48 protein-coding genes (2 of these 48 cut by a window edge) are annotated in these 57,671 nt (G+C 75.3%); 20 read left to right on the top strand and 28 right to left on the bottom strand.

Annotated elements, in window-relative coordinates; genetic code table 11:
- Positions 1 to 343: the 5' end (the start) of a response regulator transcription factor gene (locus tag E4A51_RS13145; RefSeq protein ID WP_046530149.1), read on the bottom strand. 383 nt of this gene lie to the left of the window's left edge; the window shows 343 of its 726 coding nt (coding positions 1-343); its start codon is at positions 341 to 343; its stop codon lies beyond the left edge, outside the window.
- Between the two features lie 217 nt (positions 344 to 560).
- On the opposite strand from E4A51_RS13145, the gene E4A51_RS13140 reads away from it, so the two are divergent.
- Positions 561 to 1,343, top strand: a complete 783-nt coding sequence (locus tag E4A51_RS13140; RefSeq protein ID WP_070320010.1) for a type 1 glutamine amidotransferase — start codon at positions 561 to 563, stop codon at positions 1,341 to 1,343.
- Positions 1,344 to 1,406: 63 nt separating this feature from the next.
- Here E4A51_RS13140 and E4A51_RS13135 read toward each other — a convergent pair whose 3' ends face one another.
- From E4A51_RS13135 to E4A51_RS13105, 7 genes are all read right to left on the bottom strand, one after another.
- Complete coding sequence (locus E4A51_RS13135; protein ID WP_046530150.1) at positions 1,407 to 2,186, bottom strand: PspA/IM30 family protein; 780 nt, start codon at positions 2,184 to 2,186, stop codon at positions 1,407 to 1,409.
- Positions 2,187 to 2,281: 95 nt separating this feature from the next.
- Entirely contained in the window at positions 2,282 to 4,351 is a 2,070-nt protein-coding gene (locus E4A51_RS13130; protein ID WP_082740095.1) for a TPM domain-containing protein, read from the bottom strand.
- A gap of 131 nt (positions 4,352 to 4,482) precedes the next feature.
- Positions 4,483 to 5,505 (bottom strand): GNAT family N-acetyltransferase, encoded by a 1,023-nt coding sequence (locus E4A51_RS13125; RefSeq protein WP_134852004.1) that lies wholly within the window; start codon positions 5,503 to 5,505, stop codon positions 4,483 to 4,485.
- Complete coding sequence (locus tag E4A51_RS13120) at positions 5,502 to 7,157, bottom strand: DNA repair helicase XPB (RefSeq protein WP_134852003.1); 1,656 nt, start codon at positions 7,155 to 7,157, stop codon at positions 5,502 to 5,504. The genes E4A51_RS13125 and E4A51_RS13120 overlap by 4 nt, the downstream gene beginning before the upstream one ends.
- Before the next feature lie 67 nt (positions 7,158 to 7,224).
- Positions 7,225 to 9,669 (bottom strand): helicase-associated domain-containing protein, encoded by a 2,445-nt coding sequence (locus tag E4A51_RS13115; protein WP_134852002.1) that lies wholly within the window; start codon positions 9,667 to 9,669, stop codon positions 7,225 to 7,227.
- Positions 9,670 to 9,704: 35 nt separating this feature from the next.
- A complete protein-coding gene (locus tag E4A51_RS13110; protein WP_134852001.1) occupies positions 9,705 to 10,196 on the bottom strand; it encodes a hypothetical protein in 492 nt (163 codons plus the stop codon).
- 76 nt (positions 10,197 to 10,272) lie between these two features.
- The gene (locus tag E4A51_RS13105) at positions 10,273 to 11,250 is read right to left on the bottom strand and encodes a hypothetical protein (protein WP_134852000.1); all 978 of its coding nucleotides are present in this window, start codon (positions 11,248 to 11,250) and stop codon (positions 10,273 to 10,275) included.
- A gap of 184 nt (positions 11,251 to 11,434) precedes the next feature.
- On the opposite strand from E4A51_RS13105, the gene E4A51_RS13100 reads away from it, so the two are divergent.
- The 7 genes from E4A51_RS13100 to E4A51_RS13070 all read left to right on the top strand — a co-directional run bounded on the left by E4A51_RS13100 (position 11,435) and on the right by E4A51_RS13070 (position 23,260).
- Positions 11,435 to 12,502, top strand: a complete 1,068-nt coding sequence (locus tag E4A51_RS13100; RefSeq protein ID WP_082739995.1) for an LCP family protein — start codon at positions 11,435 to 11,437, stop codon at positions 12,500 to 12,502.
- 197 nt (positions 12,503 to 12,699) lie between these two features.
- Entirely contained in the window at positions 12,700 to 14,589 is a 1,890-nt protein-coding gene (locus tag E4A51_RS13095) for a glycosyltransferase (RefSeq protein WP_134851999.1), read from the top strand.
- A gap of 14 nt (positions 14,590 to 14,603) precedes the next feature.
- Complete coding sequence (wecC, locus tag E4A51_RS13090; protein ID WP_134851998.1) at positions 14,604 to 15,911, top strand: UDP-N-acetyl-D-mannosamine dehydrogenase; 1,308 nt, start codon at positions 14,604 to 14,606, stop codon at positions 15,909 to 15,911.
- Positions 15,911 to 17,077: a nucleotide sugar dehydrogenase gene (locus E4A51_RS13085; protein ID WP_134851997.1), complete on the top strand. Its 1,167-nt coding sequence runs from the start codon at positions 15,911 to 15,913 to the stop codon at positions 17,075 to 17,077. Before wecC ends, E4A51_RS13085 begins: the two co-directional genes overlap by 1 nt.
- 182 nt (positions 17,078 to 17,259) lie before the next feature.
- Positions 17,260 to 20,610: a glycosyltransferase gene (locus tag E4A51_RS13080; protein ID WP_167748913.1), complete on the top strand. Its 3,351-nt coding sequence runs from the start codon at positions 17,260 to 17,262 to the stop codon at positions 20,608 to 20,610.
- Positions 20,610 to 21,929 (top strand): BNR repeat-containing protein, encoded by a 1,320-nt coding sequence (locus E4A51_RS13075; protein ID WP_167748912.1) that lies wholly within the window; start codon positions 20,610 to 20,612, stop codon positions 21,927 to 21,929. The genes E4A51_RS13080 and E4A51_RS13075 overlap by 1 nt, the downstream gene beginning before the upstream one ends.
- The gene (locus tag E4A51_RS13070) at positions 21,929 to 23,260 is read left to right on the top strand and encodes a hypothetical protein (RefSeq protein ID WP_134851994.1); all 1,332 of its coding nucleotides are present in this window, start codon (positions 21,929 to 21,931) and stop codon (positions 23,258 to 23,260) included. Before E4A51_RS13075 ends, E4A51_RS13070 begins: the two co-directional genes overlap by 1 nt.
- A gap of 2 nt (positions 23,261 to 23,262) precedes the next feature.
- Here E4A51_RS13070 and E4A51_RS13065 read toward each other — a convergent pair whose 3' ends face one another.
- From E4A51_RS13065 to E4A51_RS13040, 6 genes are read right to left on the bottom strand one after another with little or no spacing between them, the layout of a single operon-like run.
- Positions 23,263 to 24,042, bottom strand: coding sequence for a DUF6270 domain-containing protein (locus E4A51_RS13065; protein WP_134851993.1), 780 nt, complete (start codon positions 24,040 to 24,042; stop codon positions 23,263 to 23,265).
- Positions 24,039 to 25,163, bottom strand: a complete 1,125-nt coding sequence (wecB, locus tag E4A51_RS13060) for a non-hydrolyzing UDP-N-acetylglucosamine 2-epimerase (RefSeq protein ID WP_134852043.1) — start codon at positions 25,161 to 25,163, stop codon at positions 24,039 to 24,041. Before wecB ends, E4A51_RS13065 begins: the two co-directional genes overlap by 4 nt.
- 31 nt (positions 25,164 to 25,194) lie before the next feature.
- Positions 25,195 to 26,118 (bottom strand): ABC transporter ATP-binding protein, encoded by a 924-nt coding sequence (locus tag E4A51_RS13055; RefSeq protein WP_052748461.1) that lies wholly within the window; start codon positions 26,116 to 26,118, stop codon positions 25,195 to 25,197.
- Positions 26,105 to 27,067, bottom strand: a complete 963-nt coding sequence (locus E4A51_RS13050; protein ID WP_134851992.1) for an ABC transporter permease — start codon at positions 27,065 to 27,067, stop codon at positions 26,105 to 26,107. Before E4A51_RS13050 ends, E4A51_RS13055 begins: the two co-directional genes overlap by 14 nt.
- The gene (locus E4A51_RS13045; RefSeq protein WP_134851991.1) at positions 27,064 to 28,785 is read right to left on the bottom strand and encodes a glycosyltransferase; all 1,722 of its coding nucleotides are present in this window, start codon (positions 28,783 to 28,785) and stop codon (positions 27,064 to 27,066) included. Before E4A51_RS13045 ends, E4A51_RS13050 begins: the two co-directional genes overlap by 4 nt.
- A complete protein-coding gene (locus tag E4A51_RS13040; RefSeq protein ID WP_240696472.1) occupies positions 28,782 to 30,008 on the bottom strand; it encodes a glycosyltransferase family 4 protein in 1,227 nt (408 codons plus the stop codon). Before E4A51_RS13040 ends, E4A51_RS13045 begins: the two co-directional genes overlap by 4 nt.
- Before the next feature lie 148 nt (positions 30,009 to 30,156).
- Here E4A51_RS13040 and E4A51_RS13035 point away from each other — a divergent pair, with 148 nt between their 5' ends.
- Positions 30,157 to 31,374, top strand: coding sequence for a M20 family metallopeptidase (locus tag E4A51_RS13035; protein WP_134851989.1), 1,218 nt, complete (start codon positions 30,157 to 30,159; stop codon positions 31,372 to 31,374).
- Between the two features lie 4 nt (positions 31,375 to 31,378).
- On the opposite strand, the gene E4A51_RS13030 is transcribed toward E4A51_RS13035, so the two are convergent.
- Positions 31,379 to 31,717 (bottom strand): TraR/DksA C4-type zinc finger protein, encoded by a 339-nt coding sequence (locus tag E4A51_RS13030; RefSeq protein ID WP_052748462.1) that lies wholly within the window; start codon positions 31,715 to 31,717, stop codon positions 31,379 to 31,381.
- Positions 31,718 to 31,852: 135 nt separating this feature from the next.
- On the opposite strand from E4A51_RS13030, the gene E4A51_RS13025 reads away from it, so the two are divergent.
- From E4A51_RS13025 to E4A51_RS13010, 4 genes are all read left to right on the top strand, one after another.
- The gene (locus E4A51_RS13025) at positions 31,853 to 32,236 is read left to right on the top strand and encodes a cold-shock protein (RefSeq protein WP_046530162.1); all 384 of its coding nucleotides are present in this window, start codon (positions 31,853 to 31,855) and stop codon (positions 32,234 to 32,236) included.
- Position 32,237: 1 nt separating this feature from the next.
- The gene (locus E4A51_RS13020) at positions 32,238 to 33,200 is read left to right on the top strand and encodes a DUF3027 domain-containing protein (RefSeq protein ID WP_134851988.1); all 963 of its coding nucleotides are present in this window, start codon (positions 32,238 to 32,240) and stop codon (positions 33,198 to 33,200) included.
- Entirely contained in the window at positions 33,197 to 36,235 is a 3,039-nt protein-coding gene (locus tag E4A51_RS13015; protein ID WP_134851987.1) for a sacsin N-terminal ATP-binding-like domain-containing protein, read from the top strand. The genes E4A51_RS13020 and E4A51_RS13015 overlap by 4 nt, the downstream gene beginning before the upstream one ends.
- 81 nt (positions 36,236 to 36,316) lie before the next feature.
- Positions 36,317 to 37,117 (top strand): CAP domain-containing protein, encoded by an 801-nt coding sequence (locus E4A51_RS13010; protein ID WP_134851986.1) that lies wholly within the window; start codon positions 36,317 to 36,319, stop codon positions 37,115 to 37,117.
- Between the two features lie 28 nt (positions 37,118 to 37,145).
- Here E4A51_RS13010 and E4A51_RS13005 read toward each other — a convergent pair whose 3' ends face one another.
- Together E4A51_RS13005 and E4A51_RS13000 are read right to left on the bottom strand one after the other, a co-directional pair.
- Complete coding sequence (locus E4A51_RS13005) at positions 37,146 to 37,436, bottom strand: DUF2530 domain-containing protein (RefSeq protein ID WP_082739990.1); 291 nt, start codon at positions 37,434 to 37,436, stop codon at positions 37,146 to 37,148.
- Positions 37,437 to 37,487: 51 nt separating this feature from the next.
- On the bottom strand, positions 37,488 to 38,057 hold the full coding sequence (locus E4A51_RS13000; RefSeq protein ID WP_134851985.1) for a low molecular weight phosphatase family protein: 570 nt from the start codon (positions 38,055 to 38,057) through the stop codon (positions 37,488 to 37,490).
- Between the two features lie 141 nt (positions 38,058 to 38,198).
- On the opposite strand from E4A51_RS13000, the gene E4A51_RS12995 reads away from it, so the two are divergent.
- From E4A51_RS12995 to E4A51_RS12985, 3 genes are all read left to right on the top strand, one after another.
- A complete protein-coding gene (locus E4A51_RS12995) occupies positions 38,199 to 40,085 on the top strand; it encodes a DUF4012 domain-containing protein (protein WP_134851984.1) in 1,887 nt (628 codons plus the stop codon).
- Between the two features lie 79 nt (positions 40,086 to 40,164).
- Positions 40,165 to 40,725 (top strand): hypothetical protein, encoded by a 561-nt coding sequence (locus E4A51_RS12990; protein ID WP_070319637.1) that lies wholly within the window; start codon positions 40,165 to 40,167, stop codon positions 40,723 to 40,725.
- A 135-nt stretch (positions 40,726 to 40,860) separates the two neighbouring features.
- Entirely contained in the window at positions 40,861 to 42,468 is a 1,608-nt protein-coding gene (locus E4A51_RS12985) for a polysaccharide biosynthesis tyrosine autokinase (RefSeq protein WP_134851983.1), read from the top strand.
- 111 nt (positions 42,469 to 42,579) lie between these two features.
- Here the strand turns inward: E4A51_RS12985 and E4A51_RS12980 are convergent, their stop codons facing one another.
- The 8 genes from E4A51_RS12980 to E4A51_RS12945 are packed head-to-tail and all read right to left on the bottom strand — an operon-like array spanning position 42,580 to position 51,223.
- Entirely contained in the window at positions 42,580 to 43,656 is a 1,077-nt protein-coding gene (locus E4A51_RS12980) for a glycosyltransferase (RefSeq protein ID WP_134851982.1), read from the bottom strand.
- Between the two features lie 22 nt (positions 43,657 to 43,678).
- On the bottom strand, positions 43,679 to 44,806 hold the full coding sequence (locus E4A51_RS12975) for an EpsG family protein (RefSeq protein WP_163276197.1): 1,128 nt from the start codon (positions 44,804 to 44,806) through the stop codon (positions 43,679 to 43,681).
- Positions 44,803 to 45,555: a glycosyltransferase family A protein gene (locus tag E4A51_RS12970; RefSeq protein WP_070319634.1), complete on the bottom strand. Its 753-nt coding sequence runs from the start codon at positions 45,553 to 45,555 to the stop codon at positions 44,803 to 44,805. Before E4A51_RS12970 ends, E4A51_RS12975 begins: the two co-directional genes overlap by 4 nt.
- Positions 45,552 to 46,493 (bottom strand): glycosyltransferase family 2 protein, encoded by a 942-nt coding sequence (locus tag E4A51_RS12965; protein ID WP_070319633.1) that lies wholly within the window; start codon positions 46,491 to 46,493, stop codon positions 45,552 to 45,554. The genes E4A51_RS12970 and E4A51_RS12965 overlap by 4 nt, the downstream gene beginning before the upstream one ends.
- The gene (locus tag E4A51_RS12960) at positions 46,490 to 47,794 is read right to left on the bottom strand and encodes a lipopolysaccharide biosynthesis protein (RefSeq protein WP_134851981.1); all 1,305 of its coding nucleotides are present in this window, start codon (positions 47,792 to 47,794) and stop codon (positions 46,490 to 46,492) included. The genes E4A51_RS12965 and E4A51_RS12960 overlap by 4 nt, the downstream gene beginning before the upstream one ends.
- On the bottom strand, positions 47,791 to 48,897 hold the full coding sequence (locus E4A51_RS12955; protein WP_070319631.1) for a hypothetical protein: 1,107 nt from the start codon (positions 48,895 to 48,897) through the stop codon (positions 47,791 to 47,793). Before E4A51_RS12955 ends, E4A51_RS12960 begins: the two co-directional genes overlap by 4 nt.
- Positions 48,894 to 49,742: a glycosyltransferase family A protein gene (locus tag E4A51_RS12950; protein WP_167748911.1), complete on the bottom strand. Its 849-nt coding sequence runs from the start codon at positions 49,740 to 49,742 to the stop codon at positions 48,894 to 48,896. The genes E4A51_RS12955 and E4A51_RS12950 overlap by 4 nt, the downstream gene beginning before the upstream one ends.
- On the bottom strand, positions 49,739 to 51,223 hold the full coding sequence (locus E4A51_RS12945) for a sugar transferase (protein ID WP_134851979.1): 1,485 nt from the start codon (positions 51,221 to 51,223) through the stop codon (positions 49,739 to 49,741). Before E4A51_RS12945 ends, E4A51_RS12950 begins: the two co-directional genes overlap by 4 nt.
- A 401-nt stretch (positions 51,224 to 51,624) precedes the next feature.
- Between E4A51_RS12945 and E4A51_RS12940 the strand changes: the two genes are divergently transcribed.
- Positions 51,625 to 53,106 (top strand): NCS2 family permease, encoded by a 1,482-nt coding sequence (locus E4A51_RS12940; protein ID WP_046530171.1) that lies wholly within the window; start codon positions 51,625 to 51,627, stop codon positions 53,104 to 53,106.
- Between the two features lie 91 nt (positions 53,107 to 53,197).
- On the opposite strand, the gene E4A51_RS12935 is transcribed toward E4A51_RS12940, so the two are convergent.
- Positions 53,198 to 53,620, bottom strand: coding sequence for a VanZ family protein (locus E4A51_RS12935; RefSeq protein ID WP_070320616.1), 423 nt, complete (start codon positions 53,618 to 53,620; stop codon positions 53,198 to 53,200).
- A gap of 64 nt (positions 53,621 to 53,684) precedes the next feature.
- Here E4A51_RS12935 and E4A51_RS12930 point away from each other — a divergent pair, with 64 nt between their 5' ends.
- The gene (locus E4A51_RS12930; protein ID WP_046530173.1) at positions 53,685 to 55,007 is read left to right on the top strand and encodes a UDP-glucose/GDP-mannose dehydrogenase family protein; all 1,323 of its coding nucleotides are present in this window, start codon (positions 53,685 to 53,687) and stop codon (positions 55,005 to 55,007) included.
- Positions 55,008 to 55,043: 36 nt separating this feature from the next.
- Here E4A51_RS12930 and E4A51_RS12925 read toward each other — a convergent pair whose 3' ends face one another.
- Together E4A51_RS12925 and E4A51_RS12920 are read right to left on the bottom strand one after the other, a co-directional pair.
- Entirely contained in the window at positions 55,044 to 55,589 is a 546-nt protein-coding gene (locus tag E4A51_RS12925; RefSeq protein ID WP_134851978.1) for a CAP domain-containing protein, read from the bottom strand.
- Positions 55,576 to 56,877, bottom strand: coding sequence for a hypothetical protein (locus E4A51_RS12920; RefSeq protein WP_134851977.1), 1,302 nt, complete (start codon positions 56,875 to 56,877; stop codon positions 55,576 to 55,578). Before E4A51_RS12920 ends, E4A51_RS12925 begins: the two co-directional genes overlap by 14 nt.
- A 102-nt stretch (positions 56,878 to 56,979) precedes the next feature.
- On the opposite strand from E4A51_RS12920, the gene E4A51_RS12915 reads away from it, so the two are divergent.
- Together E4A51_RS12915 and E4A51_RS12910 are read left to right on the top strand one after the other, a co-directional pair.
- The gene (locus E4A51_RS12915) at positions 56,980 to 57,465 is read left to right on the top strand and encodes a MarR family winged helix-turn-helix transcriptional regulator (RefSeq protein WP_370297501.1); all 486 of its coding nucleotides are present in this window, start codon (positions 56,980 to 56,982) and stop codon (positions 57,463 to 57,465) included.
- Positions 57,462 to 57,671, top strand: the 5' portion of a protein-coding gene (locus E4A51_RS12910; protein WP_046530176.1) for an MFS transporter. Its footprint extends 1,113 nt past the window's final position; 210 of the gene's 1,323 nt are visible here — the first part of the coding sequence; its start codon is at positions 57,462 to 57,464; its stop codon lies off the right edge, out of view. Before E4A51_RS12915 ends, E4A51_RS12910 begins: the two co-directional genes overlap by 4 nt.

Raw genomic sequence — 57,671 nt, 5'->3', positions numbered from 1 at the left:
CCTCGAGGCTGAACGGCTTGGTGACGTAGTCGTCCCCGCCGACGGTCAGGCCCTGCACCTTGTCGGCCGTGTCGTCGCGTGCGGTGAGGAACAGCACGGGCACGTGCTGGCCCTTCTCGCGCAGGCGGCGCGTCACGGCGAACCCGTCCATGTCGGGCAGCATGACGTCGAGCACCACGAGGTCGGGCTCGGTGTCGCGCGCGAGGCGCAGCGCCGACCCGCCGTCGGCGGCCGCGTGCACCTCGAAGCCCGCGAACCGCAACGACGTCGCGAGCAGCTCGCGGATGTTCGGCTCGTCGTCGACGACGAGCAGCCGGGCCTCGGGCTCAGCGGACGCTGTCATGGCACCATCGTGCGCCCGGAACCTGAGCGCCGCCTGGGAACCGGCTGCGAGACCGTGCGACCCGGCCGGCGGTCGCCGGTGGTGGGTCTGGGAGTCTGCTGAAGGCTGCCTGGATGCTCGCGGGGACGGATCGGGGCGATCCGGGCGGATCGCCGATCGTGATGGACATGTGACCTGGAACTTCGGTGGTACGCGTGCGCGCGGCTACCGTGGAAGCGTGACCCTCGACTTCGACGACCGCGTGCTGCCCGCCGCCACGTCCGGTGCCGCGCCCCGCGTGACCGTGGTGCAGAGCTCGCCCGACGTCGGCCTCGACCGCTTCGCGCAGTGGCTGACGGGCGTGGACGTGCACCTCGTGCGCGCCGACCTCGGCGAGCCCGTGCCCGGCCCGACGGAGGTCGGCGACGGCCTGCTCGTGCTGGGCGGCCAGATGTCCGCGCACGACGACGCCGTCGCCCCGTGGCTGCGCCCCTTGCGCGACCTGCTCGCCGTCGTCAGCGCGACCGACGTCCCCGCGCTCGGCGTCTGCCTCGGTGCGCAGCTGCTCGCGGTCGCGCGCGGCGGGCGCGTCGAGGTCGCGGCGCCCCCCGGGCGCGAGGCCGGCGTGGTCGACGTCCGGTGGCGCCCCGAGGCCGCCGACGACGCGCTGCTCGGCCCGGTCGCCGCGCTCGCGGGCGCGGCGCGCACGAGCCCGCAGCCGAGCATGCACGCCGACGCCGTGGTCGACCTGCCGCGCGGCGCCGTGTGGCTCGCGTCGTCGTCGATGTACCCGTTCCAGGCGTTCCGCATCGGCAGCGCGTGGGGCGTGCAGTTCCACCCCGAGGCGACCGCGGAGACGCTGCGCACCTGGGCCGACCAGCACCCCGAGGTCGACGCCGACGCGGTCGCCGCGCAGATGGCCGACCGCGCCGCCGAGGTCGAGACGACCGGTCGTGCGGTCGCGGAGGCGTTCACGCACCTCGTCGCGTCGCGCGCCGCGACGCGACGCGTGCCCGTCTGACCCCTCGCGCGCACGGGGCCGGTCACCGCGCGGTGACCGGCCCCGTCGTCGTCCCGGCGGGTGTCAGGCGTCCTGCGTGCCCGTCGTGATCTCGGGCGTGACCGTGGTCGCCTCGATCTGCCGCGGCGAGCCGCCCTGCTTGAGGGCCGCGAGGCGCGCCTCGACCTCGATGTCGGCGCCCGCCGACTCCAGCTCGGCGAACTGCGCGTCGAGCGACGACGCCGCGAGCTCCGCCTGGCCCATCGCGTAGGCCTCCTCGCGACGCACCTTCTCCTCGAAGCGGGCGATCTCGCTCGTCGGGTCCAGGACGTTGATCGAGCCGATCGCCTCCTGCACCTGGCGCTGCGCCTGCGCGGACTTCTGCCGCGCGACGAGCGTGTCGCGGCGCTGCTTGAGCTGGCCCAGCTTGTCCTTCATCTGCGCGAGGCCCGACTTCAGCTTCTCGACCGTCTCGCGCTGCGAGGCCAGGATCGGCTCCGCGTCGCGGACCTCCTGCTCGGCGGCGATCTGCTTGCCGAGCGCGACCTTCGCGAGGTTGTCGAACTTGTCGGCGTTCGCGGCGTCGCCGGCGGCCCGGAACTGGTCGGCGCGCGACGACGCGGCCAGCGCCTTCTGCCCCCAGTCGCGCGCGGCCGCGACGTCCTCGTTGTAGTCCTGCTCGGCGAGGCGCAGGTTGCCGATCGACTGCGCGATCGCCTTCTCGGCGTCCGCGATCGAGTTCGTGTAGTCGCGCACGAGCTGGTCCAGCATCTTCTGCGGGTCCTCGGCCTGGTCGATCAGCGCGTTGATGTTCGCGCGTGCGAGCTGGGCGATGCGCCCGAAGATCGACTGCTTCTCCGTCATGGTGTCGTGCCCTCCTGTGTCGCCGACCGGACCGTCGGTCCGTGTCCCGTGCCGCGCCCGCCGTCGGCGGCGGGCGCCTCGTCCTCGCGTCGCGGTCAGAACCCGCCGCCGCGACCGCCGCCGCCGAAGCCCCCGCCGCCGCCGAAGCCACCGCCGCGTCCGCCGCCGCCGAAGCCACCACCGCGACCGCCGCCGCCGAAGCCGCCGCCACCGCCCCAGCTGCCGCCGCCACCGCCCCAGCCGCCACCGCCGCGACCGCCGCCGCGCAGGATCGAGTCGATGAGGATGCCCCCCAGGATCATGCCGCCGAGGTCGCTGCCGCCCCCGCCCGAGCCGCGGTACCGGTCGTCGTCGCGCCGCTGCGCGTTCTCGACGTCGATCTGCGCGAGGCGCTGCGCCTCGGCCACGAGCTGCTCGCCGTGCTGCGCGGTGACGAGCGCGGCCTCGGGGTCGGTCGCGCGCTGGTCGAGCGCGCGCAGCCGCAGCCGGTCCGCCTCGGCGAGCCGCGTGCGGGCCTGCGGGCCGACCGCGCCGCGGCGGGTGCTCACGTAGTCGGTCGTCGCGCGCACCGCCGACTCGAGGCGGCCGAGCGTGTCGCCCAGCAGCGCGGCCGCGCGGCGGCTCCGCTCCTCGGCGTCGCGGCGCGGTGCGAGCGCCGCGTCGATCGCGGCCTCGGCCGCGGTCAGGCGTCGCAGCGCCGCGAGCGGGTCGCCCGTGCCCTGCCGCGCCGCACCGGCCTCCTCGAGCGCGGCCCGTGCCTCGGCGACGTGCGGCGCGACCGCCGGGTCGCCCGCCGCGAGCCGGGCCGCGTCGGCCAGGTCGGACGTGATCGACGCGATGCCGGCGTCCAGCCGGGTGTTCGCCACCGCGAGGTCGGCCCCGGCCGAGTCCACCGCGTCGAGCAGGCGCGCGGCCTGGCCGAGGGCCTCCTCGGCCGCGCGCGCGAAGCCCACCGCGGCGCCCTTGTCGCCGGCCGCGGACCGCTCGCGGCCCTGGGCGAGCGCGGCGTCGACGTCGCCCAGCAGGTGGTCCGCCTGGTCCGGGTTCCCCGCGACCGAGCCGAGCGTGTCGGGCGAGTACCGCTGCGCGAGGGCCGCCACGGCGGCGCGCGCCGGCTCGACCCGGGCGCGCAGCCGCTGCTGCTCGCGCTCGTGCGCGTCGAGCGCGTCGTCGACCCGGGCCTCGATCGCGCGGAGCCGGTCGAACGCCTCCTTCTGCTGGTCGAGGTGCTGCTCGACCTGCGCGCACAGCCGCAGGATCTGCGCGGACGTCGCGCGCACCTGCTCGTCGGTGTCGGGCACGTCGTCGTCGAGCGTCTGACGCAGGCGGAACGCCTCGGTGAGCTGCTGCTTGCCCTGCGCGAGCACGGCCTCGAAGTCGCGCGTGCTGTCGGGGCCGAACTGCGCCTGCGCGAAGCCCAGCTCCTCCTCCGACGAGCGCAGCGCGTCGTCGAGCGCGACGAGCGCGGACGCGGACCGCCGGTCGAGCTCGGGCGTCGGGACCCCCGCGAGCTCGTCGACCGCGCCCGCGGCCCGTGTCGCCCCCGCCGAGTCGCGCAGCACGCCCGCGGGCTGCCGGCGGCGGCGCAGGACGCTGAAGAGCAGGACGCCGCCGATGACCGCGAGGCCCAGCAGCAGGACGACGGCGAAGCCGCCGCCCGACGAGCCGCCCGACGCACCGCCGCCCGACCCGCCGCCCGCCGCGTCGACGATCCCGTCCGCGGCGGTCACGGCGGCGCCGTCCCAGTCGTCGCTCCCCAGCTCGGAGCGCACGTCCGCCGCGACCCGGTCGAGCTGCGACGACGTGATCGTCCCGAGCGACGTCGGCGCGAGCGTGAAGTCGCGGTCCTGCACGGCCACGGCCAGCACCGCGTCGCTCGAGCCCAGCCCCGACAGCTCGGCCGCGTCCGACACCCACGCCTCGGCGGACTGCCCGTCGAACGAGTCCACGTACACGACCGTCAGCCGGTACGGGGTGTCCTCACCGACCCGGTCGACCGCCTCCTGCACGCGTGGCACGTCGGACAGCGCACCGGCCCGGTCGACGACCGTCGACCGGAACGCGAACGGCGGCTCCGCCGCCGCGGGGGCGGCCAGGGCGACCGCGAGCACCGCCCCCACCCCCAGGGCAGCGGCGGGGACGAGGGCACGACGAGCCAGACGCACGCGACGATCCTTTCTCAGGCCGGCACCCGTGGCAACGCGCCCCGCCCTCTCCCGGTTCCTGTCGCGCGGTGCACCTCGTGCCTCCGCCCCGGCCCGCCCGGGCGCGCGTCGGGCCCGGGCGGGCCGGGGTGTCAGTCCGCGTCGACGTACCGGTGCCAGGACTGCGTCACGTAGCGCGTCGCGAAGCCCAGGGACACGTACAGGTCGGTCGCGCCCGTGGGGGAGTCCGCGTCCACCTCGAGCCCGACGTGGCCGCGGCCGCGCTCCGCGGCGTCCGTCACGACCGCGTCGACCAGCGAGCGCGCGACGCCCCGCCCGCGCGCGGACTGCCGCACCCCGAGGTACTCGACGTAGCTGCCCGTCGCGCGGCCGTCGTCGGCGGTGACCTCCGCGGCGACGAGCACGCCGACCGGCTCGGGCTCCGCACCGTCGACGAGCTCGGCGAGCCACCAGTGGTCCCACCGGTGCCCGGGGTCGGCCCGCAGCCGTGCGAGGAACTCGTCGAACGTCTCCTCGTGGTGGTTGAAGTGGTCGACGAACGCCTCCTCCAGCAGCGCGTGCGCCGCGACGAGGTCGCCCGCGTCGGGCATCCCGTCCGCACCGCGCTCCAGCCGCCGCACGCGCACGCCCGGACCGGTCGGTCGCAGCCCCCGGTCGTCGTCGCCGACGGGGCGGCGCATCTGCCACCACGTGCGCACGCGCGCGTAGCCCGCGGCGGCGAGCCACCGCTGCTGCCGCGCGTCCGCGTCGAACGCGCCGCTGTCGAGCTGCGTGCGCGCGAGCCCGCGGGACCGGGCCAGCGCCACGCCGGCGCGCTCGGCCCACGCGAACAGCTCCGCGGCCAGGGCGTCGCCCGTCGCGTCGTCCAGCACGGGGTCGACCACGACCGCCACCAGGACGCGCCCGGCGGCGCGGTCGTGCGCCGTCGCCCAGCCGCGCGCCTCGCCGGCGGCGTCGCGCACCACCACGTGCGTGCGCGTGGGCGCCCCGTCGCCCGCGACCTCCGCGAGCGTCGCGTCCGCGCTCGCGGACCGTGCGCCGCGCGCGGCGACCTCGTGCCGTGCCCGCAGCGCGTCCAGGTCGGCCACGTCGTCGGGCCCGGGCGCGTGGGCGTGCCACCCGGCCGGGAGCGCGGGCGGAGCGGCCTCCGTCACCGGGCGACCCCCAGGTCCCCGAGGTCCTCCGCGTCGACGATCGTGTAGGCGTACCCCTGCTCCGCCAGGAACCGCTGACGGTGCGCCGCGAAGTCCTGGTCGACCGTGTCGCGCGCGACGACCGTGTAGAAGTGCGCGGTCTTGCCGTCGGCCTTGGGTCGCATGATCCGGCCCAGGCGCTGCGCCTCCTCCTGCCGCGAGCCGAACGACCCCGACACCTGGATCGCCACCGAGGCCTCGGGCAGGTCGATCGAGAAGTTCGCGACCTTCGACACCACGAGCTTCGTGATCTCGCCCGAGCGGAACGCGTCGAACAGCCGCTGCCGCTCGCGCACGGGCGTCTCCCCGGTGATGAGGTCGGCGCCGATGTGCTCGGCGAGCTCGTGCAGCTGGTCGAGGTACTGACCGATCACGAGGGTCTGCTCGCCCGCGTGCTTGGCGACGAGCGCGTCGACCACGCCGTTCTTGCCCGACGCGGTCGCCGCGAGGCGGTACTTCTCCTCGGGCTCGGCCGTCGCGTACGTCATGCGCTCGTGGTCGGGCAGCGTGAGACGCACCTCGACGCACTCGGCCGGGGCGATGTAGCCCTGCGCCTCGATGTCCTTCCACGGCGCGTCGAACCGCTTGGGCCCGATGAGCGAGAACACCTCGTCCTCGCGGCCGTCCTCGCGCACGAGCGTCGCGGTCAGCCCGAGGCGGCGGCGCGCCTGCAGGTCGGCGGTCATGCGGAAGATCGGCGCGGGCAGCAGGTGCACCTCGTCGTACACGACGAGGCCCCAGTCGCGTGCGTCCAGCAGCTCGAGGTGCGAGTACACGCCCTTCCGCTTGGTGGTCAGCACCTGGTACGTCGCGATCGTGACGGGCCGGATCTCCTTGCGGGTCCCCGAGTACTCGCCGATCTCGTCCTCGGTCAGCGTCGTGCGCTTGACCAGCTCGTCGCGCCACTGCCGCGCCGAGACCGTGTTGGTCACGAGGATCAGGGTCGTCGTCGAGCTCCTCGCCATCGCGCCCGCGCCCACGAGCGTCTTGCCGGCGCCGCACGGCAGCACCACCACGCCCGAGCCGCCGTGCCAGAAGCCCTCGACGGCCTGCTCCTGGTACGGGCGCAGCGACCAGCCGTCCTGCGCGAGCTCGATGGGGTGCGCCTCGCCGTCGACGTACCCGGCGAGGTCCTCGGCGGGCCAGCCGAGCTTCACGAGCACCTGCTTGAGGTGCCCGCGCTCCGAGGGGTGCACGACGACGTCCGTGTCGTCGACGCGCGCGCCCAGCAGGCCCGCGGTGCGCTTGGAGCGCGTGACCTCGGCGAGCACGGCCGGGTCGAGCGCGTGCAGCACGAGCCCGTGCACGGGGTGCTGGACCAGCTGCAGGCGCCCGTAGCGCGACATCGTCTCGGCGACGTCGACGAGCAGCGCGTGCGGCACGGGGTACCGGCTGTACTCGAGCAGCGTGTCGACGACCTGCTCGGCGTCGTGCCCCGCGGCGCGCGCGTTCCACAGCCCGAGGGCGGTCAGGCGGTAGGTGTGCACGTGCTCGGGCGCGCGCTCGAGCTCCGCGAACGGGGCGATGGCGCGCCGGCACGCGGCGGCCTGGTCGTGGTCGACCTCGAGCAGCAGGGTCTTGTCGCTCTGGACGATCAGCGGTCCGTCGGGCACTCGGCTCTCCTGTGGTCGGGTCGCGGGGCCGGGGACCCGGGGCCCGGTGGGGCGGGGTCCGGCGGTCTCACGGGGTCGTGGGGTCCGCGGGCGTGGCGTCGGCGATGCGGTGGACGGCGACGGTCAGCTCGGCCTCGCGGCGCGGGTCGAGCGCGCGCAGCCGGCCGCCCTCGACGCGCAGCGGACGCAGCAGACGGCGCTCGGGCCGGCCGTCGGGTCCGACCAGGTCCACCCAGACCTCGGTCCGGGACTGCGCCGCCTCGCGCAGCACCACCAACACGTCCCCGGGCTCGGGTGTTCCCGCGGCCGGCGCGGCGGGGGCCGGTGCGGTGCGCGGGCGCGCGCCGGTCGTGGGGCGTCGCGCCGCGACCGCACGCGCGCGGTCGCCGACGCTCGGGGCGCCGGCCGCGGTGCCGTCACCCGCACCGCCGGGCGTCGCACCGGGCGCCGGTGCGCCGCCCCCGCCCTGCTCCGCCGACGCCGGGTCGCCCGCCGCGTCGGCGGACGCGCGCCGCAGCGTCGCGACGACGCGTGCGGCGCGGTCGGGCAGCGGCTGCTCGCGCACCGGGTCGGTGCGGCGGGTCCGGGCCCGCACCCGCCGCTCGGGCGCGGCCGCGTGCACGACCGTGCCGCTCGCGTCCTCCGCGACCGGGGCCAGGCCCCGCGCGCGCAGCGCGTCCAGCAGCTCGGCCGGCGACGCGTCGGCCACCAGCACCGTCGGCGCCAGCAGGCGCGGGCGCAGGGGTGCGAACCGTGGGTCGTCGACGAGCCCGGCCAGCAGCGCGGCGTCGTCGGCCCGCACGTACGACGACGCGGCACCCGCGCGGACGCGCCCGTGCCGCCGTGCGACGTCGCGCACCAGGTACTCCAGCGGCTGCGGCACGCGACCCCGCGCCGCCGTGGACAGGCGCGCGAGCAGGTCGTCGGCCGGCAGGCCCGAGTCGAGCGCGCGCAGCACCGACTCGGCCGTGAACCGGACGGTCACCGCACCGCCGCGGGACTCGACCTGCGCCGCGAGGTCCAGCAGCTCCTCGAGCGCCTCGCCCGGGCGCCCGGGCACGACACCCGTGAGGTCGCCCTGCAGCAGCACCTCGTCGACCGGCGCCGGCAGGTCGGCCGCCAGCGCGGCGGCCGCGTCGGCGGCGGGCGTCGCCCCGGACCCCGCGGCGGGCCGGGTCGACGCCTCGGCCAGCAGCGCGCGACCGGCCGCCGCGAGCGCGCCCGCACCCGTCACGCCCAGCCGCTCGGCGTCGACGAGCGCCGCCTCCACCGCCGCGCGCGGCGGCACGGACCGCGGCGAGCGCCACCGCAGCGCGTCGTGCACGTCGTCACCGGTCGGTGCGGCCCCCGTCGGTGCGGCGGCCAGCACGTCGAGCACCGCACGCCGCAGCCGCGGCACCCACGGGCGCGCCAGCTCGGGGTCGAGCGCGGCCCGCAGCGCACCGCGCTCGTCGCGCGCACCCACGAGCCACGGCGTGCGCGACGACGCGAGCCACGCGCGGGCCAGCACGGCCCAGCGCTGCTCGACGTCCTGCGCGAGCCACACGTCGGCCTCGAGCGTCGGGACGAACGTGGGCGACTCCTCGCCGTCGTCCGCGAGCAGGCCCGCGGCCGCGGCGGTCTCGACGAGCCACGCGGCGTGCGCGTCGTCGACGTCGAGCGCCTGCGCCGTGCGGCGCAGGTCCCGCGCACCGAGCCCGCCCGCGCGCAGCACGCCCGGCGGCTGCGCGTCCCACCGGGCCAGCAGCTGGCGCACCAGGCGGACCGTGCGCTCGGCGGCCGCGGCGGACTCGGCCGCGACCGTGCGCGGGTCCCGCACCGGCGCGTCGGCCGCGGTCGGCGCGAGCGTGGGGGACCGGTGCGTGCGCCCGCCGCGCAGCGCGAGCGCGACGCGGCGCGGCAGCACGACGTGACGGCCGTCGCCGCGCACCAGCAGACCGTGCCGCACGAGCCACGTGACCGCGTCACCGGCCGGCGTCCCCGCGGGCGGCACGAGCCCCACGGGCGGCCCCCACAGCAGCGCGTCGAGCACCTGCGCGGCACCCGTCGGGGCGTCCGCGAGCAGCGCCGCGGGGTCGCGCGGGGCGTCGTCGGGCTCGGGCGTCGACGCGGGTGCGAGCCCGGCCGCCGACGGCCCGAGCGCGTCCGCCAGCCCGGGCGCGGCGTGCAGCGTGCCGTCGTCGTCGGGCCACAGCAGCGCGAGCGCGACCGCGTCGTCGACCGCGCGCCCCACCGCGTCCGCGTCCGCCGGCCCCGCGCCGACCGCCGCGAGGAGCCCCGCGCGCGTCGGCGCCGACGCGACGTCCGCGAGCACCACGGCCGCCTCCACGACCTGCAGCACGAGCGCGTCGACCCAGGTCAGGGCGCGGTCGAGGCTCGACCGGCTGGTGGCCCGCGCCGCCAGCGACGCGAGGGTCGCGGGGTGCGGCGTGGCCAGGTCGGGGCGGCGCACCAGCAGCGCGACGAGCTCGTCGTCGCTGCGTGCACGCAGGTACCCGGTGAACGTGGCCATCCGCACCACGATACGTGCGGACCCGGTGCGGGTGCTCAGCAGCCCTGCGACCACAGGGCCTTGGCCCAGCCGCCGAGCTGCCACGCGTACCGCGCCGCCCAGCGGTCCAGCCCGAGGCGCTCCCGCCGGGCCACGACCTGCACGCCCTCGGGCACGCACCGGCCGATCAGGAGCCGCGCGCGCAGCAGGTTCGGGGTCGCGGTCACGACCGTCACCGTGTCCCAGCCGTGCGCGGCCATCTCGTCACGGACCCAGCGCGCCTCGCCGCGCGTCGTGAACGGGTCCGGCCGTGCGCACGTCACGTCCAGCGAGCCGGGGTCCTCGCACAGCGGCACCCGGTCGTCGTCGTCCACCGACACCAGGACGGCGCCGGCGCGGCCCTGCTCGACGAGCTCGCGCGCCCACGCGACGCGCCACGGCTGCGGCGGGCCCAGCACGACGACGGCGTCGGCGACGCCCGGCGGGTCCTGGGGCGGCGCCACGAGGGTCGGCACGCCCGCGAGGGCGACCACCAGCGTGGTCGTCACCGTGGCCACGCCGAGGCGGCGCCACCGGCGTCGCCCGCCCCGCGCGACCTCGGCGACCGGCGGCGTCACCGGGCCGTCACGGGGTCGCCGCGCCCGCGTCGGGGGTCGTCCCGGTGGCGGGGTCCGGCTGCGGGGAGGGGCTCCCGCCGCCGGGGTCCGGCGCGGGTGCCGTCGGGTCCGGCGCCGACGGCGTCGTCGGGGCCGGGCCGGGGTCGGAGGGCGTGCCGGGGTCGTCCGTGCCCGGGCTCGACGCGTCCGGTGCGGCGCCGTCCGGGCCGGGGGCGGTGGTCGGGCCGCCCGCGCCGTCGGGCGCCGGACCCCGCGCCGGGGCGCCGGCCCCGGGCCGCCCGTCGCGGGGCGTCCCGCGGTCGTCCGGCACGGGGCCCGAGCGCGCGGCGGTCCACGCGGCGTGGTCCTGCTGCACCGCCGCGGTGAGCGCGTCGAGCGTCTCGAGGTGCGTGCGCCCCGCGGCGGCCAGGTCGCGCGCGTGGGCCGCGTCGCGCGGTTCCCACGCGCCGGTCAGCCACGCCGACGCGGCGTCCAGCGCCGCGCGCAGCCGGTCGCGTGCGGCGGGGTCCGTCACCTGCCCGTCGGTCTGCGTCCACAGCGCGTCGCTCGCGTCGACCTGCGCGACGAGCGCCGAGAGCACGTCGTCGAGCGACGTCAGGAGGCTGCGCGCGACGAGCGTGGCCGACGGCGTGGGCGTGGGCGTCGGTGACCGGTCGGGCGCCGGGGTCCCGGTCGCCGACGGCGCGGGGCTGCGACCGTTGACGGCGAGCGCGGTGCCGCCGACCCCGAGCGCCGCGACCACGACCGCGGCCACGGCGACCGCTCGGGCACGTCGGCGCCGCGGCGGCGGCAGGACCTCGGCCGACTCCTCGCCGGCCGGGAGCCCGTGCGTGACGCCGCCGGCGGCGCCGTGCGCGGCGGCGGTCGACGGGGCGCCCGCGGCCGGCACGGTCGTGGCGACGGGCTCGACGGTGGGCCAGGAGAACGTGTACGTGGGCTCCGACGGCCCGGGCGCGCCCGCGCCGTCCCCCGTCTCGTCGGCCATGCGTCCAGGATAGGAAGCGACGCCGCGTCGACCCGGCCCGCCGGTCCCGACGTCACCCGCACGGCGCCCTGCCCGACCGGACTTTCGACGCAAAGGACGCGGCGGATGTCGACGTTCGGTGCACGTCGAGCCGGCCGTCGTCGTCCGTTCGTGCCGCCGGTGCGGGCTTCCCTATCCTTCGGGCGTGCCCTCCACCCCGACCCACGCCCGCCACCGCTCCCGATCGCGACGTGCGCTCGTCGTCGTGCTCGTCACAGTCGTCGCCCTCGTCGGCGTCGGCGTCGCCGGGACCTGGGGCGTGCAGAAGTGGCTGGCCTCGCAGGTCGAGCACATCGGCGACCCGTTCGCGGGCATCACGGCCCGCCCGACCCCGCCGGCGCCCACGGGCGGCACCGAGGACGAGGTCGTCGACCACGGCGCGATGAACGTCCTCGTGCTGGGGTCGGACTCCCGGATCTCCGCGGGCGACCCGAACCAGTGGTCGTTCGGCGCGCAGCGCACCGACACGATCATGCTGGTCCACCTGCCCGCGAGCCGCGACGCCGCGTACCTCATGTCGATCCCGCGCGACTCGTGGGTCGACGTGCCGGGCTACGGCGAGCAGAAGATCAACGCCGCGTTCTCCTACGGCGGGCCGTCGCTGCTGATCCAGACGGTCGAGCAGCTCACCGACGTGCGCGTCGACCACTTCGTCGTCACGGACTTCGACTCGTTCGTCGGCATCACCGACGCGCTGGGCGGCGTGCGCATGACGCTCAACCAGGACCTCAAGGTCGGCGACACGGTCGTCCCCGCCGGCAAGCAGCAGCTCCTCACCGGCGAGCAGGCGCTGCGGTTCGTGCGCGAGCGCAAGTCGCTCGCCCGCGGCGACTTCGACCGCGTGCAGCGCCAGCAGGCGTGGGTCCGCGCGATCGTCGCGAAGATGCGCAACGACGGCACGCTCCACAACCCGGTGACGTCCGCGCGCTTCCTCGACGTCGTCAGCCGCTCGGTCGCCACCGACGACGGGCTGGACGAGGCCGTCATGCGCGACCTGCAGGACCGCGCCAAGAACCTCGGGTCGACGGACATGCGGTTCTTCACGGTGCCGTTCACCGGGACGGGCCGCAGCCCTGACGGCGCGCAGAGCATCGTCGTGCTGGACCGGCCCGCGCTCGCGGACCTCATGGCTGCGGTCGCCGCCGACTCGCTGGGCGAGTACCTCGCGGCGCACGAGGCGGACCTCGACATGCTGCCGCCCGTCGTCGAGTGACGCGTCCGGGCGTCGTGCCGCTCCGCACGGGTGCTTCGGGACCCGCCGGACCGCGACGGCAACCGTTTGCTCCCGGTTCGTCCCACCGGAGGCCGTGAGCCCGGGCACGGACCTGGGAGACCGTCCAGTTCGGCCGCTATCGTCTCAGGGGCGACACCGCGGCCGGGACGGTGACGGCCGGCGGGGGAGGACGACGAATGGACGCGCGCGCGTGGCGCAGGGCCCTGTGGCACCTGCGGCACGGCGGACCCTCCGCGCTGCGGACCCACCTCGCGCGCGAACGCGCCGGGCGGCCCGCGCCGCGCGGCGTGCGGGCCCGCGTCGACCGCCGGGGCCGGCTCACGTACCCCGCGTGGCCCGTGCCGACGGCACCGCTGCGCCGCGCCGACCTGCGCGTGGCCGTCGTGCTCGACGACTTCTCCCGGCTGGCGCTGTCGTACGAGTGGCAGCAGGTCGAGGTGACGCCCGCGGACTGGCGGCACCGGCTCGAGACCGAGCCGGTGGACCTGCTGTTCGTCGAGTCGGCGTGGGCCGGCAACGGCGGCGCGTGGCGGTACCACCTGACGGGCGCGCAGGGCCTGCGGCCGGCGTTCGTCGAGCTGGTGACGTGGTGCCGCGAGCACGGCGTCCCGACGGTCTTCTGGAACAAGGAGGACCCGGTCCACCACGAGGACTTCCTCGACGCCGCGCGGCTGTTCGACCACGTGCGGACGACGGACGGCGACGTGCTGGACCGGTACCGCGAGGAGCTGGGGCACGACCGCGTGGGCGTGCTGCCGTTCGCGGCGCAGCCCGCGATCCACAACCCGGTGCGCCCGGGCGGGGGCCGGGCCGAGCGTGACGTCGCGTTCGCGGGCATGTGGTTCTCGCACCGGCACCCCGAGCGCCGCGAGCAGCTCGAGACGCTGCTGGGCGGCGCCCTCGACGCGTCGTCCCGCATGACCAACGGGCTGGAGATCTACTCGCGCCAGCTGGACGGCGACGAGCGGTACCAGTTCCCGCCGCCGTTCGACGAACGCGTCGTGGGCTCGCTGGACTACGCGTCGATGCTGACGGCGTACCGCGCCCACAAGGTGTTCCTCAACGTCAACACCGTGGTCGGTTCGCCGACCATGTGCGCGCGCCGCATCTACGAGATCACGGCGTCCGGCACCCCGGTCGTGTCGACGCCGAGCCCCGCGATCGACGCGGTCTTCCCCGCCGACGAGGTCACGCAGGTCGCGGACCGGCGCGAGGCCGAGCTGACGCTGCGGGCCCTGGTGCGCAGCCCCGAGCTGCGCGACCGTCAGGTGCACCGCGCGCAGCGCCGCATCTGGGCGGGCCACACGTACGCGCACCGCGTCGACGAGGTGCTGGTCGCGACGGGCCTCGCGGCGCACCGCGTGACGGCGGCGCGGCCGCGCGTGAGCGCGCTGGTCTCGACGAACCGGCCGCACCAGCTGCCGCACGTGCTGGCGACGCTCGGCGCGCAGCGCGACGTCGACGTGCAGCTCGCGCTGCTCGCGCACGGCTGGGACCTCGACGAGGAGGCCGTGACGCGTGCCGCCGCCGAGGTCGGGCTCACCGACGTCGTGCTCCTGCACGCCGAGGCGACCGTGCCGCTGGGGGAGTGCCTCAACCGCCTGGTCGCGGCGTCGGACGCGCCCGTCGTGGCGAAGGTCGACGACGACGACGTGTACGGCGAGCAGTACCTGGCCGACCAGGTGCACGCGCTCGGGTACTCGGGCGCGGACGTGGTCGGCAAGCAGGCGCACTACGTGTACGTGGGCGGTGCGGACGTGATCGCGTTGCGGCTGCCGGACCGTGAGCACCGGTTCACGCACCTCGTGATGGGCCCGACGATCGTGGCCCGCCGCGAGACCGCGACCGCGGTGCCGTTCCCCGCGCTCGACCGCGGCGAGGACACCGGGTTCCTGGCCGCCGTGCGGCAGGCCGGGGGGTCTGTGTACTCGGCGGACCGGTTCAACTTCGTCCAGGTGCGGCGCGGCGACCCCGCGGCGCACACGTGGACGGTCAGCGACGCCGAGCTCCTGGCCGGTTCCGACGTTCAGGTGGCCGGGTGGGTACCCGGGCACGCGATGGTGTGAGGAGTGGTCGGGGGATGACACCCACGACGGAGGTGCCGGTGCCGACGGTGGCGGTGATCGGCCTGGGGTACATCGGGCTCCCGACCGCCGCCGTGCTGGCGATGCACGGCGCGGACGTGGTCGGCGTCGACGTGAACGCCGCCACGGTCGACGCGGTGAACCGCGGCGAGGTGCCGTTCGTGGAGCCGGACCTGGAGATCGCCGTCTCCGGCGCGGTGGCCCAGGGCCGGCTGCGGGCCGAGACCAAGACCCCCGAGGCCGACGTCTTCATCGTGGCCGTGCCGACCCCGTTCACGGGCGACCACGCGCCCGACCTCGCGTACATCGAGGCCGCGGCGGACGGCATCGCGCCGCGCCTGCGCGGCGGTGAGCTCGTGGTCCTCGAGTCCACGTCCCCGCCCGGGGCGACCCGCCACATGGCCGACCGGATCCTGGCGGCCCGGCCCGACCTGAGCCTCGACGGCACCGACGGCCGACCCGTCCTGCACGTCGCGCACTGCCCCGAGCGCGTGCTGCCCGGGCGGGTCATGATCGAGCTGGTCACCAACGACCGCATCGTCGGCGGCCTCACCGCCGAGGCGGCCGAGCGGGCGAAGGCCCTGTACGCGATGTTCTGCCAGGGCGAGATCATGCTGACCGACGCGGTCACCGCGGAGATGGCCAAGCTCGTCGAGAACTCGTACCGCGACGTCAACATCGCGTTCGCCAACGAGCTGTCGGTGATCGCCGACAAGCTCGGCATCGACGTGTGGGAGCTCATCGAGCTCGCCAACCACCACCCGCGCGTCAACATCCTGCAGCCCGGGCCCGGCGTCGGCGGGCACTGCATCGCCGTCGACCCGTGGTTCATCGTGGACGCCGCCCCGCAGGAGGCGCGCCTCATCCGCACCGCGCGCGAGGTGAACGACGCCAAGCCTGCGTGGGTCGTCAGGAAGACGCTCGACGCCGCTGCTGGCAGAGACGCGCTCACGATTGCGGCGCTGGGCCTCGCCTTCAAGTCGAACATCGACGACCTGCGGGAATCGCCCGCTCGTCACATCGTCGCCGACGTCGCCGACGCCCTCCCGCGGTCAGAGATCCTTGTGGTCGAGCCGCACGTGGACACGCTGCCTGCCGAGCTCGCGAACCGAAGCAACGTCGTTCTGGTGCCACTTGACGACGCGCTTGCACGAGCCGATCTCGTCCTCCTGCTGGTGGGTCACTCGTCCTTCGCCGAGCTCGGCGACGCCAGCGCCGCCCGCCGCTTCGACATCATCGACGTCGTCGGCGGTCGAGGCACGAGCCGGCGGGCGGGGCCTCCAGTCGCACTTGGGAGCAAGTGATGCGCATCGCCGTCGCCGGCACCGGCTACGTCGGGCTCTCGAACGCCGTCGTGCTGGCCCAGCACCACGACGTCGTCGCGGTCGACATCGACGAGCGCAAGGTCGAGACGATCAACCGGCGCGAGTCACCGATCATCGACGACGACCTCGAGCGCTACCTGCGCGAGGTGCCGCTCCGGCTACGCGCGACGACCGAGGCCGCCGCGGCGTATGCGGGCGCCGAGCTCGTCGTCGTGGCCACGCCCACCGACTACGACCCGGAGACCCACGATTTCGACACGTCGTCCGTCGAGTCGGTCGTCGACCAGGTGTTCGCTACGGCTCCTGACGCGATCATCGTCGTCAAATCGACCGTCCCTGTCGGCTTCACCGAGAGGATGCGACGTCAGTACCCGGACGCCGGCATCATCTTCTCGCCCGAGTTCCTGCGCGAAGGGTTGGCCCTGCACGACAACCTGCACCCGTCGCGCATCGTCGTCGGAGACCTCACCGCGCACGGCAGACTGTTCGCGGACCTCATGCTCGAGGGCGCGCTCGACACGGACGTCCCTGTCCTGCTCACGAACCCCACCGAGGCGGAGGCCATCAAGCTCTTCGCCAACACGTATCTCGCTCTACGCGTGGCCTATTTCAACGAGCTCGACACCTACGCGGCGACGCACGGCCTCGACACTGCGCAGATCATCGAGGGCGTTGGACTGGACCCGCGGATCGGCACGCACTACAACAACCCGTCGTTCGGGTACGGCGGGTACTGCCTTCCGAAGGACACCAAGCAGCTGCTGGCGAACTATCGCAACGTCCCACAGAACCTCATCTCGGCGATCGTCGATGCCAACACGACTCGCAAGGACTTCATCGCGGCGGACATCCTGCGCAGGTCACCCACGGTCGTCGGTATGTACCGCCTGATCATGAAGTCCGGCTCTGACAACTTCCGCGCATCCTCGATCCAGGGAGTCATGAAGCGGCTCAAGGCCAAGGGCGTCGAGGTGATCGTGTACGAGCCCGCGCTGGCCGAGGACGACTTCTTCAGCTCCGAGGTCGTGCGCGACTTGGACGCGTTCAAGGCGCGGTGCGACGTGATCGTCGCTAACCGGCGGTCGGACCTGCTCGCCGACGTCGCGGACAAGGTCTACACGCGTGACATCTACGGCCGCGACTGAGGGTGACGAGGGTTCAGGATCATGAAGAGCACAGGAGACCTGCGGATGAGCAGCACGATGGACGCGGAACGGTCCACGAGTGCCGGGGAGCCACCGCGCGGTGGCGTGTTCCGAGGTCGGGTGACGGGTTGCTCGCGGTGCGGCGTCGCGAGCGTAGGCGGGACTGGGTCGCGGTGGTCCGCATGACCCTTCGGAAGCGCCTTGTCTGGATGTCGCTGGCGGGTGCGTCGGTTGTCGGGACGGCGTTGGTCGCGGTTGCCGCCGGGCTGCCGGCGGCTCGTGCCCTCGTCGCGGCCCTGGGAGGTGCGCTGGTCGTCGTTCCGGTAGTCACGGCGATCGCATTCGCGGAGCGTGGTGCAGTCCGGGAGACGGCGCGGCTGAGCGCGCTCGTCACCCGGAACCACAAGCGCGCGTCCGAGTGGGACTGGCGACTGAACGAACGGCTCACCGCCGCGGGGCTCTCGCCGCGGCCGTCGCCCGTGCCGTCGCCCGCCGCAGCCGCGGTGAGGAAGGGGTCGTGGAAGAAGCACCCCGACGTGGGCAGGCTCATGGCCTCGGGCATCTTCGACGCTGAGTACTACACGGCGGTCACCGGCGCCGCGTTCCATCGCGACGCCGACGCCGCTTCGCACTTCCTGAGTCTCGGGATGCGTGACCTCGTGGCACCGAACGCCTTTCTCGACCCCGCGGTGATGCCAGAGCCGGTGCGAGCGGCCATGCGGGCCGGACGTGTCGACGCGTTGCTGGCCCATCTCAGATCGGCGCAGGCGTGGGAGGCTCCCGCGGGGCCGTGGTTCGATCCCCGCAAGGTGGAGGTCGACCCGGCCGCGGCAGCAGAGCACCCCGGCGGAGTTCTCGGGCACTTCCTCGAGCACCTGCGCGACGGGACCGTCGCGCCTCTCGTTGACGACGACCCCGAGCGAGAGCTCCTCGCGCTCGACGGCCGCGCGGCCCTGATCTCCCACGCTCGCTCGGTCCGCCGTAGCAGGCAGCTTGCAGCGCCGCGGGCGACGGAAACGTGGGACGACGCGGCTGAGGCTGCGCTGCTGGTCGAGGTGCGGGCATCCACACCGAAGCCGGACTCGCTGGTGAGCGTCGTCATGCCTGTGAAGGACCGCGTGCACCAGGTGGGGGCGGCGATCGCGTCCATCCAGGCGCAGACGCACCGGCACACCGAGATCCTGGTGGTGGACGACGGGTCCACCGACGGCACGTGGGACCTCGTGAGACGGCTCGCGCAGGAGGACGCCCGCATCACGGTGCTCCGCAGCGACGGGGTCGGCGTGTGCAGTGCGCGCAACACCGGTCTGCGCGCGGCGACGGGCGAGTACGTGGCCTTCCTGGACTCCGACAACGCATGGCGCCCCTACTTCGTCGAGACGATGCTGCGCGTCATGGCACGTGACGGCCTGTCGGCCGCTTACGCCGCGACGGTTTTGCACGGCCGCGAGAACGCGGGCCCGACCTACCGTGCGCACGTGGGCGGCCTGGAGGACCTGCTCGTCCTGAACCACATCGATCTCAACGTGCTCGTCGTGTCCCTGGATATCGCCCGCGCCGCCGGCGGCTTCGACGAGACCATGCGGCGATGGGTCGACCACGACTTCGCGATCCGCGTTGCCCGGCTGGTCGAGCCCGTGCTCGTGCCCGTCATCGGGTGCGACTACGACGACTCGTCGGGTGGTGACGATCGGATCACCGTTCGGGAGTCGGATCACTGGCAGTGGGTAGCGCTCGGACGGAACTGGGTCGACTGGCGCGCGGTCCGTGCCCGTGAGCGCGTCGCCGGCCGGGTGTCGGTCGTGATGCCGACTTACAACGACCACGTGATGACCGTCCGGGCCGTCCGGGCGGTCCTCGACGACGACTCATTCGACGACGTCGAGGTGGTGGTGGTGGACAACGGGTCCAACCTCGAGGTCGGTCAGCGGCTGGTGCGCGCGTTCGCGGGTCACGGCCGCGTGCATCTCGTACGTCTGCCGCGCAACCTCAACTTCGCGATCGGTAGCAACGTCGGGGCGGCGCACGCCACGGGCGAGCTCCTGATGTTCCTCAACAACGACACCGAGGTGCGTCCCGGGGCGCTGGGCGACCTGGCCGAGACCATCACCTGTGATGGCGTCGTCGGCGTGCAGCCGCTGCTCCTCTACCCGGACGAGACCGTCCAGGCCGCAGGCACGGTCTTCACGGCCGCCGACGCGTTGCCCGGTCACTTCCTCGCCGGGCATCCCCGTAGTGACGGTGAGCGTGTGGGGTCGCTCGCTTTCACCGCCGTCACGGCTGCCGCGCTGATGATGCGTGCCGAGGACTTCGCCCAGGTGGACGGTTTCGACCCGATCTTCGTCAACGGGATGGAGGACGTGGACCTGTGCCTGCGGCTGTCGAAGCAGCGCGCTGGAGACTGGCGGGTGCGCCCCAGCGCTGTGGTGACGCATCACGAGAGCAAGACCCCGGGTCGCACCGCGAACCAGACAGAGAACCGGCGCATCTTCCTCGACCGGTGGCGTGGCTCCCTACCCGCACCTCAGCACGACGTCTTCGCGCGGCTCGGTTTGCGGATCGCGCACGTCGGCTCGGACAGGTCGCCCGTCCCTGCTCCTCGCCCGGTGGTTGTCCGCGCGATGGAGGCCCCGCGCCGCTGGGGCCTCCACATCGCTTCGATCCCGGGGCCCTTGGGCGACCGATGGGGGGACACTCACTTCGCGGACTCCCTGCGTTTCAGCCTTGAGGCAATCGGGCAGGAGGCAGTCGTGCACCGGCACGGAGCCCACGACACCGATGCGGTGGCGCTGGACGACGTGGTGCTCGCGATCCGGGGTCTCGATCGTGTGCGCCCCATTCCCGGCAAGCAGAACATCCTCTGGGTCATCAGCCACCCTGAACTGGTGACGGAGGACGAGCTGCGCGAGTTCGATGCGGTGTTCGCCGCGTCCGTCCCGTGGGCGAGGAAGACCACGGCCGCCACCGGTGTGCTCGTGGAGCCGCTGCTGCAGGCCACGGACACCAGGTTGTTCCGCGCCGACGTCTCGCCGGTGGAGCAGGGGGCTCCCGTGTTCGTGGGTGGAACGCACCCGGGGCGGGAGCGCAAGATCGTTCATGACGCCGTGACCGCCGGTGTGCGGCTCGCGGTGTACGGCCCTGGTTGGCAGGGGCAGATTCCCGAGAGCGACCTTCGAGGTGCCTACGTGCCCAATGCCGATCTGTGTGCCGTGTACCGCGGGGGCACGCGGGTCCTCGCGGACCACTGGCGCGAGATGGCCGAGCAGGGGTTCATCCAGAACCGCTTGTTCGACGCCGTCGCGGCAGGATGCCGCGTCGTCAGCGACCGCGTCGACGGTCTGCGCGACGTGTTCGGCGACGCGGTTCAGGTCTACGAGTCGCCCGAGGACCTGAGCAGGCTCTGCGGACCCGGCTCCGACGAGCTGTACCCGGACGCTGCGGGGATGCGCGAGATCGCGGCGCTCGTCGCGCGCGAGCACTCGTTCGAGGCGCGTGCGCGTCGGCTCGTGGGACGTGTAGAGGAGCTCTTGTGATGCCCGCTCACGGCGACGACGGCGCACGGGAGAGGGACGCGTACCGGCTGGTGCGGGCGGACGTGGTCGGCCGAGGAGTCGCTGCGGTCAACGTGCAACCAGCGCTCCTCACTGTGGGATCGCACCAGATCGTGGCCTACTACGGGTCGGATCGGGGCTTGCGAGTCGCACTGCGCACGCTCCCGGACGGTGACTGGTGGACCGCTGTTCTTGACACGACCGTCGGCTGGGACAGCCACAACTACGTCGCCGTGGGGGTCGACCGTGCCGGGCACCTGCACGTCGCAGGCAACATGCACGTCACCCCGCTGACGTACTTCCGCTCGTCGAGACCGTGGGACGTCACCTCGCTGCGCCGTGTGCCGTCCATGGTCGACGTCGCTCGCGAGCAACGGGTCACCTACCCCCGGTTCCGGACGGCTCCCGACGGGCGGCTCCACTTCTACTTCCGCGACGGCGGGAGCGGGCAGGGCGACCTGCTCGCGTACGGCTACGACGAGGACACAGGCCGCTGGGTCGCGGCGGCCCCAGGTCCCCTGATCGACGGCGAGGGCAAGCGCAGCGCCTACGTCGACGGAGACGGCCCGATCCCAGGGCCGGACGGCAGGTTCCACATGGTCTGGGTGTGGCGCGACACCCCCGCCGCCGAGGACAACCACACCGTCAGCTACGCGACCTCGCGAGACCTCGTCGAGTGGTCTCGTGCGGACGGCTCACCGACAGGGGGGCTGACCTTCGACAGCGCCGACGTCATCGACCCGGTCGGGGTGCGTCGTGGACTTCTGAACAACAACGTGCGACTCGGGTTCGACCGTGGTGGGCGGGTGGTGGTGGTGTACCACCTTCGTGACGAGGACGGGCGCCTCCAGGTGCACGCCGCCTCGTGGGCGGGTTCGTCGTGGATCAGTCGGCGGCTCACGAACTGGGACGTGGTCTGGGACTTCGAGGGCTACGGCAGTCTCGAGTTCCTTGTGCGGATCGACACTCCGCGGCCGTCCGCCGTGGGATTCACGGTGGAGGTCGGTGTAGGGGACCGCCGACGAGTCCTCGAGGTGGGGCCCGACCTCGAGCTGGTGTCCTGCTGCGATGCGTCGGGAGAGTTCTCGCCACTCACACCGGGTCCTGCCGACTCCGGAGGGCTGCGCGCCTTCTACGTCGCGGACGCCGCCTCGGAGGGTGCCTTGACGCGTCGGCTCCTGGAGTGGGTCGCCATGCCTGTGCAGCGTGATCGGGCGATTGACGGACCCGAACCGGCGGCCCGCGAGATCCGCGTTCTGGAGCTGTCCCGGGGGTCGGTGTCGAGCGAAGGTGAGCGCTAGTGCGCGGGTACATCGATCAGGTCTCCGCCGACCGCACGCGGGTCGCCGGGTGGGTCGCGGCAGCGGACCCGATCGACCCGCCGCGCGTGCTGGCTCTGCTCCGTGGGACGCCTGTCGGCACCGTCGCATTCGGCCCCGAGCGCGTCGACGTCCGGACGGCGACCGGTCTCGGCAACGTGCGTTTCGTCGTCTCCCTTGATGAGCCGTTGGACCCCCTCGCGCTGCTGAGTGGGCGCTTCCGAGTCGTGTCGGCCGGTGCGGATCAGGTCGAGCTCGGCTTGTCGGCCGGTGGACGTGCAGATGAGCGAGCCCTCTTGCTCGACGAGGTGCGTGCGGTGGGCGTGACCGTGCCGTGCCCGCCCGACACCCCGCTGCCGGACGAGCCGACGTCGTTGCCGCAGCTCGACCCGCCGGCCACCCCCGACGAGCTGTCCTTCCTGCCCTTCGCGGCGGGGATGACGTCGCCCGACGGGTCCGCGGTCCTCGGACACGATGGGCACCTCTTCCTGGTGGGGGGTTCGAACGCCCTCGCGGCCCAGTACGCGGAGCCCGCGTCGGATGCGGCGAGGGAGTCGACGGCCCGAGCGGTGGCTGGGTGGAACGACCTGGTCCGTGCGCGGGAGCGGCGTGCGCGGAGCGCAGGCTGCCGGTTCGCCCAGGTCGTGGTGCCCGAGAAGGCGACGGTCCTGAGGTCGCTGCTCGATCGTGAGGAAGCCGCGCCCACCCGTCTCCTCAGGCACCTGGAGGCGGCCCTCGGCGGTGTGGAGAGCTTCATGAGTGCGCGCACCGTGTTCGACGGCTGGGCGGGTCCTGAGGCGCCGTACTCCCGCCTGGACTCGCACTGCTCACCCAGCGGCTCGCTGGCGCTGGCGCGAGCGATGCTCGACCGGCTGGGCCTCGAGGACGCAGTGGGCGACGTCCCCATGTCCCGTCGCTCGCTCTACGTCGGGGACTTGTCGGAGCGGTTCTTCGGTCGTGGGCTGTCCGACGTGCGCCTCGAGCCGTCGTCGGCCGTCCTCGCGAGGGCGGAGGCCGAGCTCGTCCTCGTCGAGACCGTCAACCCGGGTCCGGGGCGGCACATCGGGACCAAGCACGTGTGGAGGAACCCCTCGTCGCTCTACGGAGAACGGGTGGTCGTCTTCGGTAACTCCTTCTTCGGTGCCGGTCGCACCACCCCAGCGAAGCTGAGCTGGTGGTTCGCAAGGCTCTTCCGCGAGTTCCATTTCATCTGGTCGCCAGAGATGGATGACGACTACATGGCATCCGTGTCGCCGGACGTCGTGATCGCCCAGACGGTCGAGCGCTTCCTGCCGACGGTTCCTGCCCGATGACCTCAGCGGCGTCCGGGTGAGAGCCGACTCGCGTGCCGTGCTCCAGAGGCCGCTGCGAGCGCGCTGGTGAGCCGTTCGTAGACGGCGTCGGTGTAGTGGAACGGTGCCGGCCCCCACGTGTGGTCGTGCGCCGCGCGCACCCCGCGCCAGCGGTTTCCGATCACCTGGACACCGTGTCGGTGGAGCGTCCGGTAGTACCGCCGGTACGCGCGGTTCGCCGAGGCCGCCTCGATTCCGAAGCTGGCGGGGGTCTTCGTGCCGTCGTCCATCCGGCGGGCCCACGGCGGACCCAGGACCACGAGCCGGTCGCGGGCGCCCACGGCATCGAGGTCGCCGAGGAATCGGGGCACCGCCGATGACCACAGGGCATGGTGCTCCCCGGAGCCGAAGGGCACGTGTCGTCCGCGGTCGGTGAGCACCGGGTCAATGCCACCGTCGATGCTCTCTATGCTCCTGGTCGCGACGCCACCGTCGGCAAGGACGTACAGCCCCAGGCGTTCGTCCGTGAGGTCCCAGACCACGAGGTCGCTCCGTGGTGCTTCTCGCAGCAGATGGGACCGGAGGTCGGAGGTCAGGTCGCCGAGCACCATGCGCCGCCGGAAGCTGGATGTGAGATTCACGTCAGGAGCCCCGACACCGTCGACGGGAGGCCCGTACGCGCTGGCCAAGGACTGCCTGGCCACGTAGCCGGTGATCTCCGCCCGAGCGCCCAGCGTGCGGAACGTGTCGCGCGCGACGCAGCTTCCGTACAGGAACGCACGGAGCGGCGACCGGGACGTCACGGTGCCACGTGCTGCTGCCGGGCGTACCTGCTCTCGAGGGCCGCGAGAGCACGGCTGCTCGCGAGCCCGTCGCCGAACGGGTTGGCTATGTCGCCGACTGCGGCCCTCCGTCGGGGCCAGTCGGCGAGGAACCGAGCAACCTCTTCGACGATCTGCGTCTCGTCCGTCCCGACGAGATGCACGACTCCGGTGGTCAGGCCCTCGGGGCGCTCGGTGTTCTCCCGCATCAGCAAGACGGGTGTGCCGACGGAGGGCGCCTCCTCCTGCACACCACCGGAGTCCGAGAGGACCAGGCAGGCGAGGGAGAGCAGGCGCGTGAACTCGCCGTAAGGGAGCGGCCCGGTCACGACCACGTTGGAGATGCCCTCCAGTGCTGTCAGCAGCGCGTCGCGGACGAGGGGGTTGTGGTGGGCCGGCAGCACGATCGTGAGGTCAGGGAAGCGGCGTGCGATGGTCGCAACGGCGCGTCCGATCCCCGCCATGGGTTCGCCCCAGTTCTCCCGGCGGTGGGTCGTGACAAGCAGCATCGGGGCCTGCTGGGCTGCGAGCTCCTCCAGCCCCGGGTCGCTGAACTCCACCTGCTTTCCGACCGTCGCGTACAGCGCGTCGATCACCGTGTTCCCGGTGACGACGATGTCACCGTCCGCGACGCCCTCCCGCAGCAGGTTCTCCCGGCTCGTCTCCGTCGGCGCGAGGTGAAGCGCCGCGATCTGCGACGTGATCTTCCGGTTCCCCTCCTCGGGGAACGGCGACGCGAGGTCGCCCGAGCGCAGCCCGGCCTCGAGGTGCACCACGGGGATCTGCCGGTAGAACGCGGCGAGCGCGGCGGCGGTCGAGGTGGTGGTGTCGCCCTGCACGACGACGGCGTCGGGCCGCTCGGCGGCGAGGATCGGGTCGAGGCCGTCGAGGACGCGGCTGAAGATCTGCGCGAGCGTCTGGCCGTGGCTCATCACGTCGAGGTCGTGGTCGGGCGTGATCTCGAAGAGCGCGTTGACCTGGTCGAGCATCTCGCGGTGCTGACCCGTGACCACCACGACGCCGTCGAGGTCGTCGCTCGCCTCGATCGCCTTGACCAGCGGGGCGCACTTGATGGCCTCGGGTCGGGTGCCGTAGACGGTCATGATGCGGGGTCGCACGGGGCGTTCTCCTGGGTCAGCGGGCACGGACGTGCCGGGGTGGTGCGGACGGGTCGTACAGGTCGGTGACGCGCACGGCCGTGTCGTGGCCCTCGCGGAACGCGTCGTCGAGCAGGCTCGAGGCCTTCTCGTCCTCGCCCTTGGCGAGGTTCCACGCCCACCAGCGGTACTTCTGCGCGACGGCGTACGCGTCGCCCTCCATGACGAGGTGGCCCTTGTGCAGCCAGACGGCGCGCGTGCAGGTCTCCTCGATGGTCTTGGCGGCGTGCGACACGAGGAACGTGCAGCCAGCGGAGGCGCGCAGCCGGTCCATGCGGTCCTGCGACCGCTCGCGGAACGCGGCGTCGCCGGTGGCGAGGGCCTCGTCGATGAGCAGGATCTTGGGGTTGGCCGCGGCGGCGATCGCGAACTTGAGCCGCGCGCCCATGCCCGACGAGTACGTCTTCATGGGGTGGTGGATCTGCGGGCCCAGCCCGGACAGCTCGACGATGTCCCGGTACGCGGCCGCGGCCTGCTCGGGCGTCATGCCCATGGCCAGGCAGCCGAGCCGCACGTTCTGCTGGCCCGTGAGCTCGGGGACCATCGCGGCGTTGACGCCCAGCAGCACGGGCTGGGTGCGCGCGAGCACCTGGCCGCGGATGGGGCGCTCGAGTCCCGCGATGACGCGCAGCAGCGTGCTCTTGCCCGAGCCGTTGAGGCCGACCACGCCGATGGCGTCACCGGACCGTGCGACGAGCGACACCCCGGCCAGCGCGCGCACGGCGACGTTCGCCTGCCGGCCGATGAGCCGGTTGACGACCCGCAGCGGGCGGGGGACGTCGCGTGCGGCGGACGTGTCGGACGACGGCGTGCGGTAGCGCACGTGCACGTCGTCGACCGCGACCTGCACGGGCGTGAGCGCGGTGACGGCCGACGTGACGGGTCCGCTAGACGGAGCCATAGGACTCCTCCCCGCGCCAGAACACGACGGTGCCCAGGGTCAGCAGCCCCACGGCCCAGCAGGCGACGATCGTCCACGCCTGCCACGGCGGCGTGACGCCGTACAGCAGGCAGTCCCGCGTGATCTCCAGCACCCGGTACATCGGGTTGAGCTGCACCAGCTCGAGCACCTGCGGGTGCGAGATGAACCGGTCGAACGAGAAGAACACGGCGGACCCGTACAGCCAGAACCGCATGGCGAGCCCGATGACGTGGTTGAGGTCGGGGACCCGTGTCGTCGCCCGCGCCGCGAGCAGCGCGAGGCCGAGGTTCATCGCGATCTGCAGCAGCAGCACGAGGGGTACGAGCAGCCACCGCCAGCTGATCTCCTGCAGCGGCGTCGACCAGGCCTCGCCCGCGCCCGGGCGGGTGAACAGCAGGAGGACGAGCATCGTGAGGAGCGCCGGGACGAAGCTCAGCGTCTCGCGCGCGACGGTCGCGATCGGCAGGGCAGCGCGGGGGAACGAGAACGACTTCACGAGCGACCGGGCCGCGATGACCGACCGTGCACCACCCGTCACCGACCGCGTCGTGAACCCGAACATGAAGACGCCGATGACGAGGTACCCGAGGAAGTTGTCGATGCCCCGGCTCGACCGCAGCAGCAGCCCGAAGATCACGAGGTACACGGCGGCGTCGAGCAGCGGGTTCAGCACGAGCCACACCTGCCCCAGCAGGTTGCCGCTCGTGCCGCTGATGACCTTGGCGCGCGCGTCCGCGACGATGAAGTGCCGGCGCTGCCACAGCAGCCGCAGGTAGTCGCCCAGCGCGGGCCGGTCGGCGACGGGGTGCAGCGCGGTGCCGTCGACGGGCTCGACCCGCACGGGGCGCCTGCCCTCACGGGAGAGCAGCGGCTTGGTGAACCGGGGGACGTCGGGCAGCGGGTCGGTGCTCGGCGGGGCCGTGGTCATGCCGCGAGCTCCTCGTAGAGGGCGCGGTAGCGCGCACCGGCGGCGGCCCACGTGCGCCCCGCGGCGAACTCGCGGCCCGCGGCGCCGAGCCGTGCGGCGAGCGCGTCGTCGCCCGCGAGGCGCTCGAGGGCGTCGGCCCACGCCGTCGCGTCGTCCGGCGCCGCCAGCAGACCCGCACCGGGCGCCGCGACGACCTCGGCCAGCGCGGGCAGGTCGCTCGCGACGACGGGACGCCCCAGGGCCATCGCCTGCATGGGCTTGAGCGGCACGACCGTGCGCGTCACCGCGGTGTCACGGCGGGGGACGGCGAACGCGTCGAGCGCCTCGTACCAGGACGTCGCCGCGCCCGGCGGGACGCGCCCGGGCAGCACGACGTGCTCCGTGAGACCCAGCTCCTGGACCCTGCGCTCGACCGCGGGGCGCGCGACGCCGTCACCGACGACCGCCGCTCGCGCGTCCACCCCCCGGTCGCGCAGCTGCGCGACCGCGTCCACCAGCGTGACGATCCCTTCGTAGTCCACCAGGCTCGTCACCGTGCCCACCCAGAACCCGGAGGTGGGGAGCCCCAACGCACGGCGCGCCTCGACCGAGGATACGTGGCGGCCCAGCAGGGCCGTGTCGACGCTGTTGGGCACCACCGTGATCCGTGCGGCGTCGACCCCGCGCGCCACGAGGTCGTCACGGACGGTCGCGCCCAGCACCACGACGTGGTCCGCCGCGGACGCCAGCTCGGCCTCGCGGGCGCGCAGCATCGCGTGCCGCCGGCTCGCGCGGGCGGCGTCGCGCAGCGCGGGCGTCGGGAACGACGCGGCCCACGTGTCCTCGAGCAGGCCGCGCACCTCGTACACCCACGGCACCCCCAGCGCGGCGGCGACGGCCTGCGTGACCAGGGCGTTCGTGTAGTTGGTGGTCGTGTGCAGCACGGTCGGCCGCCACCGGGCCGCGACCTGCGCGAGCGCGCGCGTGTGCTGCTCGAGCCGGGCGCCGGGGGTCCGGGCCGTCGCCCAGGGCAGCAGGCGTCGGTACTCCACGTCGTCGACCACGTCGACGTCCCGCGCGCCCACGAGCCCGACCGACACCGGGTACCCGATCCGGGTGGCGGCCAGGACGTCGACCCCCGCCGCGGCCTGCGCCCGCAGCACCGCGTGGCTGCGCAGCGCGTACCCGCTGGCGGTGTGCGGCAGCGAGTTCACCAGCACGTGCAGCGCCCGGGGTGCCCCGTCGGGTGCCGGCCGGGTCGGCGGGACCGTGGGCGTCGGCAGCCGGAGCCCCGGCGTCATGAGGTCGCGCTCGGACGCGAGCCGGCGCCCGAGCGCGGTGCCCTGCGCGAGCCGGACCGCGTCGTCCACGCGGCCCTCGCGCCACGCGCGCCGGGCCGCCGTCGCGCCGCGCGCCCCCGGGTCGGGAACGTCGAGCTCGACCGCGACCTCCGCCAGCACGCGACGCCCCACCCGGCCGCCGGGGGCGGCGAGCGCCGCGCCGACGTGCGTGCGCGCGACGTCCCGGTGCCCCGTCAACCACGCCGCGAGCCCCAGCCGGGCGTCGCGGCGCGGCCCCCGGGCCCCGCGCCGCAGCAGCGCCGCCGCGCGCCGTGCGAGGGACCGCGGCGCCCGGCGGCTCGCCTGCACCGCGAGCAGGGCCGGGTCCTCCACGAGCATGGCCGCGGCGGTGGTCACGCCCAGCACCGCGTGCCGCGCCAGCGCGGTCGCGCGCGTCACGTCGTCAGCCCCCCGAGCAGGTCGAGGTAGTGCGCGGCGAGCCGGTCGTGGTCGGCGTTGTCGAGCACCCAGCGACGGCCGCGCAGGCCCACGTCGAGGCGTGCGCGGTCCTCCGCGAGACGGGTCCACAGGTCCGCGAGGGCCGCCGGGTCCTGCGGGGCGACGACGTCGCCCGCGTCGGACTCGGTGACGATCCGCGCCGCCTCGCCGGCGATCGACGCGGTGACGTGCCGGCCGACCGCCAGCGCCTCGTACAGCTTGGACGGCACGGTCCACTCGAACGGGCCCCAGTCCCGCAGGGACACGAGCGAGGTGTCGGCCCACGCGTAGTGGGCGCGCACGTCGCCCTGCGGGACGCGCCCCACGAACTGCACGGGCGCGCCGAGGCGGCGCGCCGTGTCGTAGAGGTACGCCTCGTCCGCGCCCGTGCCGACGACGCGCATCACGAGGTCGACGCCGCGCTCGCGGACCACGTCGGCCGCCTTGACCGCGGCGGCCAGGCCCTGGCTGCGGCCGAGCGTGCCCAGGTAGAGGACGCGGAGCGAGCCCGCGGGGCCGACGGCCGGCGGCAGCGGGTCGAGGTGCGCGACCGACGTGCCGTTGCGCACCACCTCGACGCGGCGCGCACCGCGCTCGCGCAGCACCTCCGCGAACGACACCGTGGTGGTCACGACCGCGTCGGCGCGCCGCTGCAGGTGCGTCATGGCACGGTGCGCGGCCGTCGTCGCGAGCGCGCGCCGGCCCCGTCCGTGGCCCGGGCCGAGCATGCCGCTCGACCCGATGAGGTCGGGCCACGCGTCGCGCATCTCGACGACCACGGGCCGCCGCAGCAGCCGCGCCACGGCCATGCCGGCGGGGATCGACGGCAGCCCGGGGGCGGTGGCGATCACGACGTCGGGGCGGTCGCGGCGCCCGGCGTACCGCGCCACGGCCCGCACCAGCGAGTCCGTCGCGGCGACGGCCTGGTCGACCGACCTGCTGACGAGGCGGTGGTCGTGGGTGCGGAACCGCACGCGCACGACCGTCTCGCCGTGCTGGCCCCGGGTCACGGTGCCGACCCGGTCGTGCGGGGCGAGGTCGCCGGCGCGCCCGCTGGGGTAGTGCGGCGGGGGAGCGAGCACCGTGACGCGGTGGCCGGCCCCGACGAACCGCCGGACGAACGCCGACCAGCGGCGCTGCGGGGCACCCGTCTCCGGCGCGTAGTGGTGGGTCACGAGGAGCACGTGCACGCCTCGATCAACCCCTTCAGCTGTCTTCACACGTCGGCACATCGTCTTCGCCGGACCTTCACGGTACCCAACGCAACGTTTGCCGCCGCACGCCCTCCGACCCACGGGACACGTCCGCACCGCGCTGTGGCAGGGTGACGGCATGGCGCTCGACGACCGGACCCTGACGGCCCTCCGTGACGACGCGACCCGGGAGCTGCCGCGCACCGCCGCGCTGCGCCACGCGCTGCACCGCGTGCCCGAGACGGGGCTCGACCTGCCCGCGACGCAGCGCCTCGTGCTCGACGCGCTCGCGGACCTCGACCTCGAGGTGACGACGGGGCGGGCGCTGAGCTCGGTGACGGCCGTGCTGCGCGGCGCGCGTCCCGGTCCGACGGTGCTGCTGCGCGGCGACATGGACGGCCTGCCCGTCACGGAGGACACGGGCGAGGACTTCACGTCGCAGCACGCGGGCGTCATGCACGCGTGCGGGCACGACCTGCACGTCGCGGGCCTGGTCGCCGCGGCGCGGCTGCTGGCGGCGCGGCGCGACGAGATCGCGGGGTCGGTCGTGCTGATGTTCCAGCCGGGCGAGGAGGGACACCACGGCGCGCGCCTCATGATCGAGGAGGGCGTGCTCGACGTGTCGGGCGAGCGCGCGGTCGCCGCGTACGGCGTGCACGTCATGTCCGCGGGCATCCCCACGGGCGTCGTCGCGTGCCGGCCGGGCACGTTCATGGCCGCGTCCGACACGGTGCGGGTCACGGTGCACGGCCGCGGCGGCCACGGCTCCAAGCCCTACCTGGCGGCCGACCCGGTGCCCGTCGCGGCCGAGGTCGTGCTGGCGCTGCAGGCGATGGTGACCCGGCAGTTCGACGTCTTCGACCCGGTGGTGGTGACGGTCGGGCGGATCGCCGCGGGGACGAAGGACAACGTCATCCCGGACGACGCCCACCTCGACGCGACCGTCCGCACGTTCAGCGAGGCCACCCACGCGGCGGTGCCGGAGCGGCTCGCGCGGGTCGTCGAGCACGTCGCCGCGGCGCACGGCATGACGGCGACGGTCGACTACCGGCGCGGCTACCCGGTGACCGTGAACCACGCTCCCGAGGTCGACCGCGCGCGCCGCCTCACCCGGCAGATGATGGGGGAGGCCGGCTGGGTGGACGCGCGCGACCCGGTGCCGGGCGCCGAGGACTTCTCCTACGTGCTGCAGGAGGTGCCGGGCGCGTTCGTGTTCGTCGGCGCCACGCCGCCCGGCGAGGACCCCGCGGCCGCGGCCTACAACCACTCGCCGCGCGCCCGGTTCGCCGACGAGGCGCTCGTGACCGGCCCCGCGGTGCTGGCCGCGCTCGCGCTGGACCGGCTCGCGGAGGGCTGACGCCTCACGCGTGCGCGACGCATGTCGTGGCGGTCGGGCGGGCGGTCAGGCGTGCGTCGTCGATCGGCTCGCCGCCCACGGCGCACGTCCCGTACGTGCCCGCGGCGACGCGCGCGAGCGCCGCGTCGACCTCCTCGAGCCGGCGCCGGGCGTCGGCGGCGAGCGCCTCGAGCTGTGCGCGCTCGAACGCGATCGTCGCGCCCTCGGGGTCGTGCTCGTCGTCGACGTTCGCGCCGCGCGCGGCGTCGACGACGTCCCCGTGCGCCTCGCCGAGCGCCGCGAGCCGCGCGAGCGCGTCGGCGCGCAGCTCCGCCAGCAGGGCCCGTGCGCGTCCGTCGTCCACGCCCAGCAGTCCACACCGCCGCCGCCGCGGGCGCGCGCCGGGGCGGACGGACGCGAAACGACGTGCACGGCCCGGTAACCTGGACGGTGGTCCTCGGAATGCCCCGTGGACGTGCCCGGCGCAAGAGGAGCGGCAGTGCCCACCGGCAAGGTCAAGTGGTTCGACACCGAGCGTGGCTTCGGCTTCATCGCCGACGACGACGGCGGCGAGGTCTTCCTGCACGCGTCCGCGCTGCCCGCAGGCGTCACGGCGCCCAAGCCCGGCACCAAGGTCGAGTTCGGCGTGGCCGACGGGCGCCGCGGCCCGCAGGCGCTGTCCGTGACGTTCCTCGACCCGGTCCCGTCCGTGGTCAAGGCCAAGCGGGCGCCCGCCGACGAGATGGCCGTCGTCGTCGAGGACCTCATCAAGGTGCTCGACAAGGTCGGCAACGACCTGCGACGCGGCCGCTACCCGGAGGGGCAGCGCGCGACCCAGTACGCGACGCTCCTGCGGGCCGTCGCGGACAAGCTCGAGGCCTGACGTGGCAGCCGTCAAGGACGCCGTCCTCGAGCGGGCCGTGGACCTCGCGCGCGAGGTCGCGGTCGAGATCGCGGAGGAGCCCGAGCACGTCGGCGAGTACCTCGGTGCCGTGCGCGAGGCCGAGCGGCTCGTGTCGCACCGGTTCGCGTGCACCGCGCGCGGGTACCGCGGCTGGGCGTGGACCGTCACGGTCGCGCGCGTGCCGCGCGGCCGCACCGCGACCGTGTGCGAGGCCGAGCTGCTGCCGGGCGAGGACGCGATCCTCGCGCGCACGTGGGTGCCGTGGTCCGAGCGTCTGCGCCCGGGCGACATCGGCCCCGGGGACGTGCTGCCGTTCCGCCCCGACGACCCGCGCCTCGAGCCCGGGTTCACGCCCACGGGCGACCCCGAGGTCGACGAGGTCGCGATCGACGAGCTCGCGCTGGCGCGCGTGCGCGTGCTCTCGCCGCAGGGACGCGACGAGGCCGCCGAGCGCTGGTACCGCGGGTCGCGCGGCCCGACGGCCCCGGGGGCCGTCGCGTCGAGCGCCGCGTGCATGACGTGCGGGTTCCTGGTGCCGCTGCAGGGTTCGCTCGGGACGTTGTTCGGCGTGTGCGCCAACGAGTGGTCGCCGGACGACGGCAAGGTCGTGAGCCTCGACCACGGGTGCGGTGCGCACTCCGAGACCGACGTCGACCCCGCGCCGACCGAGTGGCCCGCACCGGACCCGCTGCTCGACGAGAACGCGGTCGAGGTCGTCGCGGTCGAGCCGTCCGCGGCCGCCGAGGCGTCGCCCGTCGACGCGCCGGCGGACGAGCCGAGCAGCGACGCACCGACTGCCGAGGTGGCGACTGCCGAGGTGGCGACGGCCGGCGAGCCCGCCCCGGAGCCGCAGGCCGAGGAACCCGCGTCCGAGCAGGCCGCGTCCGAGCAGGCCGCGGACGGTCCGTCGGAGGACGCCGAGCGCACCCCCGACGGGCAGTGACCGCCGACGTCTTCGGCACGGCCGCGCTGCGCGGCGCGGTGCTGGAGGCGTGGCGGGCGTCGCCCGCGCGGCTGCGCGAGGACGCCAACGGCGAGGAGGACCACGCCCGCGGGTACTACCGCGACCGGGTCGTGGTCGAGCTCGCGCAGAACGCGGCCGACGCCGCGACGCGCGCCGGGACGCCGGGCCGGCTGCTGCTGCGCCTCGCGCACGGCGACGGCGGCAGCCCCGTGCTGGTGGCCGCCAACACGGGCGCGCCGCTCGACGCCCCCGGGGTCGCGTCGCTCGCGTCGCTGCGTGCGTCGGCCAAGCGCGGCACCAGCACGCGCGAGGTCGGGCGGTTCGGCGTCGGGTTCGCGGCCGTGCGCGCGGTCGCCGACGAGGTGGTGGTCTGCTCGACGACGGGCGCGGTCCGGTTCGCGCTGGCCGACACGCGCGTCGAGCTCGAACGGGTCGCCGCGCACGAGGCCGCCGAGGGTCGTGGCGAGCTGGCCGACGAGGTCCGCCGGCGCGACGGCTCGCTGCCGGCGCTGCGCCTGCCGTGGCCGACCGAGGGGCGCCCGCCCGCGGGCTACGACACGGCGGTCGTCCTGACGCTGCGCGACGAGGTCGCGCACGACGAGGTCCGTGCGCTGCTGGCGGCGGTCGACGACGTCCTGCTGCTCGCGCTGCCGGGGCTCGTCGAGGTCGTCGTCGAGGTCGAGGACGCCGCGCCGCGCCGGCTCGCGGACGTCGAGCGCCGCTGGGACGTCCTCACCGCGGAGGGCGAGCTGCCGCTCGCGCTGGTCGCCGACCGGCCCGTCGAGGAGCGGTCCGCCCGCACGTGGCGCGTCACGTGGGCGCTGCCGCGCACGGGGGTGCCCCTGCCGGGGGTCGTGCACGCGCCGACGCCGACCGACGAGCCGTGCTCGCTGCCGGCGCTGCTGGTCGCGACCCTGCCGCTCGACCCGTCGCGGCGGCACGTCACGGCGGGCGCCCTCACGGACGCGGTGCTCGACCACGCGGCCGCCGCGTACGCCGACCTGGCGGGCCGGGTCGCGGCGTCCGGCGCCGACCCGACGGGCCTGGTGCCGACGGGGCTGGCGTCGGGTGCGCTCGACGCGGCGCTGCGCCGACGGGTGCTCGCCGCGTTGGCGCGCACGCCGCTGCTGGTGCCGGCGGACCCCGACGACCCGCTGGTCGCGCCGATGCGCGCGACGACGGTGCGGGACCTGCCGGACGGGCCGGCCGTCGCGGCGCTGGGGCTGCTGGTCGCGGGGCTGGTCCGCCTGCCGCCCGGCCCGGCGGCGGCCGCGGCGGCCCGTGCGCTGGGGGTCGAGGAGCGCACCCTCGCCGAGGTGGTCGACGAGCTGCCCACGGGCGCCGCGGTCGACTGGGCGGCCCTGTACGACGCGCTCGACGCGGTGGCGCACGACGCCGCGGCCCGGGAGGGCCTCGCGGCGCTGCCCGTGCCCCTGGTCGACGGCCGCGTGGTCCGCGGGCCGCGGGGCGTCGTCGTGCTGGACGCGGACGTCGCCGCGCTGCCGCTCGCGACGCTCGACGCCCTGGGCGACTGGGGGCTGCGCGCGGCGGACCCGCGGGTCGCGCGTCCGCTGCTGCTGCGGCTGGGTGCCGAGCGCGTCGACGCGCACGCGCTGCTGCGTCACCCGGTGCTGCGCGCGGCGGTGCTGGGGCAGGCCGACGACGACGACCTGGACCACGCGGCGCAGGTCACGGCCGCCGTGCTCGACGTCGTCGCGGCAGCCGGGACGGTGCCGGACGACGCGGCGGCCTGGCTCGGGCTGCTGACGCTCACGGCCGCGGACGGTGCCGCGGCGCCCGCGCACGGGCTCGTGCTGCCCGGTGGACGCGCCGCGGACCTGCTGGACGACCGCGTGCTCGCCCCGGTGGCCGTCGAGGCCCTCGACCGCTGGTCGCGCGAGGTGCTGACGGCCGTCGGGGTGCGCGACGACCTCGCCGTGACGACCGTGCCGGACGTCGTCGCGGGCGTCGCGCCCGACGAGGACGCGGACGACCCGGGCGCGCTCGCGGCCGCCTCGTTGGACGGCTGGGACGCGTACGTGCTGCGGCTCGCGGCGGTGCTGGGGCCGGGTGCGGGGTGCGGCGACGTCGCGGCGGTCGCCGACCTGGACGCCGTGGCCGACGACCGCTGGGACGCGCTGCTCGCGCACGTCGCGCGCACGCCGGCGCTGCGGGCCGCGCTCGTGACGCCGGTCCGTGGCGAGGGCTCGGGCGCGACCGCCGACTCGTACACGGCGTGGTGGCTGCGCACGCGGGCGGGGCTGCCGCTGCCTGCGGTGTTCGCCCTGCCGGGGGCGCACGGCCTGCCGGCGGCGCTCGTGCCGCCCGCACCGGCCGTGCTGGACGGCCTGGACGCGGGTGTGCTGCGCGCGCTGGGCGGCGTCGCCTCGCTCGCCGAGGTCCCGGCCGTCGGGTGGGCGGCGCTGCTCGAGCGGCTCGGTCCGCCGGGCACCGTCGTGCCGCTCGAGGTCGCCGCCGGGCTGTGGCGTGCGTGGGCGACGGGCGCGGGGCCGGGCGAGGCGCCGGGTGCCGTCGTCGCGCTCACGGCGCCGGGCGTCGCGGAGGTGGTCGAGGACGCGGTCGTGGCCGACGACCCGCGCTGGTGGCAGCGCGCGTCCGACGCGGTGCCGGTGGTGCCCGTCCCGCCGTCGGGGCCGGACGGCGTGCGCCCGGGCGCCGGTGCGGTCGCGGACCTGCTGGACCTGCCGCTCGCCGCCGACGAGCTCGACGCCGACGTCGCGGACGACGGCGAGCCCGAGGACGTGCCGGACGCCGTGCTCGCGCTGCTGCCCGGTGCGCCGGTGCGCTGGTGGCGGCACGACGACCTGCTGGTCGGCGGCGACGCGGTCGACTGGTGGGTGGCCGACGACGGCGACGTGCACGCCGTGCACGTCGCGGGGCTCGCGGCGGGGCTCGCGTGGGCGGCCGGCCGGTGGGGTGCGCGCGGCGCGCTCGAGCACCTGCTGGGTGACCCGGACGACGGGTCCGCGGCGCTCGACGTGGTGCTGGGCTGACCCGTGCGGACGTGCGCGGACGCGGTGCCGCGGGATCCGGACGAACTACCACCAAAGGTCACGATCAGGTAACATCCGGCTGTGCCCGACGCCCGACGACGTGACCTCCGCCGCTGGCACGACCGCCGCCGTCGGCGCGGGCCCGCAGGCGCGCTGACGGGCGGCCTCGCGGTCGTCGCCGTGGCGTCCGCGATCGTCCTGGCCACCGCCCCCGGCGCGTCGGCGCCGACCGGGCCCGCCACGTCCGCGCTCGCGCCCGACGGGCCCGCCGACCGTCAGGACGCCGCGTCGCGCAGCGCCGAGCGCACCGATGAGGCGGAGCCGGCCGCGCCGCAGAGCGACCCGACGTCGTCCGACGGTGCCGAGGTTGCGCCGGACCCCGCTCCCGACGGGTCCGGCCCGGCCGCACCCGGGGTGGACGGGGCCGCGTCCGGCGGGGACGGGGCCGCCGCACCCGCACCCGGGCCCGCTGCCGAGCCCGAGCCGCAGCCGGCGGCCGCGGTGGCCTCCGCCGACGACCCCGGTGCCGCGATGGCCGCCGACGTCGTCACGCTGACCAACGAGCGTCGCGCCGAGGCCGGGCTCGCGCCGCTCGGGGTCTCCGCGTGCGCCACCGAGCAGGCGGTCGCGCGCGCCGGCGTCCTGGTCGCGGAGGGACGGTTCGAGCACGACCCGCTCGGCCCCGTCCTCGGCGCCTGCCGCGCGGGCACCGTCGGGGAGAACCTGTCGCTCGGCTACCCGTCCGCGCAGGCCGCCGTGGCCGGCTGGATGGGCTCGCCGGGGCACCGCGAGAACATCCTACGGGCGTCGTACGCGCAGGTCGGCGTCGGCTGCGTGCCGGGCGGCCGCGGCTGGCTGTGCGCGCAGGTGTTCGTCGGCTGACGCACCCGGGCGCCCGCCGCGTGGGGCCTCAGGCGGCGTCGCGGTGCGGCGCGGGGGCGATCATCGCGCCCGTGCCGTCGGGCGACAGCCGCCCGTTGCGACGCGCCCACAGGATGCCGACGAGCCCCAGCACGACACCCGAGGCGCACACCGCGAACCAGCGCAGCGGCGCGACGTCGAGCAGCCACAGCACGCCCATCACCACGAGCGCGGCACCCCACAGGGCCGTCCCCGTCCCCATCACCCGCGCGAGGTCGACGTCGATCGGCGGCGGCGGCGTGCGCCGCGGGTGCATCAGGGTGTCGACGAGGGGGGGCACGCCCCGATCGTAGTCCGGGGTGCCGGGGGGCCCGGCCCGGCGGCGCGGTCGTCAGCGCAGCAGCGCCGTCGCCAGCGCGTCCACGGCCGGGGCCAGCGACGCGAACGACGCGCGGTACACGTCGTCGCCGCGGCCGATCGGGTCCTCGACGTCGTCGACGCCCGCGCCCGCCGCGGGGCGTGCGGCCGCCGCCAGCGCCGGCAGGGCGCGCAGCCGCTCACCGGGCGTCGCGCCCGCGTCGCGCAGCGCCGCCGGGTCCACGTGGGGCAGCAGCCGGGCCAGCTCGAGCAGGGTGAACGTGCGGCGTACGGCGGCCGGCGCGAGCTGCACGACGGCCGACCGGTGGCCGCGCGTCAGGGCCAGCACGAGGTCCGCGCGGGCGACGAGACCGGCGTCGAGCTGCTGCGCCGCGAACCCGTCGACGTCGGCGCCCGCGCCCGTCAGCAGGGGCACCATCGGCGCGGAGACGGGGTGCCCCACGACGGCGTGCGTCCCCGCCGACGCGACCACGACGTCCGTCCCCGCGAGCCGGGCCGCGAGCAGCCGCTCGACCGCGGGGGACCGGCAGATGTTGCCCGTGCAGACCGCCACCACGAGCGCGGGGTCGGGAGGCGTCGTCATGCGGCCCCATCATGCCGGACGGCCCGTGCGGGCGGACGTCGGTCGCACCGGACGCGGACAGCGCCCGGTTCGTACGGTTAGCATCGCCGACGACGCGTCGGCGACACCCCTCCGGCGCGCAGGGGGCGAAGGGGGCTGGGTGTGACGCACCCGGGTTGGGGTTCGCAGTGGTCGGGCCAGGCGGTCCCGCGGCCGCGCAGGGCGCAGGACCCGCGCTCGGCGCGTCGACGTCCGGCGGGCGCGCGGCCCGCACGACGGCGCCGCCGGGGCACGCGCCGGCGCGCGGTCCTGCTCGCCGTCGCGGGGCTCCTCGTGCTGGTCGTCGTCGCGGTGGCGTGGCTCGCGTGGGACGCGGTCCGCGCGCGCAGCGACCTCGAGACGGCGCGGGACGCGGTCGCGCGCCTGCAGGACCAGGTGGTCGCCGGCGACGTCGAGGGCGCGCGTGAGACGCTGCCGGCCCTGCGGGAGCACGCCGCGGCCGCGCACCGCCGCACCACGGGGCCGCTGTGGTCGGTGGCGGGCGCCGTGCCGTGGGCGGGGCCGAACGTCCGGGCCGTGCAGGCCGTCACCGAGGCGGTGGACGAGCTCGCGCAGCACGCGCTGCCGCCGCTGGTGGAGGCGACGGCCCTGGTCGACCCGGCGGCCCTGCGTCCCGTCGACGGGCGCGTCGACGTGGCGCCGCTCGCGGACGTCGCGTCGCAGGTCGCCGCCGCCGACGTCGCCGTGCGTGCGACGCTCGATCGCTTGGAGCAGGTCGACACGGGGGCCGTGGTCGCGCCCGTCGCGGAGCCGGTGGACGCGCTGCGCGACCAGCTCGCGCGCGTGGCCGCGGACACCGGGACGGCGGCGCGTGCGGCCGCGCTGCTGCCGCCCATGCTCGGCGGCGACGGCCCCCGGCAGTACCTGGTCCTCGTGCAGAACAACGCCGAGCCGCGCGCGACGGGCGGCATCTCCGGGGCGGTGCTGCTGCTGCGGGCCGAGGACGGGCGCCTCGAGGTCGTCGAGCAGCGCAGCGGCAACGAGCTCACGGGCCTGGACGACCCCGACGCGGAGCTCAGCCCGGCCGAGCAGGACCTCTTCGGCCCCCTGCTCGTGACCGACATGCGTGACGTCAACTTCACGCCGGACTTCCCGCGGTCCGCGCAGCTCGCGCGCGGGCTGTGGGCACGGGCCACGGGCACGCAGGTCGACGGCGTGCTGTCGGTCGACCCGGTCGCCCTCGCGCTGGTCCTGCGCGCGACCGGGCCCGTGACCTTGGCCGACGGCTCCACGCTGGGCGCCGACGACGCCGTGGGGGTCCTCCTCAACGACGTCTACCTGCGCTTCCCGGAGCCCGCCCGGCAGGACGCGTACTTCGCCGACGCGGCGTCGGCGGTGTTCTCGGCGGTGAGCAGCGGGCAGGGCGAGCCGGCGGGGGTCGTCGACGCGCTCGCGGAGGCGGCGCGGCGGGGTCGGCTGCTCGTGTGGTCGGCGGACGCCGACCTGCAGGCGCACCTCGCGGGCACGGTGCTGGCGGGCGAGCTGCGCGGCCGCGCGGGGGACAGCCCCGTGGTGGGCCTGTACCTCAACGACGGCACGCAGGCGAAGCTCGGCTACTACCTCGACGTCGACGCGCAGGTCGCGTCGACCGCGTGCGTCGACGGGGACGCGCAGCGCATCGCGCTGACGGCGACGTACCGCTACGCGCCCCCCGCCGACGTGGCGTCGCTGCCGCCGTACGTGCTCGGGCTGGACGGCGTCGTGCCTCCCGGCGACTTCCGGACGAACGTCCTGCTCTATCTTCCCGAGGGGGCTTTTCTGGAGGACATCATGGTGGACGGTCGACCAGTTGAGGTGCACGCGCAGGCGCACGACGGACTCGCCGTGGCCGCTCTCACCTGGACATTCTCTCCTGGTCAGTCGTTCACATTGACGGCCAATTTGGTCAGTGGTCCAGAACAGTCCGGCGAGGTGCTTCTGAGGGGCACCCCGACCGCGTCGGGTTTCGATCATGTGACATCTGTTTCCAAGTGCGCGGATCGCGGTTAGCCTCGTCTCGACACCGCGGTCCGGGGTGAGGAAATCGACCCCGGACCCGCCCATGTCGTCGCACCAGGGGGGCAATTCCATGAAGATCCGTCGCACCGCTGCCGTGACCCTCACGGCCGCCGCGCTCGCGCTGCTTCCCAGCGCTGCCTTCGGGTACGGCGCCGCGGACTACAGCAACACCGGGACGGCGTCGACCACGACCCCGACCGTCGGCCAGCCCTTCACCATCACGGTCCAGGGCCCCGCCAACACCCCGGTGATCATCACCATCACCACCAACCCGGCGTCGATCCCCGACTCCGCGATCACGATCGCCGGCACCAAGGCGCTCACCAAGACGACCAGCGCCTCCGGCGCCGTCTCGTTCACGGTGACGCTGAGCCAGCCGGGCACCTACACGGCGATCATCACCGACGGCGTCTCGGGCGAGGCGCTGTCCACGCAGACGTTCGTGGTCCCCGGCCCCGCGGCAGGGGGCGCGGGATCTGCGGCGGGCACGGGCGGGTCGTCGAGCCGGGGCTGGCTGAGCCAGACCGGCTCGGACCCGCTGCCGATCGCGCTCGGGGCGGGCGCGCTGCTCGCCGCGGGTGCCGGCGCGGCCGTGTACGCGCGGCAGCGCCGTCAGTCCCACCAGAGCTGACCGCAGGACACCGCGCGGGCGGTGGTCGACGGTCACGGGAGGCACCTCCCGTGGCCGCCGTGCCACCGCCCGCGCGACCGTCCGCAGGCAACGTCCCTGCGGCCCGGCGTGCCCGACGACCCCAGGGAGCAGCACATGGACCTGCGTGACTACGTGTCCGTCCTCCGCAAGCGGTGGGTGGTGGTCGCGCTGGCCGTTGCGGTGGGCCTGCTCGCCGCCCTCGGCGTCAACGTGCTCACCACGCCGGTGTACACCGCCGCGACGCAGCTGTACGTGTCGGTGCCGGCCGCGAGCACGACGGCCGACCTGCTGCAGGGGTCGAGCTTCACGCGTCAGCAGGTCGCGTCCTACACCAAGCTCGTCACGACCCCCACCGTCCTCGGGCCCGTGATCGACGACCTCGCGCTGGACATGCGCGCCGACGACCTCGCGCAGCGGGTCGAGGTCGACTCCCCGCTGAACTCGTCGCTCATCAACATCCGCGTGAGCGACGAGTCGCCGGCCGTGGCGGCCGCGCTGGCCAACGCGATCTCCGAGCAGTTCCGCACGGTCGTCGTGGACATCGAGCGGCCCGACGGGGGCGGGGCGTCCACGGTCAAGCTGACGATCGTCCGGGACGCCGCCGCGCCGTCGGCGCCGTCGGCGCCGAACACCCGGCTGGTCCTGCTGCTGGGGCTCGTGGGCGGTCTGGTCGTGGGGGTCGCGGCGGCGCTCGTGCGCGAGGTCCTCGACACGCGCATCCGGGACGAGGCCGGCGTCGCCCAGGTCACCGACAGCGCGGTCATCGGGGTGATCGTCTACGACGAGGACGCCGCCTCGAGACCGCTCATCGTGCAGTCCGACCCGCACAGCCCGCGCGCCGAGGCATTTCGCCGCCTGCGGACCAACGTGCAGTTCCTGGACGTCGCCGACCGGCCCAGCTCGATCGTCGTGACGTCCTCGCTGCCCGGCGAGGGGAAATCCACGACCACCATCAATCTCGCGATCGCGCTCGCGGACGCGGGAACGCGCGTCGCGCTCGTCGACGCGGACCTGCGCCGACCGTCGGTCGCGCGTTACCTGGGAATCGAGGGAGAGGTCGGGCTGACGACCGTCCTCATCGGTCGCGCCACGCTGGAGGACGTCGTCCAGCCGTTCGGCAACGGGTTCCTCGACGTGCTCCCGGCGGGTCAGATCCCCCCGAACCCGAGCGAGCTGCTCGGGTCGAAGGCGATGACCGCGCTGCTGGCGCGCCTGGTCTCGCAGTACGACGTCGTGCTGCTCGACGCCCCACCGCTGCTCCCCGTCACGGACGCGGCGGTGCTGAGCCGGTCCGCTGGCGGCGCGATCGTGCTCGTCGGCGCCGGGGTGGTGACCCGCGGGCAGCTCGCGGAGTCGATGGGTGCGCTGTCGAAGGTCGACGCCCACGTGCTGGGTGTCGTCGTCAACCGCGAGCCCCGCCGGCAGGGCGAGTCGTCGTACCGGTACTACCGCTACGGGGCGCCCGAGCCCGTCACGGACCGCGGGCGCGCAGGGCGGCGCTCCGGGGGCGTGGGCAGCAGGTGGCCCGGGCGTCAGGCGACCGACGGTGCAGGTGGTGCGCAGGGGGAGGCGCCTGCGCCGTCGTCCGGGGCGCCGGGTCCGGCGACGACGCCGGACCCGGCCGGGGGAGTCGCGGTGCCCTGGGAGCCGGTGCTGACCGTGGACGCCGGGGCCGAGGCCGAGCAGCGTGAGGTCCGACCCCACCACGCGCGCAGGCGGTGACGCGCCGCGCCGCCCGCCGGGGCGGCGCGCGTGGGCGGGCGGACCGCGGGCCCCGGTGCTGGACGAGCGGGACCGGTAGACAGGACGGCGGGCGACGGGGCGGTGGAGCGGTCAGCGCGCCGTGCGAGCGGGCGACGCCTGCGTGGCGCGCGTGCACACGTCGGCGAACCTGTCGGCCACGCCGGCCGTGGTGAACTCCTGGCGGGCGCGCTCGCGCGCGGCCAGCCCGAGGTCGACGCGCAGCTGCGGGTCGCGCAACGCGCGCAGACCGGTCGTGAGCGCCGCGAGGTCACCGGGCGGCACCAGCACGCCCGTGCCGCCGAGCGCCCACCGCACGGGCGGCACGTCGGACGCGACCACGGCCCGCCCCGCGAGCATGGCGTCGACGAGCTTGGCCGGCAGCTGTCCCTCCGAGTACACGGTGCGGACGCTGGGGATCACCACCACGTCCGAGTCCGCCACGAGGCGGCGGCCCTCGTCGAGCGACGTGACCCCGACCCAGCGCTCCCACGGCGCGGGACGCCGCGGGGCGGGGGCGGTGAGCGTCAGCCGGAAGCCCTCGCCCGCGAGCCCGGCGACCGCCCGGCGCAGCTGCGCGACGCCCTTGTGCGCGCGCACGGTCCCGACGAACGCGACGCGGACCTCGCCGTCGGGTCGCGGCGCGACCCAGTCGTCGGCGGGCGGGACGGGGCGGACGTGCGGGATCACGTCCGCCCCGTACGTCGCCGCCAGGTGCGGGTTGCTCGCGATCGCCGGCACGGTCCTGGCCAGGACGCGCATGCGGCGCATGCCCGCCATGTACCGCGCCTTGAGGAGCTCCCGGGCGACGCGCTTCGCGGTGCTCGTCACGGAGTAGCCGCTCGTGAGCGCGAGCTCCAGGTCGGGGTCGTCGACGTCGAGCAGCACCGGGCGGTCCAGACGTCGGGCGACCTGCACCGCGACGCCGAGCGACGTCGGGAAGGGCTTGGCGGCGACCACCAGGTCGGCACCCGCGGCGAGGTCCGCAGCGGCCGCGGCGTCGGTCGCGAGGTGGCAGTCCGCCGCGAACGGCGTGCCGTCCAGCGGCCCCCACACGTGCTCGCCGCGCGTCGCGACCACGTCGCAGCGCCAGCCCAGATCCCGCGCGAGCAGCCACAGGCAGTAGACGCGCCCGAGCGAGTTGTTCGCCAGGTCGCTGGCGACGACCACGATGTGCACGAGACCCCCAGGGCTAGGAGAACGGCGTCCACGCGTAGGGCACCAGGCCCGAGAAGTTGAGGACGTAGAACGTGAAGTAGACGAGCGTCGCGGCGGACGTCACCACGAGGTACGTCGTGCGTGCGCCGCCCGCCGGCACCGCACGCGCCGCGAGCGGGATCAGCACGGGCGTGAACAGCCCGAAGTAGTCGTCGAGCCGCAGCGTCCACATGGCCGACGCGCTCACCAGCCACGCGCACGTCCCGAACGTCGTCATCCACAGCGCCGTCGTCAGGGGACGGTCCAGCTCGCGCCCGCGCAGCAGCCGGTGGGTCGCGACCAGCAGGACGACGCGGTAGCCGGCCGCGAGCAGCACCCCGAGCCCGCCGCCGCGCTGGTTGAGGTAACGCGCGAACTCCTCGTTGAGCAGCGCGGCGGCCTGCGCCACGACCGGCAGCGCGACGATGACCGACGCCGCCACGAGGCACGCCGCCAGCGCGACGTACATCGTCCGCCACGCGAACGGCAGCAGCGACGCCGCGACGACAGCGACGACGAACAGCGGGCTCGAGCTGTGGATCGAGATGCCCACCGCGCCGACGACCACGGCGACCACCCGGTGGGTCCGCCACAGCGAGAACGCGTAGAGCAGCACGGCGGCCGCGAGGCTCTGCCGCACGAGGTTCATCGACCCGAGGTAGTAGCCCATCGCGACCCACAGCACGAGCGACGCGTGCGGGACCGGGCTGAGCCGCCGGTAGGCGCCGTACGTCAGGCCCGTCACCAGGACCGCGCAGACGAGGAACAGCAGGCGGGGGTCGTCGCTGACCTGCCGCAGGCCGTACGACAGCAGCGCGAAGCCCGGCTCGAACCGGGACACCTCGAGCGTCGCCGCGAGGTCGTGCGGGTCGACCTCGGTGAGGTAGGTGCGCGCGTACAGGTCGAAGTCGCTGCCCACGTACCACCGCAGGCCCGAGAACAGCGCGAGCGCGGCGCACGCGACCAGCACGAACGGGTCCGGCACGGCACGCAGGCCGGCGCGTGGCCGGTCGGGCCCGGCCGGCCGCGCCGCCGCGATCCCGCGGGTCACGGCGAGCCCGGTCAGGGCGGTGACCGTCACGAGCAGCAGCAGCGTGAGGTACGGCGTGAGCGACGTGATCACGGGCGCAGCCACCCCCGGGCGGCGAGCCGCGCCAGGGCGTACGGGTCGCGCGCGACGCGCAGCCCGTGCTTGCGCATGATCCGGCGCAGCGCGTGCGCGCGCACGGTCGTCGCGCCCTCCGAGATGCTGTCGGGCTGGCGGCGCACCTCGACGAGCACCTCCGGCACGTGGACGAACCGCGTGCCGTGCGCCAGCAGCGTCAGCCACAGGTCCCAGTCCTGGAAACGGCGCAGGTCCTCGTCGAACCCGACCGCGGCGACGGCCTCCCGGTCTGCCAGCACGGTCTGCGTCGAGGCGACGTTCGTGCGCAGCATGCTGCGGTCGGGCCGGGGCACGACGCCCGCGGGGACCACGGTGCTGCTGCCGTCCAGGCTCGTGAGACGGTGGCTCGCGAAGACGACGCGGCCCGGGCCGGCGTGCGGCGCGAGGCGCTCGAGGAACCGCGGCGACCAGACGTCGTCCGAGTCCTGGAAGGCCACCAGGTCGGTCGCGCACGCGGCGACGCCGAGGTTGCGCGCGCGGGGTGCGCCGACGCCGCCGGTGCGCAGCACCTCCAGGCGCGGGTCCTCGCGTCGGCAGGCCTCGAGGTACTCGGCCGTGCCGTCGGTCGAGCCGTCGTCCACCACGACGACCCGCGCCGCGGGGAGCGTCTGGTGGCGCACGCTGTCGAGCGCCGCGGGCAGGGTCGTCAGCCGGTCGCGCGTGGGCAGCACGACGCCGATCGTGCGGGCGGTCGTCGTCGCAGTCATGCGGCGCGCCGTCCCCCGGGGGCCGCCGCGAGCGCCCGCCGGGCGGTGTCGACGGTCGCGACGGCCGCGAACCGCGCCCACACGGCACCGGTCACGGCCGCCCGCACGGGCACCGGCGCGCCGCCGTGGGTGCGGTAGTACCGCGCCATGCTGCGGTGGAAGTGGTAGTTGAGCCGCACCGAGCGCACGCCCGCGCTGCCGCCCTTGAGGTGGGTCGAGCTGACGGTCCCGTCGTACACGACGCGCCACCCCGCACGGCGGAACCGCGTGCACCAGTCGAGGTCCTCGCCGTACATCCAGTAGGCCTCGTCGAGCAGGCCGACCTCGGCCAGCGCGCTCGTGCGCACGAGCATGAACGCGCCGTTGACCGCGTCGACGTCACCGCTCGCGTGCTCGTCGAGGTCCGGTGCCGTGTACCGCCCGCCGCGCCGCCCCACGACCCGCGCGGCGAAGTAGCGTGCGGCCTCCAGCGGCGACGGGATCATGCGCTTGGCCGCGTGGTCGAGCGTGCCGTCGGCCGTCAGCAGGCGGCACCCCAGCACGCCCACGTCCGGCTCTGCGGCGAGCCGCGCGAGCAGGTGGTCGACCGTGCCGGCGTGCAGCTCGCAGTCGGGGTTGAGCAGCAGCACCACCGGCGCGTGCACCGACCGCAGCACGAGGTTGTTGGCGACCGCGAACCCCGGGTTGTCGGGACGCACCGTGACGGCCACGTCGGGGTAGCGCGCGCGGACGTGCTCGACGGTCCCGTCGGTCGAGCCGTTGTCGACCACGTGCACCCGCGTGCCCGGCGGCGTGTGCGCGAGCGCGGAGCCCAGGCACCTGTCCACCAGGTCGCGCGACCGGTAGGTCACGACCACGACCTCCAGCGGCGGGACGGCGGTGCCGGCCGGGGCGGGGGCCGGGAGCCCGGTCGTGCCCGTCGTCGTCTGCTCGCTCATCGCGTGCCCTCCGTCCGCTCGGCGGCGTGCACGGCGCCCAGGGCCGGCACGGTCTCGTGCCCGGTCGCGGGGACCGGGGGCGTCTGCTGCAGCGTCGTCGCGTCGTGCGCGCGCACCTGGTGGACGACGACCGCGAGGTTGCCGAGGTACGCGACGACCGTGGTCGCGGCGAAGACGGCGACGACGGTCGTCAGCGACCCGGTGGCGGCGGCCGCCGCGGCGCTCGCGCCCCCGCTGAGGGCGAGCCGGCCGGCCTGGACGCGCAGCAGCGCGCGCTCGGCACCGATCATCACGAGCAGCGGGTTGAGCGGGGCGACGAGGAGCTGCAGCGCGACGGGCAGCGCGAGCAGCCGCAGCACGTCCTTGACCGGTTCCCAGCCGGGGCCGAAGAACCAGTCCGACCCGAGCGGCGCCACGAGGGCGAGGCCGACCGCCACGGTGACCGAGAGCGCCGCGAGGGCCCGCCCGACGGCGCGCACCTCGGCGAGCAGCGACGTCCCGGTCAGCAGCGCGCGCGAGAAGCGCACCTGCACCGCCTGCGCGACGCCCTGCCCGATGAGCGAGGCGGGCGCTCCCGTGACGCGCTGCGCCGCCCCCACGTAGCCGGCCGCCGCCGCGCCCAGGAACCCGCCCGACACCAGCATGAGCAGCTGCAGGACCGTGCTCGACAGCAGCCCCGACAGCACGGTGCGCACCGCGCGGGCACCGCCGAACGGGAGGTCGAACGTGTCCTCGGGCTGCGGCGCGGCGACGGCCCGGCGCGGTCGCGTGAGCAGCACCGCCACGCCCCGCCCGATCCCGACCGCGGCGGCCAGCCACACCACCTGGAGCCCCGCGAGCGCGACACCCACCTGGAGCACGGCCGACAGCAGCCCGGCGACCAGGTTGCGGGTCGCGAGCGCCTGCACCTGCTGCGCGCGGATCAGCCGGGCGTTGTCGATGCTGACCCAGCCGTAGACGAGCACGAGCGTCGCGGCCATCGCGGTCATCAGGGCGGCGTCGGCGCGCCCGGTGAGCGCGAGGTACGTGCACGCCGCGACGAATCCGCCCGTGACGGCGAGCGTCGAGGCGACGGCGCGCCGCAGCAGGGTGCGGACGCGGTCGTCGGCGCGCGTCGCCGGCAGCACGAGCTCGATGCGCAGCGTCGCGACGGGCTGCACGAGGGTCGCAGCGGCGAGCGCAAGCTGGTACGCCCCGAACACGCCGGGGTCGTAGTGCCGCGTCAGCACCGGGATCACGGCGACGAGGCTCAGCTGCCCGAGCGCCTGCGCGCCGATGAGCCGCGCGCTCTGCCACCTCACGCCGCCACCCCGGTGACCGCCCCGGTGCTCCTGCGCCCGCCCGTGGCGCGACCGTCGACGACGGAGGCCCGGACCGCGTCCTCCATCTCGCGCACCCAGCCGGCCGCGCGCTCGCGGACCGTCGCGAGGCCGGCGCCGTGCGTGAGCGCGCCGTCGAGGAACCCGCGCACCTCGGCCGTGCCGCTGGCGGGGGCGTCGAGGACGCACGGCGGCAGGCCGGCGGCGTCGAGCGTGCGCCCGATCTTGACGTCGGGCGTCGGCACGAGGCCGGCCGGCGACGCGCCCTCGGTGAAGCCGATGATGAGCGCGTGCACGCGGTTGCTCGCGACGACGGCGGCCGACCGGTACACGTCGCGCGCGGCGCGCTCGCGCTCGGCCAGGTCGACGTGCCGGTCGCCGACGTGCTCGCACCCCAGCGCGGCCGCGACCTGCTCGTTGCGCTCGACGTCGGAGGCGACCTGCGACACCACGACCGGCCGGAGCCCGCGGGACCCGGCCCAGTCGCGGACGTGCCCGAGGGCCGCCGGCGAGGGCGCCGGGCGGTCGCCCCGGAACCCGAGCGCGAGCACGGGGCGCGGCCCGTCGGCGGGACGCGAGTCCGCGTCGTCGAACGCCCAGTCGGGTGCGACCCACCCGTGGTGGTAGAGCCGTCGCGACTCGTGGTCGCGCCACACGTTGAGGGTCGCGGCCGACACGACGGCCTGGTGCGCGAGCCCCCACGGGACGATCCGGTCGCGCGCGCCGAGCCCCGCCCGCACGGTCGGCGTGCCGCGCAGGCGCCCCGCGAGCACGGCCGGCAGCGTCAGCACGGCTCGGCGGCCCTGGCTGCGGCTCGAGGCGATCTCGCCCGCGTTGAGGACGAGGGCCGCAGGCCCGCGGCCGGCGGCGCCGGCGGTCGCGGCGCGCACCCACGGCAGGAAGGACGTGTGCACCACGGAGCCGGGCGGCAGCCGCAGGCCCGCGACGTAGTCGTCGTCGGCGCGCTCCACGAGCACCACGAGCCGGCCGAGCGGCGCCACGGCCTGCACCAGGCGCCGTCGCAGCACGACGTCGCCCACGTTGTCCGCCTGGCCGGTGAGCGGCACGTACAGCGTCCGCGTCACGGGGCCTCCACCGCGTGACGGCGGGGAGCGAGCGCCCGCCAGGGCGTCGGCAGCGGTCGCGACCCGATCGTGGCGCGGCGGACGGCGTGGCGCAGGGCGCCGGGCTCGGTCGCGAGCAGCCGCCAGTGCCGCCGCACGACCCTCCGCAGCGAGCGCCGGTAGCCGGCGGTCTCCGAGATCGAGTCGGCCTGGCGGTGCAGGTGCACGAGGACCTCGTCGACGTGCACGATCTCGACGCGCCCGTGGAGCCGCAGCCACAGCTCCCAGTCCTGCACGCTGCGCAGGTGCACGTCGAACCCGCCGACGTCGCGCAGCAGCGCGGTCGGGAGCAGCACCGTCTGCGTGGAGACGAGGTTGCGGTGCAGGATGCGTCGCCGGACGTCGGGGACGTGCGCCGCGGGCAGCCGGACGACGCGGCCGTCGAGGTGCGTGACGTCGTGCGACGTGAAGGCGAGGACGTCGGGACGTGACCGGACGACGGGCAGCAGCCGCTCGAGGAACGTCGGCTCCCACTCGTCGTCGCTGTCCTGGAACGCCGTGTAGGGGGCGCGCGCGTGCGCGACGCCCCGGTTCCGGGCGCGTGGCGCCCCGCCGTTGGGCTGGACGAGGTAGCGGACCCGCGGGTCGGTGCGGGCGATGTCGGCGACGAGCTCCGCGGTGCCGTCGGTCGAGCCGTCGTCGACGACGAGCAGCTCGAGGTCGGTGACGGTCTGGGCGAGCACGCTGCGCATCGCGCGCCCCAGCACGTCCGCGCGCTGGTAGGTGGGCAGGACGACGGACACGAGCGGCACGGCGGGCTCGGTGCGCGCGGTCGGCACGTGCCCGACCGGCGGCCCGCCGGTCACCGCGCCCCCTCGGCGGCGACCATCGCGCGCGCGGTCCGCGCCAGGATCGCGACGTCGGTGAACAGCGTCCAGTTCTCGACGTACGCGACGTCCAGCCGCATGGCCGCGCGGGGGTCGAGGTTCGACCGTCCCGAGACCTGCCACAGACCGGTGAGCCCGGGCTTGACGAGCAGCCGGCGGTGCGCCGCGCGGTCGTAGGTCGCCACCTCGGCGGCGATCTGCGGCCGCGGCCCCACGAGGCTCATCTCGCCCCGCAGCACGTTGAACAGCTGCGGGAGCTCGTCGAGCGAGTACCGCCGCAGGACCCGGCCGAGCGGGGTGATGCGCGGGTCGTTCTTGGGCTTGTAGAAGGCGCCGACGTCGGCCACGCCCTCGGCGGCGAGCACCTCGGCGAGGCGGTCGTGCGCGCCGACGTGCATCGAGCGGAACTTCAGCATGCGGAACGTGCCGCCGTCCTTGCCGATCCGCTCCTGCGCGTAGAGCACCGGACCGGGGCTGGTGAGCCGCACGAGCACGGCGAGCACCAGCAGGACCGGGGCGAGCAGCAGGGTCACGGCGGCGGCGCCGCACCAGTCGAACAGCGACTTGAGCACGTACTTGGAGCCGCGGAACTGCGGTGCGTCGACGTACATGAGCGGCATGCCGTTGACGGGCTGCATGAGGACGCGTGGCCCGGCGACGTCGGTCAGGGCCATGGTCAGCGCGAGGTCCACGCCGGTGCCCTCGAGGTCCCACCCGAGCTGGCGCACGGCTTCGCGGTCCATCGCGTCGGAGCCGGCCACGGCGACGGCGGCGACGCCGTGCCGCACCGCGAGCGACGCGGCCTGCGTGTGGGTGCCCAGCACGGGCACGCCGTCGATCGAGCGCACCTCCGGCCGGGCGCCGTCGGGCAGGCAGACGCCGACGACGCGGTAGCCCGCGCCGGGGTGCCGGTGGAAGTCCCCGATGAGGTTGGCGGCCTTGTGCCAGGGCCCGATGACGAGGATCGGCACCTGGGCCTCGCCCGCGGCGCGGCGGCGGCGCAGGTCGTGCCGCCAGTACACGCGCCCGGCGAGCAGCAGCGCGAGCCCGAGCGGTGCCGCGACGCCGAGATAGCCCCGGCCGATCTCCATGCGCAGGAGGTAGGCGACGATCGCGACCCCCGCGAACAGGTGCCACGTGACCTCGAAGACCCGGGCGAACTCGGCGGACCCGCCGCCCAGGAGCCGCCGGTCGCGCGTGCGGCCCACGGCGAGCGCGGCGAACCACGTGGTGAACAGCGAGATCGAGACCGCCAGGTAGCTGGGCGAGAACTCGCCCGAGACGTAGGCGTGGCCGTCGAGCGGGAACCGCACGAGGTAGGCCACGCCGACGGCCAGCGCGAGCGCGAGCGCGTCCGTCACGGCGAGGCGCTGCGCGAGCGTGACGGACCAGGTCAGCGGTGCCGTGCGAGCGCGTCGACGTGCCAGGAACAGTGGCTGGGCGTGCGTGGTGGACGTCATTCTGCTTTACCCCCCAGTTCAAGCAGATGCTGGATGCGGACGCTATCACCGGAACCGGGCAAAGAGCGATGGGTGGGATGATTGCCCCACGAGTCAGTGATGACCCTCTCGGGCGTCATCGCAGGTCACAGCCATGCGTGAGCGCGGTGTTCCCCTGGGCGCAACATTCATTTCACACGCGGGAGTGGCCGGCGGCGTCGCTGACGGCATTTTCTGGACGAGCGTCCTGCAATTCTGGACGGACGTCCTGCAAGAATGTGGACGTGCGTCCTGCTGCGTTTCTGGACGCACGTCCTGCGGGCGACGGGCGGCGGGCGCGCGTCCGGCGCGCGGGCGCGCGCGGAGGTCAGTGCCTGGACGTCCCATGTGTGGAGGACCTGTGCTCTGCCACACTGCGCGCCATGGCCACTACTCCCCCCGAGGAGAAGGTCGGCGACGCCCCCGCTGCCCCGCGCGGCGCGATCGACCGCTTCTTCCAGATCACCGAGCGCGGCTCGACCATCGGCAACGAGATCCGCGGCGGTCTCGTCACCTTCTTCACGATGAGCTACATCATCGTGCTCAACCCGCTCATCATCGGGACCCTGCCGGACAGCACCGGTCAGTTCCTCGGTGGCGGGGACTCCCCGAACCTCGCGATGATCGCGGCCGCCACGGCGCTGATCGCCGGCGTCCTGTCCATCACGATGGGCCTGGTCGCCAACTTCCCGATCGCGCTCGCGGCCGGCCTGGGCCTGAACGCGGTCGTCGCGTACACGATCGCGCAGCTGCCCGGCATGACCTGGGCGGACGCGATGGGCGTCGTCGTCCTCGAGGGCCTGGTCATCCTCGCCCTCGTGCTCACGGGCTTCCGCACCGCCGTCTTCCGCGCCGTGCCGCGCAGCCTCAAGGGCGCGATCGGCGTCGGCATCGGCCTGTTCATCGCCCTCATCGGCTTCGTCAACGCGGGCTTCGTGCACCAGGGGCAGGGCACGCCCCTCGAGCTCGGCACGGGCGGCTCGCTGTCCGGCTGGCCGGTCCTGGTCTTCGTGGTGGGGCTGGTCGCCGCCGTCGTCCTCCTGGTCAAGAAGGTGCGAGGCGGCCTGCTGTACGCGGTCGTCGGGACCACGGTGCTCGCGCTGGCGGTCGAGGCGTGGGCGAAGGTCGGTGCGGCCGGTGCCGACAATCCCACCGGGTGGCACCAGAACGTGCCCTCGCTGCCGGACTCCGCGTTCGCGGTGCCGGACCTGTCGCTGCTGGGCCAGTTCTCGCTGCTGGGCGCCGTCGGCAAGATCGGCGTCCTCGCGGTCGTCGTCCTGGTCTTCTCGATCCTGCTGGCCGACTTCTTCGACACGATGGGCACGATGGTCGCCGTCGGCCAGGAGGCGAAGCTGCTCGACGCCGAGGGCACCCCGCCGCGGTCGAAGCAGATCCTCGTGGTCGACTCGCTCGCCGCCGTCGCCGGCGGCATGGGCTCGGTGTCGTCGAACACCGCCTACGTCGAGTCCACGTCGGGCGTCGCCGAGGGCGCCCGCACGGGTCTGGCGTCGGTGGTGACGGGTGTCGCGTTCCTGCTCGCGACGTTCCTGTCGCCGCTCGTCGCGATGGTCCCGTCGGAGGCGGCCGCGCCGGTCCTCGTGGTCGTCGGGTTCCTCATGGTGTCGCAGGTCGCCGACCTCGACTGGAAGTCGCCCGAGGTCGCGATCCCGGCGTTCCTCACGCTCGCCCTCATGCCCTTCACCTACTCGATCTCGGTGGGCATCGGCGCGGGCTTCATCGCGTACGTGGTGGTCAAGGTCGCGCTCGGCCGGGCCCGCACGGTCCACCCGCTCATGTGGGGTGCGGCGGCGGCGTTCGTCGTCTACTTCGCGCTCGGGCCGATCCAGCAGGCGCTCGGCCTCTGACGGGTCCCACCCACCCCCGCACGGCCCGACGGGCCGGGGCGCCGCGCACCGCGCGGGGTCCCGGCCCGTCGTCGTCCGTGCGGGCGGGCCGTCACGCGCCCCGGCGCGCCCGCGCCCGGGCGGCGAGCGCGAGCGCCGCGACCCCGACGGCCGCCCCGAGGGTGTTCATCACGACGTCCTGCACGGTCGACACGCGCGTCGGCAGCGCGAGCTGCACGGTCTCGACGAGCGCCGACGTCGCGGCGCCCAGCAGCACCACGGCCCACGGCCGCGCCACCAGGAGCCCGACGAGCACGCCGAACGGCACGAACATCACGACGTTCGCCGCCGCCTCGACGCCGAGGTAGGTGACGGGCAGGCCGTGCGCGGCGAGCCACGCGACGGCCGCCCGCACCGCGCCGAGCGTCCCGTCGTCCGCAGGTGCGGGGGAGAGCGTCACCGCGGCCACGGCCGCGAGGTAGGCGACGAGCGCGACCACGACGACGCGTCGCGCGCGAAGTGTGACGGGCGTCACTGGCGGTCTGACCGGTTCATCCCGGTACCCTCGCACACGAGGACACTCGACATCGGGGGGCGATGTGCGTATCTCAGTCATCGGTTGCGGTTACCTCGGGGCGGTCCATGCGGCGAGCATGGCGTCCCTCGGCCACGACGTCGTCGGGGTCGACGTCGATCCCGGGAAGGTCGCCCGCCTCGCGGCCGGCACGGCCCCGTTCTACGAGCCCGGGCTGCCCGAGCTCCTCGCGGAGGTCGGCGACACCGGGCGCCTGACCTTCAGCACCGACATGGCCGACGCCGCGGGTGCCCGCGTGCACTTCCTCTGCGTCGGGACGCCCCAGCAGCACGGCGAGTTCCGCGCCGACCTGTCCTACGTCGAGTCGGCGTTCGAGGCGCTCGTGCCGCACCTCGCGCCCGGCGACGTCGTCGCGGGCAAGTCGACCGTGCCGGTCGGCACCGCCGAGGACCTCGCCCGCCGCCTCGTCGGCACGGGCGTGACGCTCGTCTGGAACCCCGAGTTCCTGCGCGAGGGCTTCGCGGTCCAGGACACGCTGCACCCCGACCGGCTGGTCTACGGCCTGCCGTCGGAGGAGGGCGTGCCGACGCCCGAGGGCGACGCGGCGCGCGCCCTGCTCGACGAGGTCTACGCGACGCCGCTGGCCGAGGGCACACCCCTCGTCGTGACCGACTACGCGACGGCCCAGCTCGTCAAGGTCGCCGCCAACTCGTTCCTCGCGACGAAGATCTCGTTCATCAACGCGATGGCCGAGCTGTGCGAGGCGACGGGCGCCGACGTGACACGTCTGGCCGACGCGATCGGCTACGACGCGCGCATCGGCCGGCGCTTCCTCAACGCCGGGCTCGGCTTCGGCGGCGGCTGCCTGCCCAAGGACATCCGCGCGTTCATGGCCCGCGCCGGTGAGCTCGGCGTCGACCAGGCGCTGTCGTTCCTGCGCGAGGTCGACGCGATCAACATGCGCCGCCGCGTGCGCGTCGTCGACCTCGTGCGGGAGGTCAGCGCCGGGTCGATCGTGGGGCGCCGGATCGCGGTGCTCGGCGCCGCGTTCAAGCCCGACAGCGACGACGTCCGCGACTCGCCGGCGCTGTCCGTCGCCGCGCAGATGCAGCTGCAGGGTGCGCAGGTCACCGTGACGGACCCGCAGGCCGTCGAGAACGCGCGCGCGAAGTGGCCCGACATCAAGTTCGCGTCCTCCGCGCAGGAGGCCGTGCAGCAGGCGGACGTCGTGGTGCTCGCCACCGAGTGGGCGGAGTACCGCGCGCTCGACCCCGCGGAGCTCGGCGGCCTCGTCGCGCGGCGCGCGATCGTCGACGGCCGCAACGTGCTGGACCCCGCGGCCTGGCGTGCCGCCGGGTGGACCTACCGGGCGCTCGGGCGCCCCTGACGACCGGTCGTCGGCCCCCGACCTCGACGGGCGGGGTCAGGGGCCGACGAGCACGAGCGAGCAGAGCACCTGGTCCGCGTCGGGCACGCACGCGGCGGCGGCCTGCGTGAGCGCCGGGTCCTCGACGTTGGCGCGGTGCCCGGCCGAGCCCAGCCAGGCGTCGACGACGTCGGCCGGGGGAGCGGCCGCGCGCGAGAGGTTCTCGGCCGCGGTGCCCAGGGGTGCGCACGCCGTGAGCACGGGCCCGAGCGGCGCGTGCTCGAGATCGGCCCCGACGAGGGCGGCGGCGCGCTCGCCGGCCGGGCCCTGCGCGCACGGTGCGGCCTGCCACGCGGGCAGGCCCGCGGCGGTGCGCGCCGCGTCCGCGGCCGCGAGCAGCTGCGCCGCGTAGGCGTCGAGGTCCGTGCTGGGCCACGGTGACGACGCGGTGCGCGGCGACGAGGAGGGGCGCGGCGCCGCGTCACGGAACGCGGCCGCGGCGACCGCCCCGCCGCCCAGCAGCGCCGCGCCGACGAGCAGCCCCGTCGCCACCAGGCCCGGGCGCGACCGGCGCGGCGCGCGCGCGGCGTCAGGACGAGGCACGGGCCCAGTGCATCGCGACGTCGTAGCGGTCCCAGCGCGCGGCACCCGACGCCGGTGCCTGGGTCGCGTTGACCAGGACGGCGGTCTCGCGCAGCGTCAGGCCCAGCAGGCGGGCCCGCGCCAGCACCTCGCCGCCCGGGTCGGCCCACCGCGGCGCCCGCGCGGGCGCGGGGCTGCGGTGCCGGTCGACCGCGCCGCGGGCGGCGGTCAGCGCGACGACGTCGGTGCGTGCGGCGTGCTCGAGCACCGCGGCGTGCACCGCGTGGTCCTCGGCGCCGAGCCGGGCGCCGCGCTCGAGGTGCGTGTCGAGCAGCAGCGCGTCGACGGGCAGCTCGTCGAGCGCGACCAGCGGCTCGCGTCCGGCCCCGTACCCGGTGAGCACCACGCGGTGCCCGCGCGCCCGCAGCGTGCGCAGGGCCTCGACGACCTCGGGGAGGTCGGCGAGCCAGGCGGCGACGCCCACCCACACGTCCGGCGGGCAGCGGTCGAGGAGCGCCTGGACGAGCGTGCCGCGCGCCGGGCCGGTGCCGGACAGCACGGCGGTCGCGTCCCACACGACGGGTCCGTCGTCGACGTCGGGCACGACGACCCGGGCGACGGCCTCGCTCGTCGCGACGGCGGCGTCGGCGAACCGGGGGGACCGGGTCACGGCGAGGAGCCCCTCGGCGCGTTCGGCGTGGGGCCCGTCGGCGCCGTAGGCGTGCAGCCGCACCTGCGTGCCGAAGCGCGCGCCGGTCGTGGCGTCCCACAGCGGGCGACGGGTCGCGCGCAGGTCGGCCCAGGGGTCCTGCGCGGGCAGCGAGCCGCGCGGTGCGACCATCCGCTCGACGGCGCGTGCGACGACGTCGGACGAGTCGCGCGCGGGCCCCTGCGCCGTCGTGACGAGCGGGGCGGGGCCGGCGGCCCGGTCCAGCTGGGCGTGCAGCTCGGGCAGGCGCGCGCGCAGCGTGCGGGCGTCCTCGGGGGTCGACACGACGAGGGCGGCCGCGGCGGCCTCGCCGATCGCGACGACCGACCCCGCGCGGTCGGCCCACCGTTCGAGGTCGCGGCACAGGACCCGCTCGGCGGCGTCGAGGCCGCGCGCGCGGCCGGGCAGCGCGCGCGTGGTGGGCGTGTCGAAGCCGAGGGCCACGACGGTGAGCACGGCGGACTCGCTGCGGATGCGGTCGCACTCGGAGCCGAGCGAGACGGGCGTGGCGCGGTGCGTCACGGGGTCGGTCGACGACGCCAGCAGGCGCTCGACCGCCAGGGCGTCGCTCGCGACGTCCCAGTCCGAGCCCTTCGTCACGATTCCCTCCCCATCGTCCGACTGTTCCGCACCGACGGGTGCGGGCGCAAGGCGGGTCCACGGCAGGTCGTGACTGCAGGTAATGATGTAAAGTAATGACCTGTGACCATCGCACCGGATCCCCCGCAGTCCGCCGGGCTCGCCGCTCCCGACGCCCACGCGGCCGTGCACCCGGACCTCGCGCTCGCCACCGAGCTGCGCGTCACGCTCGGCCGCACCACCCGCCGGCTCAAGGGCGAACGCGGCGACGCGGGCCTGTCCGACCCTCAGTTCAACGTCCTCGCGATCCTCCTGCGCGAGGGCCCCATGACCCCCGGGCGCCTCGCCGAGCACGAGCGCATCGCCGCGCCCGCCATGACCCGCACCGTCAACTGCCTCGTCGAGCGCGGGCTCGTGCGCAAGGACGAGCACCCCACCGACGGCCGCCAGGTCGTCGTGTCCCTCACGCCGCAGGGCGAGGGCGAGGTCACCGAGACCCGCCGCCGCCGCGACGCCTGGCTGTCCGCCCGCCTCGCCGGGCTGACGGCGGCCGAGCGCGCGACCCTCGTGGCGGCGTCCGACCTGCTCCGGAGGATCGCCGCGTCGTGAGCTCCACGTTCTCGTCCCTGTCGTACCGCAACTACCGCTTCTGGTTCGCCGGCGCCCTCGTGGCGAACGTCGGCACCTGGATGCAGCGCGTCGCGCAGGACTGGCTCGTCCTCACCGAGCTCTCGGACGAGTCGGGCGTCGCCGTCGGCATCACGACCGCGCTGCAGTTCGCGCCGACGCTCGTGCTGTCCGCGTGGGCGGGGCTG

It is taken from the genome of Cellulomonas sp. HD19AZ1 (assembly GCF_004535805.1).
Classification (GTDB): domain Bacteria; phylum Actinomycetota; class Actinomycetes; order Actinomycetales; family Cellulomonadaceae; genus Cellulomonas; species Cellulomonas iranensis.
This window is presented reverse-complemented; position numbering and strand designations above follow the sequence as displayed.

What these genes read in the sequence shown, in the direction of transcription:
- E4A51_RS13055 (WP_052748461.1), bottom strand. Translation starts at nt 26,118, where the DNA reads ATGGCTCCGTCTAGCGGACCCGTCACGTCGGCCGTCACCGCGCTCACG.
- E4A51_RS13050 (WP_134851992.1), bottom strand. Translation starts at nt 27,067, where the DNA reads ATGACCACGGCCCCGCCGAGCACCGACCCGCTGCCCGACGTCCCCCGG.
- E4A51_RS13075 (WP_167748912.1), top strand. Translation starts at nt 20,610, where the DNA reads ATGCCCGCTCACGGCGACGACGGCGCACGGGAGAGGGACGCGTACCGG.
- E4A51_RS13080 (WP_167748913.1), top strand. Translation starts at nt 17,260, where the DNA reads ATGACCCTTCGGAAGCGCCTTGTCTGGATGTCGCTGGCGGGTGCGTCG.
- E4A51_RS12945 (WP_134851979.1), bottom strand. Translation starts at nt 51,223, where the DNA reads ATGACGTCCACCACGCACGCCCAGCCACTGTTCCTGGCACGTCGACGC.
- E4A51_RS13095 (WP_134851999.1), top strand. Translation starts at nt 12,700, where the DNA reads ATGGACGCGCGCGCGTGGCGCAGGGCCCTGTGGCACCTGCGGCACGGC.
- E4A51_RS13115 (WP_134852002.1), bottom strand. Translation starts at nt 9,669, where the DNA reads ATGGCCACGTTCACCGGGTACCTGCGTGCACGCAGCGACGACGAGCTC.
- E4A51_RS12970 (WP_070319634.1), bottom strand. Translation starts at nt 45,555, where the DNA reads ATGACTGCGACGACGACCGCCCGCACGATCGGCGTCGTGCTGCCCACG.
- E4A51_RS12990 (WP_070319637.1), top strand. Translation starts at nt 40,165, where the DNA reads ATGAAGATCCGTCGCACCGCTGCCGTGACCCTCACGGCCGCCGCGCTC.
- E4A51_RS12965 (WP_070319633.1), bottom strand. Translation starts at nt 46,493, where the DNA reads ATGAGCGAGCAGACGACGACGGGCACGACCGGGCTCCCGGCCCCCGCC.
- wecB (WP_134852043.1), bottom strand. Translation starts at nt 25,163, where the DNA reads ATGACCGTCTACGGCACCCGACCCGAGGCCATCAAGTGCGCCCCGCTG.
- wecC (WP_134851998.1), top strand. Translation starts at nt 14,604, where the DNA reads ATGACACCCACGACGGAGGTGCCGGTGCCGACGGTGGCGGTGATCGGC.
- E4A51_RS13000 (WP_134851985.1), bottom strand. Translation starts at nt 38,057, where the DNA reads ATGACGACGCCTCCCGACCCCGCGCTCGTGGTGGCGGTCTGCACGGGC.
- E4A51_RS13135 (WP_046530150.1), bottom strand. Translation starts at nt 2,186, where the DNA reads ATGACGGAGAAGCAGTCGATCTTCGGGCGCATCGCCCAGCTCGCACGC.
- E4A51_RS13035 (WP_134851989.1), top strand. Translation starts at nt 30,157, where the DNA reads ATGGCGCTCGACGACCGGACCCTGACGGCCCTCCGTGACGACGCGACC.
- E4A51_RS12985 (WP_134851983.1), top strand. Translation starts at nt 40,861, where the DNA reads ATGGACCTGCGTGACTACGTGTCCGTCCTCCGCAAGCGGTGGGTGGTG.
- E4A51_RS13105 (WP_134852000.1), bottom strand. Translation starts at nt 11,250, where the DNA reads ATGGCCGACGAGACGGGGGACGGCGCGGGCGCGCCCGGGCCGTCGGAG.
- E4A51_RS12940 (WP_046530171.1), top strand. Translation starts at nt 51,625, where the DNA reads ATGGCCACTACTCCCCCCGAGGAGAAGGTCGGCGACGCCCCCGCTGCC.
- E4A51_RS13085 (WP_134851997.1), top strand. Translation starts at nt 15,911, where the DNA reads ATGCGCATCGCCGTCGCCGGCACCGGCTACGTCGGGCTCTCGAACGCC.